The organism is Rathayibacter sp. VKM Ac-2762 (assembly GCF_009866585.1).
GTDB lineage: Bacteria > Actinomycetota > Actinomycetes > Actinomycetales > Microbacteriaceae > Rathayibacter.
In genome coordinates this window covers 789,024-843,402 of record NZ_CP047419.1, presented here as the reverse complement: position 1 = coordinate 843,402, position 54,379 = coordinate 789,024, and the positions used below count along the sequence as shown (strand labels likewise).

The following is a 54,379-nucleotide window of genomic DNA, read 5'->3' as shown; positions in this document are numbered from 1 at the left end:
CCGTCATGGACGTTTCCTCCCGTAGACCCGTACAAACCTATCCCGCGCGGAGCGGACCCCGCGACCACGCCCGGGGCCGCCCCGGGCAGAGCGAAGGGAGCCCGGGTCGACTGAACGACCCGGACTCCCTCCTGCAGTGCTGTTAGGCGCCGACCTTGAAGCGGGCGAAGCCCGACACGGTCAGGCCCGCGTCGCTCAGGACCTTGCTGACGGACAGCTTGTTGTCCTTCGCGTAGTCCTGGTCGAGCAGGGCGACCTGCTTGAAGTACGCGTTCACGCGTCCCTCGATGATCTTCGGCAGGGCGGCCTCGGGCTTGCCCTCGCCGCGCGAGATCTCCTCGACGATGCGGCGCTCGTTGTCGACCTCGGACTGCGGCACGTCCTCGCGCGAGAGGTAGGACGGGTTCGCGAACGAGATGTGCTGGGCGACGGAGCGCGCGGTCTCGGCGTCCTCGCCCGCGTAGCCGACGACCACGCCGACCTGCGGGGGCAGGTCCTTGTTCGTCTTGTGGAGGTAGATCGCGAAGTGCTCGCCCGAGACGGAGGCCACGCGGCGCAGCTCCACCTTCTCGCCGAGGATCGCGGCCTCGTCGTTGATCAGGTCGGCGACGGTCTTGCCGTCGGCGGGGGCCGCGAGGGCCTCCTCGACCGTGGTGGAGCCGGCGGCGACGACCGCGGCGAGCACGGCGTCGGCGAGGGCGATGAACTTCGTGCCCTTGGCGACGAAGTCGGTCTCGCAGGCGAGCTCGATCATCGTGGCGACCCCGTCCTTCTCGGCGGCGGCGACGAGGCCCTCGCTCGTGGAGCGGTCGGCGCGCTTCGCGTTGCCCTTGGCACCCTTGAGGCGGAGGATCTCGACCGCCTTGTCCAGGTCGCCGTCGGCCTCGACGAGCGCGTTCTTCGTGTCGACCATGCCGGTACCGAGCTGCTCGCGCAGCGTCTTGACGTCAGCGAGGCTGAAATTTGCCATGTTCTCGGAACTCCTCTTGGTTCGGAAACCCTGTGGCGCCGTCACTCGCGGCGGGCTCACGGGAGGAGCCCAGCACGCCGAGGTGACGGCGGTTCTTACTCGTGGTGAACGTGCACCGACCGAGCGGGGGCCGGACGACCGCGGGTGCGGCGTCCGACCCCCGTCACGGAACGGGGTGTCAGGCGGTGGCGGTCTCGTCGGTCGAGGTCGCGGCGGCGTCGGCCTCGGGGGCCTCCTCCGCGGCGGGGGTCTCGGCCTCGACGACGGCCTCGTCGGCGGTCTCGGCCTCGGCGTCGGCGACCTTCTCGGTCTCCGCGCCGGCCTGCTCGTTCGGCTCCTGCACGTCGGCGGCGGGCGCACCGGTGGAGAGCAGCTCCTGCTCCCACTCGGCCAGCGGCTCGACGGCGGAGACGTTGCCCTCGGCCTCGGGCTTCTGGTGGCGCTGGATGAGGCCCTCGGCCGCGGCGTCGGCGACGATGCGGGTGAGCAGGCTCACCGAGCGGATCGCGTCGTCGTTGCCCGGGATCGGGTACTGGACCTCGTCCGGGTCGCAGTTCGTGTCGAGGATGCCGATGACCGGGATGCCCAGCTTCTTGGCCTCGTCGATCGCGAGGTGCTCCTTCTTGGTGTCGACGACCCAGAGGGCCGACGGCGTCTTCGAGAGGTTGCGGATGCCGCCGAGCGACTTGTGCAGCTTGTCGAGCTCGCGCTTCTTGATGAGGAGCTCCTTCTTGGTGAAGCCGCTCTTCGACGTGTCGTCGAAGTCGAGCTCCTCCAGCTCCTTCATGCGGGCGAGGCGCTTCGAGACCGTCTGGAAGTTGGTCAGGAGGCCGCCGAGCCAGCGCTGGTTCACGTAGGGCTGGCCGACGCGGGTCGCCTGCTCCGAGATCGCGTTCTGCGCCTGCTTCTTGGTGCCGACGAAGAGGATGGTGCCGCCGTGGGCGACCGTCTCCTTGACGAAGTCGTAGGTCTTGTCGATGTAGGCCAGCGACTGCTGGAGGTCGATGATGTAGCTGCCCGAGCGCTCGGTCAGGATGAAGCGCTTCATCTTCGGGTTCCAGCGACGGGTCTGGTGCCCGAAGTGGACGCCGCTGTCGAGCAGCTGGCGCATGGTGACGACTGCCATGAGTCGTTCTCCTTGTCTCGGGGCCCGGGCGCACGACGGCGCCGAACTCCCGTTCGGTTGTCTGCGACGGCCGGTCGGCACGTCGCCCTGGCGCCCGGCGCACTCCCGCCCCGGCCGCGTGAGCGGAGAGGGACCGTGGGGAGCGGAGGCCGAATGGGCGCGCGTAGTCACCCCGACGAGCGAGGTGCTCCGTGGAGTCTAGCACCAGGACGGCCGCCTCCCCCGCTGCTGCGGGAGGGCGGCCGTCGGGGCTCGGAAGACCGGTGCTACTTGCGCGCCGACTTCATCACGGTGCGGATGTGCAGGGTGTCCATCTCCTCCAGAGAGCGGCCCTTGGTCTCGGGCACGAACATGAAGACGAAGACGAACGAGATCGCCGCGAAGGCGGCGTAGAGGCCGTAGGCCAGGGTGAGCGACACGTCCTGCGAGAGGATCGGGAAGGTCACCGTGATGGCGAAGTTCGCGATCCACTGGGCCGAGGCCGCCAGGCCGAGCGCGGCCGCCCGGATCCGGTTCGGGAAGATCTCGCCGAGGAGGACCCACACCAGCGGGCCCCAGGTCGCGCCGAAGAAGACGACGAACGCGTTCGCCGAGACGAGGGCGATCGGCCCCCACGCGCCGGGCAGCGAGACGTCCTCTCCGCTGATCGTCGACTGGCTGAAGGCGATGGCCATCAGCGCGAGCGAGACGGCCATGCCGGCCGAGCCGACCAGCAGCAGCGGCTTCCGGCCGACCTTGTCGACCAGGAAGATCGCCACGAAGGTGACGACGACGTTCACGACCGAGGTGAAGACCGAGATCGCGAAGGAGTTGGACTCGTCGAATCCGACCGCGCTCCAGAGCGAGGTGGAGTAGTAGAAGATCACGTTGATGCCCACGAACTGCTGGAAGACCGACAGCAGGATGCCGACCCAGACCACGGGGAGCAGGCCGAGGGCGGGACCGCGGAGGCTGGAGCGCTTCGCGTTCTCGGAGTCCTCGTCGATCTTCTTCTGGATGTCCGCGAGCGCCTCGTCGACCTCGTCGCGCGGCGTGACCGTCGCGAGCACCGCGCGGGCGTCCTCGGAGCGGCCGCGGGTCGCGAGGTAGCGGGGCGACTCCGGCAGGGTCAGGGCCAGGAGGCCGTAGATCACGGCCGGCACGGCGCAGGCGATGAACATCCAGCGCCAGGCGGCGACGCCGAACCAGAAGGGCTCGGAGGCGCCGTCCGCGCCGTTCGCGATGAGGGTGTCCGAGAGTAGGGCGGCGAAGATGCCGAGCGTGATCGCCAGCTGCTGCAGCGACGCGAGAGCTCCGCGGATGGCCTTGGGCGCGATCTCCGAGATGTAGGTCGGAGCGATCACGGAGGCGATGCCGATGCCGAGGCCTCCGACCACGCGCCAGAGCACGAGGTCCCAGACCGCGAACGCCGCGCCGGCGCCGATCGAGGAGATGAAGAAGAGCCCGGCGCCGAGCAGCATGACCTTGATGCGGCCCCAGCGGTCGGCCAGGCGGCCCGCGAGGTACGCGCCGAGTGCGCAGCCGAGCAGCGCGGAGGCGACGGCGAAGCCGATCAGGGCGGCCGAGAGCTGGAACTCGCCCTGCACCGCCTCCACGGCACCGTTCACCACCGACGAGTCGAAGCCGAAGAGGAAGCCGCCGACCGCCGCCGCGATCGCGAGGCCGATCACCTTCCTCTTCAGCTTCGCCGCCGAGGGGTTCGGGATGTCCGCTCTCCCGCTGGTCGTGTCAGATCGTCCGCTGGTCATGGTCGTCTCCGATTCTCGCCGCCGGTGGGGGCGGGGTGCCGCTCCCGAGCCGGATCACCGGCACGTTACTCCTCGCCGCGGCACCGCCGGGACGGGTTGCGCTCTCCCCCGGCCGATGTCCTCCCTCCACAGCCGGGCCCGCCGCGCTCTCCTCCCCTGATCCGCTCGGCCGACCACCGGTCCCGGACCGGCTCCAGGAGGGTGGCCGCATGCTCCGATCCCGACTCCTGCGCCCGGGCGTGTTCGCCCTCGCCGCTCTGCTCGTCGGGGCGCCTCTCGGCACCTCGCCCTCCGGCACCTCGTCCCCCGGCCGGTCCGACCCGCGATGGACCTCACCCGTCGCGGGCTTCTCCGTCGTGGAGCCGTGGGGCGCGCCGGCCCACCGCTACGCCCCCGGGCACCGCGGGATCGACCTCGCGGCAGCGGCCGGGCAGCCCGTGGTCGCCGTCGCGGCGGGCACCGTGTCGTTCTCGGGCAGGGTGGTCGACCGGTCCGTGGTGAGCATCATGCACGCGGACGGTCTGGTCTCGACGGTCGAGCCGGTCGACGGATCGGTGACGGCCGGGCAGGTCCTCACCGCGGGCCAGCCCGTCGGAGCAGTGGGTGCGGGCGGCCACTGCGACGGGAGGTGCGTGCACCTCGGCGTCCGCGAGGGTGGCGACTACGTCTCGCCGATGCGGTTCTTCGGCGGGATCCCCCGGGCGGTGCTTCTGCCGATGGACGACGTGGCGCAGGGTGTTCAGCGAGTGGCGCGGAAGGGTGCGTCCAGCGACTCGCGCGTCCGGTCAGGCGCGGGGGTGGGCGAGGCGGTAGGCGTCGCGGATCCGCTCGGTCGAGACGTGGGTGTAGATCTGCGTGGTGCCCAGGCTCGCGTGGCCGAGCAGCTCCTGGACGGCGCGGAGGTCGGCTCCGCCGTCGAGCAGATGGGTCGCCGCGGTGTGGCGGAGGGTGTGCGGGCCGGACGGTCCGGAGCCCTGCCCGCCGTCGAGGAGCCTCGCCACCACGCCGTAGACCGTGCGCGGGGTGAGGCGCGCGCCCCGCCGTCCCAGCAGCAGGGCCCCGCTCCCGTCGCCGGTGGCGAGAGAGGGTCGGGCGCGCTCCAGGTAGTCGACGAGCGCCTCCTTCGCGGGGACGCCGAACGGGACGACCCGCTGCTTGGCGCCCTTGCCGGTGACGAGCACGGTGAGCCTGCCGAGATCGACGTCGCCCAGGTCGACGGCGACCAGCTCGGAGACGCGGATGCCGGAGGCGTAGAGCAGCTCGACGATCGCGAGGTCCCGCAGCGCCACCGGGTCCTCGGTCGCGCCGCGCGCCGCGACCGTGTCGAGCACCTGTTCCGCCTGCGGGAGCGTGAGGACCCGCGGCAGTGTCCGTCCCGACTTGGGCGTCTTGAGGCGTGCGGCGACGTCGACGGGGAGCCGCTCGGTCCGATGCGCCCAGGAGGAGAAGGAGCGGACGGCCGCGGTGCGCCGGGCGAGGGTCGCGCGGGCGATCCCCGACTCCGACTCTCGCCAGAGCCAGTCGCGCAGCAGCTCGAGGTCGAGCTCGGCGGTGAGGAGCCGCCCCTTCTCCTCCGTGTGGGCGATCAGGTGCGCCAGGTCGGAGCGGTAGCCCTTCGCGGTGGCGGGCGAGAGGGACCGCTCATCGAGGACGTACCGGAGGAAGTGCTCGACCGAGTCGGCGAGCGTCTCGCCGGTCATGATCCGTCCGGCATCCGCGACCAGAGGTCGATGCGCCCCTGCTCGTCGAGCCCCTCGAGCCGCTCGATCAGGTCGGTGCCGAACCGCGTCGCGATCGGGGCCGGTGCCGTCGGCACGAACGAGGCGGCCACCGTCTCCGGGTGGACGTGGACGAGCGAGAGGCTCTGCGCTCCGTCGACGCCGGCGAGCTCCCGCTCGGGCGCTCCGAGGTCCATCGTGTAGCTGGTGGCGCCGGCGACGAGCACGGGCACGCCCGCGAAGGTCGCAGCCGTGGGGTAGTGCAGGTGGCCGCCGAGGATCGCGCGGACGTCGGTTCCGCGCACCACCTCCTCGAGGCGGTCGATCCCCCGCAGCTCGAGCACGGTCATCGCGCCGAGCGGCGTGGGCAGCGGAGGGTGGTGCAGGGCGAGGATCGTCCCCAGCGGGGCCGGTGCGGCGAGCTCGTCCTTCAGCCAGGCCAGCTGGGCGTCGGTGAGGTCGCCGTGGTGGAAGCCGGGCACCGCGCTGTCGAGCGCGATGAGCCGGAGCCCGCCGAGGTCGACGACCTGGTCCACGGGTCCCGCGCCCGCCGGGTCCTGCTCGAGGAGCACCCGCCGGAAGGCTCCGCGCTCGTCGTGGTTGCCCATCACCCAGACGATCGGGCAGCCGAACCGCTCGCCCACGGGGTCGAGCTGCTCGCGCACGCGCCGGTAGGCGTCCTCCTCGCCGCGGTCCGCGACGTCCCCGGTCACCACGATCGCGTCCAGGCGTCCGCCGCGCTCGGCCAGCCGGCCGACCGCCTGCGCGAGGCGGGCGACCGTGTCGACCTTCCCGTAGAGCGGAGCGCCGTCGGCCAGCAGGTGCGTGTCGCTCAGATGGGCGATGACCCTGTCGGCCGCGCGGAAGTGCCCGAGCTGCGGGCGCTCTCCGCCGTGTCCTGCTGCCGTGGCGTCCATGCCGCTCCCCTCGCCGATGCCTCCTCAGCGTAGGGCGGACCGCCGACAGCGCCGCGGCGGCGGGGCCGCACGGATACCCGAGCAGCAGTTCGTGGACCGGCGGATGCGCCCCGTGCCGACGAAGCCGCGTCGGCGTCCGCATCCCGTCGGCGTCGGCGTCGATGCCGATGTCGGGCGGACCTTCCCGGACGGTGTCGGATCCTCGGCCGCGGCTAGGCCGTGGAGCACGTACTTCCGAAGTCCCCTTGTGACTGCTCGGAGGCGGCAGTACGGTTCGCTCACTTTCATTCGATGAGGAAGGAAAGACGATGACGACGTTCAGTTCCGCAGGCCTCGCCGCGAAGAGCCAGGTCGACAGCCTGCCCGAGGAGGACGCCCGCGAACTCGCCGGGGTTCTGGCTGCGAAGTACGGCTACACGCTCACGAACGAGTCGAACAAGATGAAGATCCTGACCAGGATCGTCCCCGTCCTCGCTGCCGTCGTCCTGGTCGCCCTGGTCGGTGCCCTGGTCCTCAGCGGCCTCGGCCAGGACGCGTCGGCGGCCTACACGATCGCCTCGCTCGTCGCCGGGGGTCTTGTCGGCATCTTCGCCCCGACTCCCCGGACGTAGTCGTCGGAGGGGGCGCAGCCCCGCTGACTGCCGGCCGGGATCACACTGATCCGTCCCTCTCCGGAGTCGGAGATCGCGCCTCTCGCGCTGCTCTCGCCCCCCGCCTCCACTGCCCGGTCTCCGTCTGCATGGCGAGGCCCTCCGAGAGGAGGGAGCCCAGGGCGGCGATCGTGTCTGCACTGGTCAGACCCGTCTCCGCAGCGATCGCAGCGGCGCCGCAGCCCTCCACCCGCTCAGTCAGAAGCTGGAGTACTCGTGCTTCCGCCTCCGTCCGGCCGTCGGTCGGACCGTCTTCGTCACCGACTCCGAGCAGTTCGAGCACATCCGCCGGCGAGGTGACGCAGGTCGCCGCGTACTCGCGGAGGAGGCGGTGGCAGCCGGCGGAGGAGGCACTGGTGACCGGGCCCGGGACCGCGCCGAGGGGGCGGCCCAGGGCAGCCGCGTGGCCGGCGGTGTTGAGGGAGCCGGAGCGGGCGCCGGCCTCGACGACGACGGTGCCCACGGTGGAGGCGGCGATGAGGCGGTTGCGCTGCAGGAATCGCCAGCGGGTGGGCGTGGTGCCCGGCGGGACCTCCGTCGCGACGGCGCAGCCGGGGGTGGCGATGATGCGGTGGAGGAGGTCGGCGTGAGCCGTCGGGTAGAGGCGGTCCGCTCCCCCGGCGAGGAAGGCGACCGTCCGGCCTCCGGAGCCGAGGGCGGCGCGGTGGGCGACCGCGTCGATCCCGAAGGCACCGCCCGAGACGACGGAGACGCCTCGCGCCGCGACGCCCGCGGCGAGCTCGGCGGCGACGTGCTCGCCGTAGCCGGTGGCAGCGCGGGCGCCGACGAGGGCGAGGCGGTGCGTCGGATCGAAGGCGGCGGAATCACCGCGCAGCCAGAGCAGGAGTGGCGCGTGCGGCCCGAGGTCGTCGAGCGATTCGGGCCACACGGGAGCCCCGGGCAGGAGCAGCCGGGCGCCGAGTCGCTCGGCGATCTCGAGACGTCGGAACAGGAGCCTGCGGTCCAGGCGCGGTCGCCAGCGCGCCAGCCCCGACTGGAGCGCGGCGACCTCGGAGTCGAGGGGTGCGAGCGCCGCGCCTCCTTCGTCGGAGGGAGCGCGATGCGGGGGCGCGAGGATCTCCTCCGCGGACGACGAGGACACGACGTGGGCGAAGGCCTCGGCCGCGCCGACCCTCTCGATGAGGAGGGCGGCGACGGAGTCGCCGGGCTCGGTCAGCGAATTCCAGCCGCATCGGGCTGCAGCGTCGACGAGCGCGCTCCGAGCACAGCCGGACTCGCCCGAAGGCTCGCCGTCGGCAGCCGAGTCCGGATCGGCTGAACCGCTCGGCAGCAGTCGACGAACGGCGTCGAGCTCTGCGGCGTCGAAGAGCGCGTCGGGCCGGATCACGCGGCACCCCCGCGGAGGACGAGTGCGCGCGCGAGGTGGGCGGCACTCGGCCGGTCGGCTGCGTCGAGGTCCGCGAGCGTCCAGGCCAGGCGCAGGACCCGGTCGTAGCCGCGCATGGTCACCAGACCTCGCTCCAGAGCCCGGTCGAGCGTGCGGGACTCGGCACTGGTCGGGCGCACCGGGTCCGAGCGCAGCCAGGCGCCGGAGACCTCCGAGTTGAGCGTCCACGGAGTGGAGGCGAGGCGAGCCGCTGCCAGGGACCGCGCCGCAACGACACGGGCGCGGGCCTGCGCCGTCGACATGCCGGACGTGTCTCGACGTGCGGCCAGCTGAGCCGCGCTGATGCGGCGGACCGTCAGGCGGATGTCGACGCGGTCGAGCAGCGGTCCGCTGAGCCGCGCGAGGTAGCGGCGGCGGACCGAGGGAGCACAGGTGCAGGTCTCTCCGGGGATGCCGAAGCGGCCGCACGGGCACGGGTTCGCCGCGAGGACGAGCTGCACCCGCGCGGGGAACTCGGCGACGGCGTTCGCGCGGTGGATGCGGATCACGCCGGATTCGAGCGGCTGGCGCAGCGCATCGAGGGCGACGGACGAGAACTCGGGGGCCTCGTCGAGGAACAGCACTCCCCGGGTGGCGCGGGCGACCGCGCCGGGCCGGATGCGGCCGCTGCCCCCGCCGACGATCGCTGCGGACGAGGCGGAGTGGTGCGGACTCTCGAACGGCGGTCTGCGCACCAGCGCGCCACCGGTCGGCGCTCCGACCAGCGAGCGCATGCAGGTGGCCTCCAGCGCTGCGTCGTCATCGAGGTCGGGGAGGATGCCTGGAAGGCGCGAGGCGAGCATCGTCTTCCCGGCGCCGGGAGGCCCGAGCAGGAACACGTGGTGCCCGCCCGCCGCCGCGACGACCATCGCCTCGGCCGCCTCCTCGTTCCCCACCACGTCGGAGAGGTCGAGGCGGGCCTCCGGCTCGGACACCGTCGCAGACGGCGGCGCGGCCTCGGGGAGCACCGGCACTTCCCACTCGGCTCCGTGCCAGACGGCGGCCGCCGCCAGCGAGGAGACCGCGATCACCTCGACGCCGTCGACCAGCTCCGCCTCGAGGCGGTCCTCGACGGGGACCATCACGCGGCGCCTGCCCTCGCGGGCGGCCGCGAGCACCGCGGGCAGCACGCCGGGGACGGAGCGCAGCCGGCCGTCCAGCCCGAGCTCCCCGATGTGGACGACCGCGGCGACCGACTCCGCATCGACCTCACGGAGCGACGCGAGCGCGGCCAGCCCGATGGCGAGATCGAAGGCGGAGCCGTGCTTGGGCATCGCGGCCGGCGAGAGGTTCACGGTGATCTTGTATTCGGCGATGGTGCTGCCGGAGTTGATCGCCGCCGAGCGCACCCGCTCCTTCGCCTGGGCGAGCGCGGCGTCGGGCAGGCCGATGATCACCATGCCCGGGGTGCCGTCGGCCGAGTGGGCCTCCACCCCGACCACGGCTCCCGCGAAGCCGACGAGACCGACCGCGGAGGTCCTCCCCAGGCCCATCAGGCCACCGCCCGCAGGTGCCGGATCTGCGACGGGACTCCCCCGGGAGCGACGATGCCGACCGCGTCGATCCGCAGATGCCGGGAGCGCTCGTGGTGCTCGTCGGCCCAGGCGTAGGCGAGTCGGCGCAGGCGCTGCGCCTTGGCCCGCGTGATGGCCTCGACCGGCAGTCCGAAGCGCGTCGACGAGCGCGTCTTCACCTCCACCACGACCAGTGCCGACCCGTCGCGGGCCACGATGTCGAGCTCGCCCTCGCGGACCCGCCAGTTGCGGTCGAGGATCTCGAATCCGTTGTCTCTCAGGTGCGCCGCCGCGATCTCCTCGCCGCGCCGCCCCAGTTCGTCCTTGTCCATGCGTCCTCCTGCCGGAAGCGTGCAGGAGCAGAGAGGAGCGTCGGACGGCCGGGAGGGGATCCGGGGAGAAGAGGGCCGAGGAGGCGGGTGGGGAGGGACGTCGGGCCGGGGTCTTCGGACGCCGCCGGGGGCGGCTATGCGACCAGCAGGAGGAATCCGCGTTGCCTGAAGACGAGACCCGCGGAGCCGCGCATCCGAGAGAGCTCCGGAGCGGGGTGGGGCTCCGGGCACCGGGTCTCGATGCGCCGTCGGAGGCGGCTACGCGACCAGCAAGGGGTCCGGAGCCTGCCGCGACAGAGGGCTACTCGTCGAGCGCGAGCTCCTTGGGGAGCTCGAACTCCTTGCGGGAGAGCTCCTCGACGTTGACGTCCTTGAAGGTCAGCACGCGCACCGACTTCACGAAGCGGTCGGAGCGGTAGACGTCCCAGACCCACACGTCGCGCATGGTGAGCTCGAAGTAGAAGTCGTGCTCGGTGTCGCGGCGGACCAGGTCGACCTCGTTCGCCAGGTAGAACCGGCGCTCGGTCTCGACGACGTACGAGAACTGCGAGACGACGTCGCGGTACTCCCGGTACAGTGCCAGCTCGACCTCGCGGTCGTAGTCCTCGAATTCGTCCTCATCCATCGTTGGACAATCCTACGCCGAGCCGACGGGCCCGAGCGCCGGGAGCGGCTCCTCGACGCTCTCCCGCGACTTCGACAGCCAGGTCACCCGGTGGAGCGGGGACGGGCCGACCCGCTCGATCCCCGCCCAGTGCGCGGCGCTGCCGTAGCCCTTGTTGCTGTCCCAGGCGTAGTCGGCGAAGTCGTCGTGGTGGCGCACCATCTGACCGTCCCGGCCCACCTTCGCGAGCACGGAGGCGGCGGAGACGGCGGCGCAGTCGCGGTCGGCCTTCACGCGGGTGACGATCGTCAGCTCGGCCGCCCACTCGCCCAGCGCGGGCGTCAGCCAGTCGTGGGCGCCGTCGAGGAGGACGACGGCGGTGGCGAGGTCGACGCCCTGGTCGGCGAGGCGCTCGATGCCCCTCGACGCAGCGCGGCCGAGGCCCGCGATGATCCCGGTCTCGTCGATCTCGTCCGCCGAGGACTCGCCGATCGCCCAGGCCGAGACCCACTTCGCGACTCCCGGCAGGAGCGCCTCGCGGCGGGCGGGAGCGAGCATCTTGGAGTCGCGAAGCCCCTCGGGGAAGCGCCCGCAACGGCTGCCGATCGACACGACACCGACCGACACCGGGCCGGCGATCGCGCCGCGGCCGACCTCGTCGCAGCCGATGACCGTCTCGTAGCCCTGCCGGAAGAGGCGCCGCTCCTGCGTCAGCGTCGGCTCGGCGACGACCACCTAGCCCTGCCCGCTCTGCACGTCGTCCGAGCCCTCCTCGGAGGCCTCGGTGTCGACTCCGCGGAACACCGACGGGTAGTCGTCGAGCCACGCCCACTGCTGCACGGGCCAGGTGACGAGGATCGCGCGGCCCACGACGTTGTCGATCGGCACGAAACCGCCGCCCGGCTTGTCGGTGTTGTAGCGGGAGTCGGCGGAGTTGTAGCGGTTGTCGCCCATCACCCAGAGCGAGCCCTCGGGCACGACGACGTCGAAGGGGGTGGCCGAGACGGCCTGCACCCCGTCCGGCAGCTTCACGTAGGGCTCGTCGATCGGGTTGCCGTTGATCTCGACCTGGCCGAGCGGTGTGCAGCAGGTCACGTGGTCGCCCGGCAGGCCGATGACGCGCTTGATGAGGTGGTCATTGCTGTCGGGAGCGGTGAGGCCGACGAGCGCGAGGGCGGAGTCGACCGCGGCCTGGAACGGCGGCACGGAGGGCTCGGAGCTCGGCGAGAGCCATCCGCCGGGATCGCGGAAGACGACGACGTCGCCGCGCGAGATCTTCACCACTCCGGGTACGAGCTCGTTCACGAGGATCCGGTCGTTCTCGACGAGCGTCTGCTCCATGGAGGAGGAGGGGATGTAGAAGGAGCGGATCAGGAAGGTCTTCACGAGGAAGGAGACGAGCACCGCGACCACGAAGATGATCAGCACGTCGCGGAGGAAGAGCAGGACTCCCCGGCGCTTGCGCGGGCGCTTCTCGGACGGATCCGCCGAGTGGCGGGCGTGGTCCTCGCCTCCGGGGAGGCGGACCGGGGCCGTGCTGTCTGTCATCGCTCGCCGTCGCCCCTACTGTGCATCACCGGGTGGACTCCCCGGACGGATCGCCCCCGAGAAAGGGAGGAACCCCGGTCCATCATAGGTGGACCGGGGTTCCCGAGAAGTCGTGCGGAAGCCGCTCAGGCGTCGCGCTTCTCCTTGATCTTGGCCTTCTTGCCGCGCAGGTTGCGCAGGTAGTAGAGCTTCGCGCGACGGACGTCACCGCGGGTGACGACCTCGATGTGGTCGATGACCGGCGAGTGCACGGGGAACGTGCGCTCGACGCCGACCTGGAAGCTCACCTTGCGGACGGTGAAGGTCTCGCGGACGCCCTCGTTGGAGCGGCCGATGACGACGCCCTGGAAGACCTGGATGCGCGAGCGGGAGCCCTCGACGATGTTGACGTGGACCTTGACGGTGTCGCCGGCGCGGAAGTCCGGGACATCGCTGCGGAGGGACGCCGCATCGACGGAATCGAGGATGTGCATGCTGTATCGCTCTCCGTGCCCGCCACAGGTCGAACACCGTTTCGTTGATGGAAGTCGGTCGTGCCCACGTCGTCGCGGCTCCCCTGTGGCAGAGCCTGCGCGAGGCACAAGCGCTCATTCTGCCATGCCGCGTCGATCCGAGTCAAAGCAGGCTCGTCTGGAGGGCAGGGTCACCCGGAGGGCAGAGCCGCGCAGAGGGCGGGTCCGTCGAGAGGGCCGAGCTGTGGAGCAGGGCGGGGCCCCGCAGGGGACAGCGCCTCTCGGGACGCCCGAGCCCTCAGAGGACGATGGTCTGCCCGTCCTGCGGGCGCTCCGGATCGAAGCCCTCGCCGGCGACCGGGCGGTGAGCGCCCTCGGCCTGCACGGACGCCGCCTCCGAGAAGGCGAGGAGAGTGGCCCTCGCGTCGGCGAGGAACCGCCACCCCGAGTGCCAGAAGGCCGCCACTCCGAGGACCACCGAGAGCAGGCCCAGCGCCCAGGCGCCGGGCGGGAAGAAGCCGAAGGCGATCAGGGAGAGGTGCCAGGCGCCGACCACGACCACGTCGCCCCACGCGGGAGTGCGCGTGGGCCGGACGGTCACCCGGAATGCGACGATCGCGGCCACAGCCGCCAGCGCGACCGCCAGAATGGGGAGGGCGATCACCAGGCCGAGCACGGTCCAGCCGCTCGATCCTCCGAAGACCCCGTAGCCGAGGAGGATCCACAAGGGCAGCACGATCGCCGCCGGGAACTGCCAGGAACCGAATGCCCGTCGCGTGCGCATGCACCGACCGTACCCACCACCGCTGAGCGACGGCTCAGCGGACCCCGAGAGGATCAGGATGATCGAGCTTCGCACCCCCGCCGAGATCGAGGAGATGCGTCCCGCCGGCCGCTTCGTCGGCGAAGTACTGAAGGCCACCTCCGCCGCCGCCGCGGTCGGCGTGAACCTGCTGGAGCTCGACCGGCTCGCCCACGACATGATCCGCACGGCTGGCGCCGAGTCCTGCTACATCGACTACCACCCCTCCTTCGGCGCGAGCCCCTTCGGCAAGGTCATCTGCACCTCCGTCAACGACGCGGTGCTGCACGGCCTGCCCTTCGACTACCGGCTGAAGGACGGCGACCTGCTCACCCTCGACTTCGCCGCCTCCGTGAACGGCTGGGTCGCCGACTCGGCCATCAGCGTCGTGGTCGGGACGCCGCGCGAGGAGGACCTCGCCCTCATCGACACCACCACCCGCGCGCTCGAGGCCGGCATCGCCGCCGCCCAGCCCGGGAAGAAGATCGGCGACATCTCCGCGGCCATCGCGGCCGTCGCGCACGCCGAGGGCCTGTCCATCAACACCGACTTCGGCGGCCACGGCGTCGGCCGCACGATGCACGGCGATCCGCACATCCCCAACGACGGACGCGCCGGCCGCGGCTACCCGCTCCGCCCGGGCCTCGTCGTCGCGATCGAGCCGTGGTTCCTGCAGACGACCGACAAGATCTACACGGACAAGGACGGCTGGACCCTGCGCAGCCGTGACGGCTCTCGCGGCGCCCACATGGAGCACACGATCGCCATCACCGAGACGGGGAACATCGTCCTGTCCGCGCGGGACTGACCAGGCGGTGGACAGTACTGCTATCCGATAGCGGTACTGTCCACGTGCGAATCTCGGAGCTCAGCCGCAGCAGCGGCGTCAGCCTGCCCACGATCAAGTACTACATCCGGGAGGGGCTGCTGCCGCCGGGCGACGCCGCCGGCCCCCAGCGGGCGGAGTACGGGGACGCCCATGTCGCCCGCCTGACGCTGCTCCGGGCGCTCATCGAGAGCGGCGGCGTCGGCATCGCCGGCGCGAAGCGGATCACGGCCGCGCTCGACGCGGGCGTCGGTCCGACAGCAGCGTTCGAGGTGGCGCAGGACGTGGTCTCCGTGAGCGCCGACTCGACCGCGTCCGCCACCGAGGCGTCGACGCGGCGGATCGCCGAGGCCGCGAAATCCGACCACTGCGGCCACCCTGCCGTCGCGACGGCGGCACGGGCGCTCGACGCGCTCGAGCTCTCCACCGGTCCGATGAGCGCCGGCTGGCTCGAGGCCTACGCCCGCGCCGCCGCCCTCGTCGCCTCCGCCGACCTCGACGAACTGCAGGCCCGTGAGAGCGTGAGCGAGCAGGCTGCCGTCGCCGCCGTCGGCACCGCGCTCGGAGACGTGGTGCTGCAGTCGCTCCGGCGCGTCGCCCAGGCGCGCGAGACGCAGAGCCGCTTCGGCTCGACGGAGGTGCCCCGATGAGCGCCGCGACCGAGACGCCCGCGCGCACGGCCTCCGCTGCTCCGCACCGGCCGCTCCTGGTGCTCGCTGCCGCGATGGCGGTCGGCGCCCTCCTCTGCGCGATCGCGCTGGTCGTCGATCCCCGCGAGCTCGGCGGGCAGCCGCTCTGGGGCAAGCCGCTGAAGTTCTGCCTCTCGATCGCGCTGTACGCCGTGACGCTCGCCTGGCTGATCGGGCTCGTGCCCCGCCGGCGCCGCCTCGCCCGAGCGCTGGGCACGGTCGCGGCGGTCGGTCTGGCGGTCGAGATGGTCGTGATCGGAGGCGCCGCCCTGGTCGGCGAGCGCAGCCACTTCGACGTCTCCACTCCCCTGCACGCCGCGCTCTGGGCCTCGATGGCCGTCTCGATCGTGGTGGTCTGGCTGGCGTCGCTGGTCCTCGCCGCCCTCCTGGCGCGGGTGCCGCTCGGCGACCCTGCGCTGACGCTCGCCGTCCGCGTCGGACTCGTGATCGGGCTCGTCGGGATGGCCCTCGCGTTCCTGATGACGGGGCCCTCGCCCGGCCCGATCAGCGACTACCAGGGCGTCGTCGGTGCGCACGCCGTCGGAGTCGCGGACGGCGGACCCGGCCTCCCCCTCCTGGGCTGGAGCACCACGGGGGGCGATCTGCGCATCCCGCACTTCGTCGGGATGCACGCTCTGCAGGGGCTCCCGCTGCTCGCGCTGCTGCTCGGACGGCTGGCACCCCGGATCCCCGTGCTGCGCCTCGGATGCACCCGGCTGCGGCTCGTCGCACTGGCCTCGGCGGGCTGGGCGGCCGCGGTCGCCCTCACCTGCTGGCAGGCGCTGCGCGGACAGGCGCTGACCGCACCGGACGCGCTGACCCTCGCCGTCGCTACTGTGGCCGTGATCGCCCTCGCCGGAGGGACGATCCTCACCCTCGCACGAACGGAGGCCCGCGCATGAGCCGGCTGCACCGCGGCTGGACGCCGCTCGGGATCGTCTACCTCGTCCTCGCCCTCGCCGGGCTGATCGGGACCTGGACCTGGAACGTGAGGGCGATGCAGGAGGGCGCGGACGTCCTCGCCGGCCTCGCCGCGGGCGGGCCGTGGGTGTCGTCGTTCTCGACCGACCTGCTGGTCGTCGCGATCGCGGCCGTCGCCTTCATGGTGGTGGAGGGCCGCCGGATCGGGATGCGCCGCGTGTGGATCCTGGTGCTGCTCGCGCCGCTGGTCGCCCTCGCGTTCGCGTTCCCCCTCTTCCTCGCCCTCCGCGACCGGCACCTGGCCCTCGCGGCCCGGTGACCGTGCGGCGCGGGGCTAGGGAAGCAGTTCGGGGCGGACGCGGCGCGTGCGCTCGACGCTCTGCTCGTGGCGCCAGGCGGCGATCGCCCCGTGGTTGCCGCTGAGGAGCACCGGAGGGACGTCGAGGCCCCGCCAGGAAGCCGGCTTGGTGTAGCTCGGGTACTCGAGCAGCCCGTCGGAGTGGCTCTCCTCGACCAGGCTCGCCGGGTTGCCGACGACGCCCGGGACCAGGCGTCCGACGGCCTCGATCATCGCCATCACGGCGACCTCTCCTCCGTTGAGGACGTAGTCGCCGAGGCTGATCAGCCGGACCCGCGCGCGCTCGGCGGTGTGGTCCACGACGCGCTGGTCGATGCCCTCGTAGCGGCCGCAGCCGAAGACGAGGGTGGACTCCTCCGCGAGCTCGCGGGCGGTCGCCTGGGTGAACAGCTCGCCCGCGGGCGATGGGAAGATCACGACGGGGTCGTCCGAGCCGTCGAGGATCGTGTCGAGCGCCTCGCCCCACGGCTCCGGTCGCATCACCATGCCGGCGCCGCCGCCGTAGGGCGTGTCGTCGACGGTGCGGTGGCGGTCGTGGGTGAAGTCGCGCAGATCGTGCACGCCGAGCTCGATCAGCCCGCTCTGCCGCGCACGGCCGAGCAGGCTGATGTCGAGCACGCCGAAGAACTCCGGGAAGATCGTGACGATGTCGATCCTCACGACCGGGGCTCCTCCTCGGAGGCGGCGTCGGAGGCGGCCGGGGGCTCGTCGTCGGCGGGCTCCTCGAGAGCGGCGTCCGCGTCAGCGGAGGCGTCCGGCTCGTCGGCGTCCGCCGGCGCGCTCAGCGCCGGGTCCGCGAGGTCGACACCGCTGAGGTCGACCGCGGCGGGCTCCTCCTCGGGAGCCTCCTCGAACAGGCCGATCGGAGGCGTGACCGTGACGATCCCGGCGGCGGCGTCGACGGAGGGGACGATCGCGTTCACGAACGGCACCATCACCTCGCCGGAGGGGGTACCGACGATGAGCAGGTCCTGCGCGGGGAAGTGGTCGACGCGGCGGACGGTGCCGACCTCGACGCCGTCGCGGACGACCTTCATGCCGACCAGCTGGTAGTCGTACCAGGAGTCGTCCTCGCCCGGCTGGGTCTGCACCTCCTCGTCGATCCAGAGGATCGCCTTCAGGAGGGTCTCAGCGGCGTTGCGGTCGTCGACGCCTCGGAAGAACGCGACGGGGTGGCTGTTGTACCAGCGCAGCTCGACGAGCTCGAGCTTCCTGCCGTGCCACTCGGAGGTGCGCGGGACCTGCAGCGTGAACGTGGATCCGGGGGTGAAGCGCTTGTCGGGCTCGTCCGTGTAGAGCTCGAGCTTGATGGCGCCCTTGAGCCCGTGTGCCTTGGTGAGTCGGGCGACGCGGAGCTGCGTCGTGCCCGGTCCGGTGACCGACACCTCTACTTGTCGGTGTCGACGACGTCGACGCGCACGCGGCGCCCGTCGGCGAGCGCGGCGACGAGAGTGCGGACGGCCTTGGCGGTGCGACCGGAGCGTCCGATCACGCGGCCGAGGTCCTCGGGGTGCACGCGCACCTCGAGGACCTCTCCGCGCGGGGAGCTCGTGGCCACGACACTGACCTCATCGGGGTTCTCGACGATCCCCTTGACGAGGTGTTCGACGGCGGGAGCGAGCACTGACTACGCCTCGGTGGAGGTCTCGTCGGCGGTGTCCTCGACCGGGGCGGCCTTGGCCGGAGCCTCGGACTTCGGCTTGAGGACGGGCTTCTTCTTCGCGTCGACGACGAACGGAGCCTTGGGCTCCTTCACCTGGACGGTGCTGACGGCGTCGGCGTCGCCCTTGAAGCGGCCCCAGTCGCCGGTCAGCTTGAGGATCGCGGCGACCTGCTCGGTCGGCTGCGCGCCGACTCCGAGCCAGTACTGCGCGCGCTCCGAGTCGACCTGGATGAACGAGGGCTGCTCGGTCGGGTGGTACTTGCCGATCTCCTCGATCACGCGGCCGTCGCGCTTGGTGCGCGAGTCGGCGACGACGATGCGGTAGTAGGGCGCCCGGATCTTGCCGAGGCGCTTCAGACGAATCTTGACAGCCACAATTCTCCTGTGTGGTCGTTGACCGGTGTCCGGTCGATGATGGATGAACTGAGCCGTGAGCGTGGGGGCACACCCGGCGGAAGCTCGAGGGGGTTTCGTCGGCGGTGAGTAGAGGGTCGACCGCCTCGGACCCGACGGATCATTCTGCCAGAAAAACCGCCCCGGTGCGGGCCCGGCACGCCGCCGCCCAGCGGCACCCTCGCGGGAGCGGGCCTCGCGGGACCGGGAAGGCCTCCGCCGGGGCTCGGCGTCCGCCCCGGCCGCAGGTGGCAGGATGGCGAGGCGCGTCCCGATCGGCGGACGCCCGGATCCGATGAGGACCACGCCATGGAGATCAGCTTCGCCGCATCAGACCGCTCCACGCTCGGGATCGAGTGGGAGGTCGCGATCGTCGACCGGCAGACGGGCGATCTCGCCAACGTCGCCGATGTGGTGCTGGAGGCGCTCCGCAGCGACGACGGCGCCCCGCACCCGCACATCACCGGCGAGCTCCTGCGCAACACGGTCGAGCTGGTCTCCGGCGTGCACACCTCCGTCCGCGACGCGGTCGCCGATCTGCAGGACCAGCTGCGGCAGGTGCGCGAGATCACCGACCCCATGGGACTCGACCTCGTGTGCTCGGGCACGCACCCGTTCGCGCAGTGGTTCGACCAGGCCATCACGGACAAGGAGCGGTACCACCGCCTCATCGACCGGACCCAGTGGTGGGGCCGGAACATGATGATCTGGGGCATCCACGTGCACGTCGGCATCGAGCACCGCGACAAGGTGCTACCGATCCTCAACTCCCTGCTCGACTACTACCCGCACCTGCAGGCGCTCTCGGCGTCGAGCCCGTTCTGGGGCGGAGTCGACACGGGCTACGCCTCGAACCGCGCGCTGATGTTCCAGCAGCTGCCGACGGCGGGCCTGCCTCCGCAGTTCGGCGCCTGGGCGAACTACGAGGAGTACGTCGACGACATGATGCGCACCGGCGTCATCGACGACCACACGGAGGTCCGCTGGGACATCCGCCCCTCGCCGCAGTGGGGCACTCTCGAGATGCGCGCGTGCGACGGCCTCTCCTCCGCGGAGGAGATCGGAGCGGTCGCCGCGCTGATCCAGTGCCTCGTCGAGCACCTCTCGTCGCGGCTGGACGCGGGCGAGGACCTTCCGACGATGCAGCCCTGGTACGTGCGCGAGAACAAGTGGCGCGCGGCCCGCTACGGGCTCGACGCCGAGATCATCCTCGACGCCGCCGGAGCGGAGCGGCTGGTCACCGACGACATCCGCGACCTGCTCGTCACCCTCGCACCGGTCGCCGAGCGCCTCGACTGCGTGAAGGAGCTCGGCGACGTCGAGCTGATCCTGGTCGCGGGAGCGAGCTATCAGCGCCAATTGCGGACGGCCGCGGCGAACGACGGCGACCTCAAGGCGGTGGTCCGGGCGCTCGCGGGCGAGTTGCGCGACGGGCTCCAGGATCCCCGCTCATGACGCGTCCCGTCCTCCTCGCCGCAGCCGCGATCGGCGCGCTGGCCCTCGGCCTCGCCGGCTGCTCGTCCTCGACGACGACCGGCCCGGCGACCGCGTCCCCCGCCGGCACCGCCACTCCCCTCCCGACCGTCACCGCCGATCCGCTGCCGCTCTCGATCGGCGGCTCTCTTCCCGTCGGCTCCCGGGTGACGATCGTCGGCGACAGCATCGTGCGCGGTCTGACGGTCGACCCGGAGCAGGCCTGGCCCGCTCTCGTCGGCGACGACTTCGGCTGGGAGGTCACGAACCTGGGCTGCGACGGCGGCGGCTTCATCGAGCCGGGCGACTGCGGCGTCGCGATCGGCGACCGCGCGGAGGAGATCGCCGACACCCGGCCCGACGCGATCGTGCTGATCGCCAGCAGCAACGACCTGGGCTGGGATCCGGAGGACGTGGACGCCGCGATCGGGCCGGCGGTGGATGCGATCGTGTCCGCCTCGCCCTCGGCCCGGCTCATCGCGCTCGACTCGGTCTGGGGCCCCGACCCGCGCCCCTCCGATCTCGACGAGTACGACGCGGCGCTGGTCGAGGCCGTGACTGCCGCCGGCGGCGGTGCGCTCGAGTACCCGGACCCCCTCCGCGAGGACGGGCTGCTCGGCGAGGACGGCGTGCATCCCACCGTCGAGGGCCAGCGCGCCCTGGCAGACGCGTTCGAGGTGGCGGCCGAGAAGTCCGGCCTCGCCCGGGCGGTGCCGACCGGCCAGAAGGCGACGGACGCGCCGCCGGCCTGACTCCGACGCGGGGCGCCGCCCTGACGGCGCCCCGCCGGGTCAGCGCGCGGTGCTGTTCCGGCCGTCGCGCCAGCCGAGCAGGTCGCGCACGGGCGCGAGGTCGATGTCCGGACCGGTGATGCCGAGCGTGAACAGGCGGGCGCCCAGGTCGTACTGCTGGTCGAGCACGTCGAAGGAGGCGTCGCCGACACCGCCGCGCACGCTCGCGCCGGTCGAGATCTCGATCGCCGCCGGGTCGCGGTCGACGCGGCTGCACCACTCCGAGAGCACGCCGAGCTTGCGCTCGAGCGTCGGGACGTCCGAGAAGCTGTGCCAGATGTCGGCGTGCTCGGCGACGATCCGCAGCGTCTTCTTCTCGCCGCCGCCGCCGATCATCACCGGGATGTCGCGGGTGGGCGCCGGGTTGAGCATCGACCACCGGCTGCGGATGCGCGGCATCGCCTCGGAGAGCTCGTCGAGGCGGGAGCCGGGAGTGCCGAACTCGTAGCCGTACTCCTCGTAGTCGCGCTCGAACCAGCCCGAGCCGATGCCGAAGATCAGACGGCCCTCGGCGCCCTTGGCGCTGATGTGGTCGACCGTGCGCGCCATGTCGGCGAGGAGGTCGGGGTTGCGGTAGCTGTTGCAGGTGACCAGCGGGCCGAACTCGATGCGGCTGGTCTGCTCGGCCCAGGCCGCGAGCATGCTCCAGCCCTCGAAGTGCAGGCCGTTCGGCTCTCCCGAGAGCGGGAAGAAGTGGTCCCAGTTGAAGGCGATGTCGACGCCGAGGTCCTCGAGCTCGGCGAGCGTGTCGCGGATGACCTCGTAGGGGACGTGCTGCGGTGCGATCTGGACGCCGATGCGGACGGGGCGCGCGTGTGCGGTTGTCATGCCCTCACGCTAGCGAGCGGTGCGCCTCCCGGGGATCCCCGCTGCGGCCCCCGGAGGGACGGCGCGCTACTCCCCCGCCGGGTCCGGCGACGCCGAGGGCGCCTCGTCGCTCGTGGAGCGGGCGAGCTTGACGACGGTGGCCCCCTCCTCGTCGAACAGGCGGAGCCGTCCGCCGTCGATCGAGGCCATCGCCGCCTCAGAGAAGATCATCGGCAGCGCGACGCCGTCGCAGGCGATCAGCGTGCTCGGCCCGGCCGAGACGGTGAGCGCGCCCGTCTGGTCGATCGACCACTCGCCCTGCGCGCCGTTGCAGCCGTCCGAGCCCGTCCAGGACCCGTCCTCCGCGATCAGGAGGAACGGCACGTCGGGCGCGTCGTAGGAGACGCCCGTCACCCAGCGGCCGACCAGGTCCTCCGGGGAGGGCGCCGTCATCGCGTCGACCCCGGAGCCCTCGGCGCAGCCGGTGAGCCCGAGCACGGCCGCGAGGACGAGGATCCCGCCCGCGCGTCCGGCCGCGACCCGCCTCATCGCCCGAGGAGCTTCTGCAGCTGCTCGAGCTCCTCCGGCGTGGGCTGGGCGCCCTTGCCGGCGCCGCCGCCCAGGCCGAAGCCGGAGCCGCCCGCATCGCCCGGGCGGGGCCCGGAGGTGATCGCCGCGTTCTCGGCCGCGCGCTTGGCGGGGTTGCCGGACTTGCTGCCCTTCTTCTTCTGCGGCTTCGGGCGGCCCTGGTAGCCGGCGCCGGGCACGGGGCCCATGCCGGGGACCGAGGGCATGCCGCCCTTGGCGACCGTCTTCATCATCTTGGCGGCCTGCTCGAAGCGCTGGACGAGCTGGTTGACGTCCGTGACCGTCATGCCGGAGCCGCGGGCGATGCGCAGGCGCCGCGAGCCGTTGAGCAGCTTCGGGTTGACCCGCTCCGCCTTCGTCATCGACTGGATGATCGCCTCGGTGCGCACGATCTCGCGCTCGTCGAACTGGTCGAGCTGCTCTCGCATGCCCTTCGCGCCGGGCAGCATGCCGATCATCTTCTTGATCGAGCCCATGTTGCGCAGCTGCTGCATCTGGCCGAGGAAGTCGTCGAGGGTGAACGTGTCCCCCATGATCTTCTCGGCGATCTTGCGCGCCTCGTCCTCGTCGAACGCGGACTGGGCCTGCTCGATGAGCGTCAGCACGTCGCCGAGGTCGAGGATGCGGCTCGCCATGCGGTCGGGGTGGAACTGCTCGAAGTCGTCGAGCGACTCGCCCGTGGAGGCGAAGAGGATCGGGCGGCCGGTGAGCGAGGCGACCGAGAGCGCCGCGCCTCCGCGGGCGTCGCCGTCGAGCTTGGAGAGGACGACGCCGGTGAAGTCGACGCCCTCCTGGAAGGCCTTGGCGGTCGCGACCGCGTCCTGGCCGATCATCGCGTCGATGACGAACAGGACCTCGTCGGGGTTCGTGACGCGGCGGATGTCGGCGGCCTGCTTCATCATGTCGGCGTCGACGCCGAGGCGTCCGGCCGTGTCGATGATGACCGTGTCGTACTGCTTGTCGGTCGCGAAGCGGATCGCGTTCTGGGCGACCTTGACCGGGTTGCCGACGCCGTTGCCCGGCTCCGGCGCGTAGACCGCGACTCCGGCCTGCTCGCCGACGACCTGCAGCTGCTGAACGGCGTTGGGGCGCTGGAGGTCGGCCGCGACGAGCAGCGGGGTGTGGCCGTCCTTGCCGAGGTACTTGCCGAGCTTGCCCGCGAGGGTCGTCTTGCCCGCGCCCTGGAGGCCGGCGAGCATGATGACGGTCGGCGGGCGCTTGGCGAACTCGAGCCGGCGCGACTGTCCGCCGAGGATCGCGACGAGCTCCTCGTTGACGATCTGGACGACCTGCTGGGCCGGATTGAGCGCCTTGTTGACCTCGTCGCCGAGGGCGCGCTCGCGCACCTTGCCGGTGAACTCCTTCACGACCTCCAGCGCCACGTCGGCGTCGAGGAGGGCCCGCCGGATCTCGCGGACGGTGCCGTCGACGTCCGACGCGGAGAGCTTGCCCTTCGTGCGGAGGTTCTTGAAGGTCTCGACGAGTCGATCGGAGAGGGTGCCGAAAGTAGCCATGATGCCCGGAATTCTACCGGAGGCCCGGAGGGTCGGCGGGCGCGGCCGCCGTTCGGCTCGCGATCGGCGCGATCACCGCGGAGCGGATTAACTGGTCCGGGTCCAAGAACAGGGTTAGGGTGGCCCGGTGATCGAGACACTGGTGGCGGGCGACTCCGCGGATCCCCTGGACTACACCGACGGCTGGGAGCTGCAGCGCCGCCTGCACGCCGAGGTGGTGGCGGGCTCGAGGCCGGACACCCTCGTGCTCTGCGAGCACTCCTCCGTCTACACCGCCGGCAAGCGCACCGAGGCGCACGAGCGCCCGGACGACGGCTCGCCCGTGGTCGACGTCGACCGCGGAGGGCGGATCACCTGGCACGGCCCGGGCCAGCTCGTCGGCTACCCGATCGTGCGGCTCGGCGAGCCCGTCGACGTGGTCGCCTACGTCCGCTCGCTGGAGGGCGTGCTGATCGCCGCTCTCGACGACCTGGGCGTGCAGGGGCGGCGCGTCGACGGGCGCTCGGGAGTGTGGATCCCGAGGGACGGCGGCGCCGACAAGATCGCCGCGATCGGCATCCGCGTCGCCTCGGGCGTGACGATGCACGGCTTCGCCCTCAACGTCTCGAACAGCCTCGAGCCCTATGCCCGCATCGTCGCCTGCGGCATCGCCGACGCCGGGGTGACCACGCTCGAGCGCGAGCGCGGCGGGGCTGCGCCCATGGAGGCGGTGCGGGCGCGGGTGGCGGCGCGCTTCTCGGAGGCGGCGCCCGCCTTCTCCGCCCGCATCGAGGAGGTCGCCGCATGAGCGCCGAGGCCGGCGGCCGCAAGCTCCTGCGGCTGGAGATCCGCAACGCCGAGACGCCGATCGAGCGCAAGCCCGAGTGGATCCGCACGAAGGCCTCGATGGGCCCGGAGTACCGGCAGCTGCAGTCGCTGGTGAAGAGCGAGGATCTGCACACCGTCTGCCAGGAGGCGGGCTGCCCCAACATCTTCGAGTGCTGGGAGGACCGCGAGGCGACCTTCCTCATCGGGGGCGCCCAGTGCACCCGCCGCTGCGACTTCTGCCAGATCGACACCGGGAAGCCCGCGGACTACGACGCGGACGAGCCCCGGCGCGTCGGCGAGTCCGTGGCGCGGATGAAGCTCCGCTACGCGACCGTCACCGGAGTCGCCCGCGACGACCTGCCGGACGAGGGCTCCTGGCTCTACGCCGAGACCATCCGCCAGATCCACGCCCAGGCTCCGGGCACCGGGGTCGAGATCCTGGTCCCGGACTTCACGGGCCGCGCCGAGCACCTGCAGCGGGTGTTCGACGCGGAGCCGGAGGTGTTCGCCCACAACGTCGAGACGGTGCCGCGGATCTTCAAGCGCATCCGGCCGGCCTTCCGCTACGAGCGCTCGCTCGACGTGCTCACCCAGGGCCGGGAGGCGGGGCTGATCACGAAGTCGAACCTCATCCTCGGCATGGGCGAGGAGCGGGAGGAGATCTCGCAGGCGCTGCAGGACCTCCACGACGCCGGCACCGACATCGTGACCATCACGCAGTACCTCCGCCCGACGCCGCGGCATCTGCCGGTGGACCGCTGGGTGCACCCGGAGGAGTTCGTGGCGATCAAGGAGGAGGCCGAGGACATCGGCTTCCTCGGCGTCCTCGCGGGGCCCCTGGTCCGCTCCTCCTACCGGGCCGGCCGGCTCTGGGCGCGCTCGATGGAGTCGAAGGGGCTGCCGGTCCCGGAGCACCTGCGCCACCTCGCCGACGCGGCACTGGGCTTCTCGCAGGCCGTGTAGCCCGCCACCGGGACGGCGCCGGCGCGTCGTCCCGGGCGGGGCCGCTCAGCTGACGAGCTGCTGGGCGAAGACGTGGGGGGTGAAGCCGGTGAGGTCGCCGATGCCCTCGCCCTGGCCGACGAGCTTGATCGGGATGCCGGTGCGCTCCTGGACCGCGAGGACGAAGCCGCCCTTCGCGGAGCCGTCGAGCTTGGTGATGACCAGGCCGGTGACGCCCGCGTGCTCGATGAACGCCTCGGCCTGGCTCAGCCCGTTCTGACCGGTCGTCGCGTCGAGCACGAGCAGGATCTCGGAGATCGGGGCCTGCTTCTCGATGACGCGCTTGATCTTCGTGAGCTCGTCCATCAGCCCGCCCTTGGTGTGCAGGCGGCCGGCCGTGTCGATGATGACCATCTCGACGCCGGTGTCCTTCGCGAACTGCACGGTCTGGAAGGCGACGGACGCCGGATCCTGGCGCTCCTGCTGAGGGCGGACGATCTGGGCGTCGGCGCGCTGCGCCCAGGTGGCGAGCTGGTCGACCGCCGCCGCGCGGAAGGTGTCGGCCGCGCCGACCACGACGCTCCGGCCGTAGTTGCGGAGGAACTTGGCGAACTTGCCGATGGTCGTGGTCTTGCCGACGCCGTTCACGCCGACCACGAGGATCACGGCGGGGCGCTCGCTGAGCTTGAGGGTCGTGTCGTACTTCGACAGACGCTCCTCGAGGGACTCGCGGAGCATCCGCTGCAGGTCGCGCGGGTCGGTGGTGGAGTAGCGGGCGACCTTGGCGCGGAGGTCGTCGACGATCTCCTCGGTGATGTCGGGGCCGAAGTCGGCGGTGATCAGCGCCGTCTCGAGGTCGTCCCAGGTCTGGTCGTCGATCGTGCGCTTCTCGAACAGGCCGCGCAGTGCGCGGCCGAGCGACCAGGAGGTGCGTTCTGCCATGGCTCCAGGCTACCTGCGGGCGCGCCTCCGAGCGGTCGGCGAGGCGGGTTCAGGCCGGGGGCGCGGCGACGCGCTGGCCGACGACGGCCGAGACGCCGTCCTGCCGCATCGAGACGCCGTAGAGGGCGTCCGCGATCTCCATGGTCCGCTTCTGGTGGGTGATGACGATCAGCTGGCTCGAGGTGCGCAGGTCCTCGAAGATGCTGAGCAGTCGGCCGAGATTCGCGTCGTCGAGAGCGGCCTCCACCTCGTCCATGATGTAGAAGGGGCTCGGCCGCGACTTGAAGATGGCGACCATGAACGCCACGGCCGCGAGCGAGCGCTCCCCTCCGGAGAGGAGCGACAGCCGCTCGATCTTCTTGCCGGCCGGCCGCACCGCGACCTCGATGCCGGTGGTGAGCAGGTTCTCCGGGTCGGTCAGGCGGATGCTGCCGGTGCCGCCGGGGAAGAGGACGGGGAACACGTCCGCGAACGCCGCCTGCGTGTCGTCGAAGGCGGAGGCGAACACCGTCTGCATCGTCTCGTCGAGCTCCTCGATGATGGTGAGCAGGTCCCGCCGGGTCCCGGTGAGGTCGGCCAGCTGCTCGGTCAGGAACGCGTGCCGCTGCTCCAGCGCGGCGAACTCCTCCAGCGCGAGCGGATTGACGCGGCCCAGCTGCCCCAGCTGCTTCTCGGCCTTCTCGAGGCGGCGGCGCTGCTCCTCGCGGACGTAGGGCCGCGGCTCCTGCTCCTCGTCCGTCTCGTCGGGGACGCCGACTCCGGGACCGTACTCCTCCACCAGCACGTCCTCGGTGAGCCCGAGCTCGGACGCGGCGCGCTCGAGCAGACCGGTGAGCTGCAGCCTCTTCTCGTAGATCTGCAGCTCGAGGCCGTGCACGCTCTCGGTGACGGACTGGAGCCGGTCGCGCACGCTCCCCTCCTCGCGGCGGAGCCCCTGCAGCTCGGCGTTCTGCTGCGAGCGCGCCGCCTCGGCCGCGACGAGCTCGGCCCGGGCCTGCTGGACGGAGCGGTCGACGGAGGCGAGGACGGCGGGGAGCGCGGCGGTCACCTCGGCCGCGGCGTCGCGCGCGCGGCGACGGCGGATCACGGCGCGGCGCGCGGCCTCGTCGGCGGCGGCGCGGTCGGCGGCCAGCTGGCGGGCCGCGCCTCCCCGCAGGACTGCTCCGCCCGCACTCGCCTTGGCGGTCTCGACGCCGAGCCGCGCCTCGATCTCGCGCTCGCGTGCGGTGTCGACGTCGCGCTGCAGACCGTCGCGCGCGCTCGCGTCGAGCACCGGCCGGGGTCTCGCGCGCGCGGCGTCGAGCGCCGACCTCGCCTCCTGGGCCGCGCGCTGGCGTCGCCGACCCGGTCCGAGGCGACGGCCAGCGCGCCTCGAGCCCCGGCCGTGCTCCGGCGGTGGCCGCCTCGAGCTGGGCGCGCACGCCGCCGAGCCGCTCGGTGTGGGCGGCACGGGCGGCGTCGTGCTCGCGGAGGGCCGAGAGCGCGCTCGCGGCCTGCTCCTTCGCGCCGCGGAGCGCTCCGGTCTGCTCGGCGAGTTCGAAGCGGAGCCGGTCGATCCCGCCCTCGACCTCCTCCAGCCGGGCGGCGGCGGAGTCGCGCTCGGAGACGAGCTCGATCCGGCTGCGCTGCCCGCCGGAGCCGGCGCTCTGCACGGCGTCGGAGACGGTCGCGCCGTCGCGGGTGACCAGGACGGTGCCCGGATCGATGCGCTCCCTCAGCCGCCGCGCCGCGGCGAGGTCCTCGACCACGAGCACGCGCTCGAGGAGCGAGAGGACCCCGGCCGGCGCCGTGACGAGGTCGCCCGCGCGTTCCGCCCCCTCGGGAACGGCGAGAGCGACGTGCGGCCGGGTGGCGTCGGCGACCAGCAGCTCGACGTGTCCGAGGTCGCGCTCCAGCGCGGCGTCCAGAGCCGCGTCGGCCCGGGCGGTCGACTCGACCAGCACGGCGTCGGCGACCGCGCCGAGGGCGGCGGCGATCGCGGCCTCGGAGCCCGGCCGCACCTGGATCCGCTCGGCGACCCGGCCGCGCACCCCCTCGATCCGGGCGGCGATCAGCTCGGCCGAGCCGTCCGAGACGTCGAGGGCCAGCGACAGGGCACCCGTGCGGGCGGCCAGCGCCTCGCGCTCGCGCTCCAGGGCGTGCAGCTCCTCGCGCAGCCGCTCGATTCCGGCCTCGGCGGCCGAGACCGCGGACTGGGCGAGCTCGTAGCCTTCGTCGAGGCCGCCGTCGGGGCCGCGGCCCGCGTCGCCCAGCTCGGCCTCCAGAGCGTCGAGCGCCCGCCGCGCCGCCTCCTTCCGCCGGTCGGCCGCGTCGAGGGTGTTCTGCGCGCGCAGGACCTCGCCCCGGACGGACGCGAGACGGGAGGCGGCGGTGTCGGCCTGCCCCGAGAGGGTGGAGAGCTCGAGGTCGTAGCGCGAGACGAGGGCCGCCTGCGCGGCGATCTCCTCGTCGACCGCGTCGAGGGCGGAGCGGGCGGCGACGGTCGTGCCCTGCGCCTGGACCCACGCCGACTCCGCGTCGAGGACGGCCTGCCGCAGGCGCTCCAGCTCGACCCGCGCCTCCTCCACCTGCGCCGGCGTCACGCGCGGCTGGATCTGCGGCTGCTCGGACTCGAGCTCGAGCATCGCGAGCCGCTGCCCGGCGAGGGCCGAGAGGTTGCGCAGCCGCTCCTGCACCGACTCCAGCTCGAACGAGGTGCGCCGGGCGTCGTCGACCGCGTCGCCGACCGCCTCCGCCTCGATCCGCGCTCGCCGGAGCGTCGCCTGCTCGAGCCGCTGCTGCAGGACCACCCGCTCGCTGTGCCGCTCGCTCTCGGTGCGGGCGAAGCCGTCCAGGGCGGTCCGGAGCGCGACCACGTCGTCGGCGAGCAGGCGCGCCCGGGCGTCGCGCACTACGGCGGCGATCGTCTGCGCCTGCCGTGCGACCTCGGCCTGGCGCCCGAGGGGCTTGAGCTGGCGCCGGATCTCGCCCGCGAGGTCGGAGAGGCGGGTCAGGTTCGCCTGCATCGCCTCGAGCTTGCGGAGCGTCTTCTCCTTGCGGCGGCGGTGCTTGAGGATCCCGGCGGCCTCCTCGATGAACCCGCGCCGCTCCTCGGGGGTCGCGTGCAGCACGGCGTCGAGCTGTCCCTGCCCCACGATGACGTGCATCTCGCGCCCGAGACCGGAGTCGCTCAACAGCTCCTGCACGTCGAGCAGCCGGCAACCGCGTCCGTTGATCGCGTACTCGCTGCCGCCGTTGCGGAAGAGGGTCCGGGTGATCGTCACCTCGGTGTACTCGATCGGCAGGGCGCCGTCCGAGTTGTCGATGGTGAGCGCGACCTCGGCGCGGCCGAGGGGTCCGCGGGTGGAGGTGCCCGCGAAGATGACGTCCTCCATCTTGCCGCCGCGGAGCGTCTTCGCCCCCTGCTCCCCCATCACCCAGGCGAGCGCGTCGACGACGTTGCTCTTGCCCGAGCCGTTGGGGCCGACGACGCAGGTGACCCCCGGCTCGAAGGCGAACGTCGTCGGCTGAGCGAAGGACTTGAACCCCTTGAGGGTCAGGCTCTTCAGGTACACCCGGCCGCCTCGCTCCCGTCCACAACGCCTCCACGGTAGCCGACGGCCGCGGCCGGGCCGGGAGGCGGAGCCCCGACCGGCCGACGGACCGCCGCGATCCCGCACCGGAACAGGCGCAGGAGGCCGCCGCGGGCGCCGGGACGTGCACACTGGGGTGGTGAACCGCACCTCCGACCCGGCGCTCCGGATCCGCGAGCTCGCGATCCCCGAGGCCGTGGGCGCCGACGGCTGGAGCGACTTCCTCGCCCTGACCGCGATCGGCGATGCGGTGGGGACCGCCCCGGACTGCCGGGCCGTCTACACCTGGAACGCCGAGGAGAACCGACCGATGCTCGCCGTGAACGAGGCCGTCGGCTTCACCCCCGTCGCCCACGAGGGCCAGTGGAGGAAGGAGCTCTCATGACCCCGCTCGTCGAGCCCGGACCGCCGCTGACCGCCGCCGAGCGCGAGCGGTTCGCCCGGCAGATCCGCCTGGCGCCCCTCGGGGAGCTCGGACAGCGGCGCCTCCGGAACGCGCGCGTGCTGATCCTCGGCGCGGGCGGCATCGGCTCGCCGGTGATCACGGCGCTCGCCGCGGCCGGGATCGGGCGGCTCGGCATCGTGGACGGCGACGTCGTCGAGCTCTCGAACCTGGCGCGGCAGACGGCGCACGACGACTCCTCGGTGGGCCGGTCGAAGGCGGAGTCGGCGGCGGCGACCGCGCGGCGGCTCTCCCCCGGCATCGACGCCCGGGCCTTCCCGGTGTCGCTGACCTCGGCCAACGTCGACGCCCTGGTGGCGGGCTGGGACGTCGTGGTCGACGGCTTCGACACCTTCGGCGCGCGCTACCTCGCCTCCGATGCGACGACCCGCGCCGGGATCCCGCACGTGTGGGGATCGGCGCTCGGCTTCGACGGGCAGCTCTCGACCTTCTGGGCCGGCGCCCCGGGCGGAGGGGTGACCCTGCGCGCGCTGCACCCCGAGGCCGAGGACGCGGGTGACAGCTGCTCGACGGTGGGCGTGCTGGGCGCGCTCTGCGCGCTGATCGGCTCGGCCATGGCGGCCGAGGTCGTGAAGCTCGTGACCGGGGCGGGCGAGCCGCTGTTCGGTCGCGTCCTCGTGCACGACGCTCTCGACTCCTCCTGGGCCGAGCTCCCTCTCGAGCGGCGGGTGCCGCCGGTCCCGGAGCGGCGGGCCGCGGCGGGCTCGATCACGGCGGCCGAGCTGCGGGAGCGGCTGGCCGGGCCGACGCCCCCGAGCGTCGTCGACCTCCGCGAGGACGACGAGGACCGGTCCGTCGCGGTGCCCGGTGCCGTGCGGATGCCGATGTCGCGCTTCGACCCCGCCGCTCTGCCGGCCGGTCCGCTCGTGCTGCACTGCGCCTCCGGGGTCCGGTCGCGTCTCGCGGCGGAGCGCGCGGCGGCGGCGGGCGTGGCGTCCGACTCGCTCGACGGCGGGATGGCGTCGTGGCGGGAGCGGTGACCCTCCCCGCGGCCGCGTGCGCCGCGGAACGGGAGGGGTGAGGCGCACCCAGCGCCCTGCCGATCGGCGACCCGGGATGTTCGGTGCTCGCAGCGGAGAGGATCCGTCCTTCTCCGCGGATCAGGGCGGAGCAGTGTCCGAAGCTGATCGGCGGTGGCGTGCTCGCGGCCACCGTTCCGAGGAGAGCACCCATGCCGACGCCTTCACCGCACTCCGCGCGGCAGGCGGCGCTGCTCGATCCTCCCGACCCGCTCGACCCCGGCGCGGAGGCGTGATGCCCGAGGTCTGGAGTCCCGCCGAGAGGCGGCTGCGTCGGCTCGGCTGGATTCCGCGGCGCCCCCTGCCGCGAGGTGCCGTCTGCGACGCGATCGTCCCGCCGCGCCTCAGCCTCAGCCGCGCCTGGCTGCAGGCCGGGGAGTTCGAGGTCCTCCCCCATCCCGGGAGGCTCCGCGTGCTCTTCAGCCTCGACGGCACCGGCCGCCTCTCCGCCCGGGGCCGCGACCACCGGCTCCCGGCCGGCAGCGCTCTCCTGACCCGCGCCTCGACGGTGCAGTACGCGGCGGCGGTCAGCCCGTGGGCGCGCTTCGAGTGGCAGCTGCGCCCCTCGGTGCTCCGCGCGAGCGAGTTCGCCTCGCTCACGGACCGGGTCCTCGCCCTCCCCGAGGCCTACTGGCGCGCACTCACCGGTGCGGCGAACACCGTCCTCAGTTTCGGCGTCGAGCCCTCGGACGCGGCCTTCGAGCACTTCGAGATCGCGAGCGAGCACCTCCTGGCCTCGGCCTTCTCGGCGCTGCTGCCCTCCTCTGACCGGGAGGACCGGTCCCCCGCCGCCGTGTATGCGAACGGCACGCGCCTGATCGAGCGGCACTACCGCGACCGCTCCTTCACGGTGGAGACGCTAGCGGAGAGTCTCGGCGTGTCGGTCAGCCACCTGCACCGGGCGTTCTCGGCCGCCGGCACCACCCCTCGTCAGCGGATCGAGCGCGCGCGGGCCTTCGAGGCGCAGCGCCTCCTCGACGAGCTCGGCCCGCGGGCGGCGACGGACCTGGACCGCGTGGCGCGGTCGGCCGGCTTCAGCTCGCGGATCCACATGCAGCGGACCCTCCGCCGGATCGACGACGCGGGCTGACGTGCGCCGCCGCGTCCCCCGCGCCGGACGGGCTCCCGGCGAGGAGGCGCCCTGAGCGGCTCCCCCGGCCCGGCGGCGCGACGGAACGTCCACGGTCGGGCATGGAATCTCGTCGCGGCCCGTTCCGCGTCGTCCGGAGGCCGGACGTTCGGCAGGATCGGCGCGTCCACCACCCCTCGCAGGAAAGAAAGAAAAGGAACACCATGACGGACACCAACTCCCTGGACCCGACGGCAGCGCACTCGCGCTCCCTCCCCCCGCGGATCGACTCGACCCGCGGGGGGCCCGCCCGGCGGACGATCATGTCGGGTGCGGCCTGGTCCGTCCCCGTCGTCGCCGCGGCGGTCGCGACCCCCGCGGCCGCCGCGTCCACCGGCCTCACCCTCGCCTTCGACGCCCCGGCGTACTCCTTCCCCGCCTGCACCACGAGAACGGTCTCCGTCCTCGCCACGACCAACGGCGCTCCCGCTGCCGGCGACACGGTCACCATCACTCTCCCCGCCGGCCTGACCAGCGGCGGCGCGCAGACGGTCAGGGCGACGACCGGCGCGGACGGACGCGTGAGCATCCCGGTCACGGCCGGGAACGTGGCGCAGAACGGCATCACCCTCTCCGCCGTCTCCGGCGCCGCGGGCGCGACGGCGACCGCGAGCACCACCGCGACCACGGGGACCGCCGTCCGGTACGTCACCGACGGCGGACGGACGACGCCGGAGTCGAACGGCAACGTGCCCTCGGGAGCCAAGACCGTCGGACCCCGGTACTACCTGACGGAGTCGGGCGAGCTCTACCACGGCGGGGGGCGGATCGCGCGCGGCGTCACCAGCGTCCAGGGCTTCCGCGACGAGCAGAACCGCGACGTCGCCGACTTCGTGGTCGACGGCGTCTTCTACCGCTTCGTCACCGGAGACGCCGCGCCGAAGGCCATCGGGAGCGGCGTGCCGGCCGGATCGACGGTCCATGCGCCCGCCTTCTACGTCACACCGAACGGCGAGCTGCGGCGCGCCGGCGGAGCCCTCGTGACCACCGGAGTGACGAGCGCGGACTCCTTCCGCGACCAGAGCAACAACGACGTCATCGACGTCATCGTCGGCTCGGAGCTCGTCCGCTACATCTCCTCCACGAAGAACCAGGTCTACGCCAGGAACGTTCCGGCAGAATCGACGGCCTTGGCGCCCTCGTACCACCTGACGCCGGACGGGCGCCTCTTCAACAGCAGCATCCTGGTCGCCACCGGGGTGACCAGTGCCGACGCCTACCGCGATCGACAGAACCGTGACGTCGTGGACGTGATCCAGAACGGCGCTCTCGTCCGGTACGGCGCGTTCGCGGACAGGACGCAGCCGCAGATCCGCGTCGCCTCCGGTGTGCCCTCCGACGCCACCATCTTCGCGCCGGACGCCTACGTGACCCGGGACGGCCGGGCCTTCGTCAGCGGCGTGCTGGTCGCCACCGGAGTCTCCTCGGCGTTCGGATTCCTCGACGTGCAGAACCGCAACGTGCTCGACACGATGACCAACGTCCTGTGCCCGTGACGCACGGGATCGGCCGCTGATCCGGTCCTGCCCCGCCGCACGCGGGTCTGAGGGAGGCGTCCCGCGGGTCCCTGTGCGGCGGGACAGGACCAGTCCGTCCTCGGGATGCAGCGTCCTCCAGAAGCGCGGACGCACCTGCTGCGGACCGCGCGGAGCGGACGCACCGGTCCGGTCGAGGACGGCTCGTCACGGAGGGCTCTTCGGGGTCAGCCGCCGGCGAACGGCGGCAGGACGTCGACCGCGGCATCGGGACGCAGCGGCGTGGCCCTGTCCGCGGTCGACACGCCGTCGACCAGGTAGGTGCACCGTGCGAGCACGTCGGCGGCCGAGGGCGCGGAGGCGACGAGTCTCTCTTCGAGAGCGCCCAGGTCGGGCACCTCGTCGAGCTCGTCGGAACCACGGCCGAGGGCGGCCTTGGCCGCCGCGAAGTAGCGGACCCGCATGCTCATCCGCCGATCGCGCTCATCGTGCGCTCGGGCTGCACGAAGCCCGCCCGGTTCATCTCGTGTCCCGCGGGCTTGGCCCACATCGCCCCGCGCCAGAGCTGGGCGACCTCGTGGTCGTCCGCGCCCGCGCGCATCGGGCCGAGCAGGTCCGTCTCCTCGTTCGAGAAGAGGCAGCTGCGGACACCGCCCTCGGCGGTGAGCCGGGTGCGGCGGCAGTCGTCGCAGAAGTTCTCGGTGACGGACGCGATGATCCCCACCTGGCCGAGCACCTCGGACCCCCCGGCCTCGCGGACGTCGAAGAGCTCGGCGGGGGCGCCGTCACGGGGGGCCGCGTGCGGGCTGAGCGAGAAGCGCTCCGAGAGCAGCGCCCGGATGTCCGCGGCGGTGATCATGGTCGCGCGGTCCCAGCCGTGGTCGGCGTCGAGCGCCATCTGCTCGATGAAGCGGAGCTGGTGGCCTCCCGCGAGGGCCCAGGCGAGCAGCTCCGGGGCCTCGTGGTCGTTGATCCCGGGCAGGAGCACCGCGTTGATCTTGGTCTGGTCCAGGCCGGCGGGACCGAGCGCGTCGATGCCCGCGAGCACGCGGTCGAGGAACGGGCGACGGGTGACCTTCGCGAAGGTCTCGGCGCAGATCGAGTCGAGCGAGACGTTGACGCGGTTCAGGCCGGCGCCGGCGAGCGCCGCCGCCCGACCCGACAGGCCGATCGCGTTCGTGGTGAGCGAGATCTCGGGGCGCGGGTCGAGGGAGGCGACGTCGCGGATGATGTCGACGAGGTCCTTGCGCAGGAGCGGCTCGCCGCCGGTGAAGCGGATCTGGCGGACGCCGAACTGCTCCACGGCGATGCGCGCGAGGCGGAGGATCTCCTCACGGCTGAGCAGGGACGCGGGCGGCTGGAACGGCAGGCCCTCCGCCGGCATGCAGTAGGTGCAGCGCAGATTGCACTTGTCCGTCAGCGAGATCCGCAGATCGTCCGCGACGCGCCCGTAGGTGTCCAGGAGGAGCGGGGTGGCGGGGCGGTCGGCCGGGAGGACCGCGCTGCGCTGTCGGGGCCGGAAGCCCGGGATCCCCAGTGCTGTGCTCATCCGCTCACACTACGCCGCGGAACCGGGCGCGACCCGGCAAGATGGACTCGGTCCCGCCGCCGGTCGGGCTCCGCCGCTCGCGAGAGGACACGATGACCTCGATCGACCTGCACGCCGCCCGGGTGCGGGCGCTGCTCGCGCCGCTGGCCACGCGGGGTGCCCGCGAGACGCTGAGCCTGGAGCCGGCCGCCGTCGCCGCCGATCCGGGCGCGTACGACCGGCGGGTCCTCGCCCGCTCCGTCGACTCCCCGCTCGACCTGCCGCGCTTCGACAACTCGCAGATGGACGGCTTCGCGGTGCGGGCGGCCGACCTCGACGCGGCGGCGCCGGAGCATCCCGTCGCCCTGCCCGTCTCGGCGCCGATCCCCGCGGGCGACCGGGCGCCGCGGCACGAGCCCGGCACGGCGACACCGATCATGACCGGCTCGCCGCTGCCGGTGGGGGCCGACGCCGTCGTCCCGGTCGAGCGCGTCGATCCTCCGCGCTTCCCCGCAGAGGGCAGCGTCGCCTTCGCGCACCCGGTGGCGCCGGCGACCTTCGTCCGAGCCCGGGGCAGCGACGCCCGCCGCGGCGAGCTCGCCCTCCCGGCCGGCACTGTCCTCCGCGCGGCCCACTACGGACTCCTCGCCTCGCTCGGGCTGACCGAGGCGGAGGTGCTGCCGCGACTCCGGGTGCTCGTCGTCCCCACCGGCAACGAGATCCGTCCCGCAGGCGCCGTCCTCGAGGAGGCGCAGATCCACGACGCGAACGGCGCCCTGCTGGCCGAGGCCGTCCGCGAGGCGGGCGCGCTGCCCGTCGTCGCCGCCTGCACGAGCGATCGGGCCGAGGACCTCCTGGCGCTGCTCGAGGAGCACGCGGGCGCGGCCGACCTGGTGATCACGGTCGGCGGTGTCAGCGCGGGCGCCTACGAGGTCGTCCGCGACGCGCTCGGCCCGGCGGGCTCGGAGTTCGGCCACGTCGAGATGCAGCCGGGCGGCCCGCAGGGCCTCGGTCTCGTGCGCGTGGCCGAGGGGCTGCACCTGCCGGTGGTCTCGCTTCCCGGGAACCCGGTGAGCGCCCTGGTCTCGTTCGAGGTGTTCCTCCGGCCCGTGCTGCGCTCGCTCGCGGGACGGACGCCCGCCGAGCGGCCGCGGCTCCGTGCGCGCCTCGGCACGGCGCTCGACTCGCCCGCGCACCTGCACCAGATCCGCCGCGGAGTCCTCGACGACGAGGGCTTCGTGCACCCGGTGGGCGGGCCCGGCTCGCACCTGCTGGCGTCCTACGCCCGCTCCACCGTGCTCATCCACGTCCCCGTCGGGACGGACCACGCAGCGACCGGCGACACGGTCGAGATCTGGAGGATCGATGACTGAGAGCGATCGGCTCACCCATGTGCGCGGCGACGGAGCCGTGCACATGGTCGATGTGAGCGCGAAGGAGGTCACGGCGCGCACCGCCGTCGCCGAGGGCTACGTCGAGACCTCACCCGAGGTGGTGCGGCTCCTCGAGCAGGGCGAGCTGCCCAAGGGCGAAGCGCTCGGCGTGGCGCGGATCGCCGGGATCCTCGGCGCGAAGGCGACCTCTACCCTCATCCCGCTCTGCCACCCGCTGGCGCTGGACGGCGTCGACGTGGACCTCGAGCCGCAGGACGGCCGCGTCCGGATCGAGGCGCGCGTGCGCACGACCGGGCGCACCGGCGTCGAGATGGAGGCGCTGACCGCGGTCAGCGTGGCCGCCCTCACGGTCTACGACATGATCAAGGCGGTCGATCGCGGTGCCGCGATCACCGGTATCCGTGTGCTCGCGAAGGCGGGCGGGAGGAGCGGCTCGTGGACGAGCGGAGGAACCCCGTGACGCGGCGGGCGGTGGCGGTCGTCGCCTCCACCCGTGCCGCCTCCGGCGTGTACGAGGACCGGACGGGACCGGCGCTCGAGGCCTGGTTCACCACCCGCGGCTGGGAGTCCCGGGTGGTCGTCGTGGCCGACGGCGACGCGGTGGGCGAGGCGATCGCCGACGCGATCGGCAGCGGAGTCGACGTGGTCGTGACCACCGGCGGGACGGGCGTCGCCCCGAGCGACGTCACCCCGGAGCAGACCGCCCCCCTCCTGGAGCGGCCCCTGCCCGGCCTCGCCGAGGCGGTGCGCGCCAAGGGCGCCGCCCACGTCCCGACCGCCGTGCTCAGCCGCGGGCTCGCCGGCGTCAGCGGCCGCAGCGTCGTGGTGAACCTCCCCGGCTCCCCCGGCGGCGTCCGCGACGGGATCGACGTGCTCGACCCGGTGATCGGGCACCTGCTCGACCAGCTCGGAGGTGGCGACCATGCCCGCTGAGCCGGTCGCCCTCGCCCGGCTCGCGGCCGAGGCCATCACCGTCGACGAGTGCGAGCAGGCGGTCGACTCCCCGACGCACGGCGCCGTCGTGACCTTCGCGGGCGTCGTCCGCGACCACGACGAGGGCCGCGGCGTGCTCCGGCTGTCCTACGAGGCGCACCCGGACGCCCCCGCCGCACTCCTCGCCTCCGCCCGCCGCATCGTCGAGCGCTGGCCCGACGTCCGGATCGCCGCCGTGCACCGGGTCGGCGACCTCGTGGTCGGCGACCTCGCCCTCGCCTGCGCCGTGGCCTCGGCCCACCGCGCGGCGGCCTTCGAAGCCTGCGCGGCACTGGTCGACGACATCAAGGCGTCGGTGCCGATCTGGAAGGAGCAGTCCTTCGTCGACGGCAGCTCGGAGTGGGTGGCGAGCCTCGGCTGAATCCCGAGCCCGTCCCTGCCGGGCTCGGCGCAGTCGGCTTTCCAGGGCGGCTGCGATTCGCAGAGCGGGGAGCGATCGCCTAGATCGATCCGCTGGCACGCGGATCGATCGTTCGGCTCGGGGGTGTTTCACACCGAGCCCGTCCCCGCCGGGCTCGGCGCGGTCGCGGTGCTCGTCCCCGAGCCCGTCCCTGCCGGGCTCGGCGCAGTCGGCCGGAGAGGGTGGTCACGATTCGCAGAGCGGGGAGCGACCGCCTAGATCGATCCGCTGGCACGCGGATCGATCGTTCGGCTCGGGGGTGTTTCACACCGAGCCCGTCCCCGCCGGGCTCGGCGCAGTCGGCCGGAGAGGGTGGTCACCTTTCGCAGAGCGGGGGACGACCGCCTAGATCGATCCGCTCACACGCGGATCGATCGTTCGGCTCGGGGGGAGAGCGAGGGGGTGGCGGGTCGACATCGGGAGGTCGCCCACTGATCCGCAAGGTCGGGGCCCGGGGTGGGACGCAGCGGATGGCGGATCCGCCGGAGGGACGGGGAGCGGAGCCGCGGGAGGACGGGGTGGGGAAACACGGGCGTCACACGGGTGGGGTTCACTGGGGGGAGACGCCCGACGGGCGCGGGACGGAGGCGCGGCATGGACCTGAACACGATCCATCGCGTCCGGGTGGTGCGCGAGCGCTCCGAGCTGGCGGGCCGCGGGCCGCGCTCAGCGGTCATCGGAGGCGGCTCCTGGGTGTTCTCCCTCCCCCACGACCACCTCGACGAGCTCCTCGACCTGCAGGGATTCGCGTGGGAGCCGATCGTGCGCACGGACGCCGGGCTCTCGATCGCGGCGACCTGCACGCTCAGCGAGCTCGCCGCGATGCCCGACGCGGGCGACACCGCCCATCCGCTCTTCTTCCAGTGCTGCACGGCACTGCTGGGCTCCTTCAAGATCTGGAACGTCGCCACTGTCGGCGGCAACATCGCCAACGCCCTGCCCGCAGGACCGATGATCAGCCTCGCCGCCGCGCTCGACGCCACCGTCCTCGTCTGGCGGGCCGACGGCTCGGACGTCGCCGTGCCGGTCGCCGAGCTCGTGACCGGCAACATGACCACTTCCCTGGCCCAGGACGACGTCATCCGCTCGATCGAGATCCCGCTCTCCTCCCTCCGGGCGCGCACCGCGTTCCGCAAGACGGCGCTCTCCCCTCTCGGACGCTCCGGCGCCGTCGTCATCGGCCGCCTCGACACCGACGGCGCGTTCGTGCTCACGATCACCGCGGCGACCGTCCGGCCGGAGCTGCTCCGCTTCGCCGCCGTTCCCTCCTCGGCCGAGCTCGCCGCGGCCGTCGACGGCGTCGCGACCTGGTTCACCGACCCGCACGGAGCCGCCGACTGGCGCCATGCCGTCGTCCGCGTGCTCGCCGAGGAGATCCGCACCGAGCTGGCCGGAGGCGGCCGATGAGGTTCACCGTCAACGGCGAGCCGGTCGACGCCTCCCCCCGCCCCGGCCAGGTGCTGCGCACCCTCCTCCGCGACCACGAGCACTTCGAGGTGAAGAAGGGGTGCGACGCCGGCGACTGCGGCGCCTGCTCCGTCCTCGTCGACGGGACGCCGTTCCACTCCTGCCTCTACCCCGCCCACCGCGTCGAGGGGCGCGAGGTGACGACCGCGGCCGGCCTCGGCACGCCCGAGGAGCCGAGCGCGGTGCAGGAGGCGTTCGTCGAGGCCGGCGCGTTCCAGTGCGGCTTCTGCACGGCCGGCATGGTGGTCACGGCCACGGCGCTCGACGGAGTCCGCGCCGAGGATGTGCCGCGGCTGATGAAGGGCAACCTCTGCCGGTGCACGGGCTACCGCCCCATCCGCGAGGCCGTGACGGGCGCCTGCGCGTCCGGGCACGGCGCGCACGCGGCCGAGCCGTCCGGCGCGGATCGCACGGAGGCCCCGGCCCGCGGACGGCACGCGGCCCCGCCCTCGGGTCTCACGCCCGTCCGCCGCACCGGTCGCCCGTCGGCCGAGGAGTCCCGGGTCGGCCGCTCGCTCGGCGCGCCCGCCGGCCGGCGGATCGTCCAGGGCCGCGAGCCGTTCACCCTCGACGTCGCCGTGGCCGGCCTGCTGCACCTGAAGGTCGTCCAGAGCCCGCACGCCCACGCGCGCATCCGCTCGATAGACACGACCGCCGCCCGCGCGATGCGGGGCGTCGTCGCGGTCCTCACCGCCGAGGACGTCCCGGACGTCCTCTACTCCACCGCCCGCCACGAGTCCCGGCTCGACGACCCGGACGACACCCGCATGCTCGACACCGTCGTCCGGTTCCGCGGGCAGCGCGTGGCCGTGGTGGTCGCGGAGTCGGTGGCCGAGGCGGAGGCGGCCTGCCGCGCCGTCGAGGTCGACTACGAGGTGCTGCCCGCCGTCTTCGACCCGGAGGAGGCGCGCTCGGCCGGCGCGCCGCTCCTGCACGCCGACAAGGATCCGATCGCCTCGCGCATCGCCCGGCCGGAGGCGAACGTCGTCGCGGAGCTCCACGGAGAGCACGGGGACGTGGCCGCCGGACTCGCGGAGGCCGACGTGGTCGTCGAGGGCCGGTACTCGACCTCCCGGGTCGCGCACACGGCGCTCGAGACCCACGGCACCATCGGCTGGCTCGAGGGCGGAGAGCTGGTGCTGCGGACCTCGACGCAGGTGCCCTTCCTCGTGCGCGACGAGATCGCGCGCCTGTTCGACCGCGATCCGTCGACCGTCCGCGTCTTCACGGCCCGGGTGGGCGGCGGCTTCGGCGGCAAGCAGGAGATCCTGACGGAGGACGTCGTCGCCCTCGCCGTGCTCGCCACCGGCCGGCCCGTGCAGTTCGAGTTCACCCGGAGCGACGAGTTCACGATGGCCCCCTGCCGACACCCGATGCGGGTCGGCGTCACGCTCGGCGCCCGGCGCGACGGACGGCTGACCGCCCTCGCCGTGGACGTGCTCTCGGACACCGGCGCCTACGGCAATCACGGACCCGGCGTGATGTTCCACGGCACCTCGGAGTCGGTCGCCGTCTACAGCGCGCCCAGCAAGCGCGTCGACGCGCAGGCCGTCTACACGAACAACCTCCCCTCGGGGGCGTTCCGCGGCTACGGCCTCGGGCAGGTGATCTTCGGCATCGAGTCGGCGATGGACGATCTCGCCCGCGAGCTCGGGATCGACCCGTTCGAGCTGCGGCGGATCAACGCGGTGCGCCCGGGCGAGCCGCTGGTGGTCACGCACGTCGAGGGCGACGACATCGGCTTCGCCTCCTACGGGCTCGACCAGTGCCTCGACCTCACCGAGGCGGCCCTGGCCGGCGGCGGCGGCTCCCCCGCCCCCGACGGACCGGGGTGGCGGACCGGGCAGGGCGCGGCACTGGCGATGATCGCCACCATCCCACCGCGGGGCCACTTCTCGGAGGCGACCGTCACCGTCGACGCCGAGGGAGTGCTGACCATCGGCGTGGGCACGGCCGAGTTCGGCAACGGGACGACCACCGTGCACACGCAGCTGGTCGCGAGCGCCTTCCGCGCCTCGGCCGATCGGGTGCGGATCCGCCAGTCCGACACGGACGCGGCCCGCTACGACACCGGAGCGTTCGGCAGCGCCGGCACGGTGGTCGCGGGCAAGGCCGTCCACTCGGCCGCGACGCGCCTCCTCGCCGAGCTGCAGGCGCTCGCCAAGCGGCTGACCGGGCACGACGAGACCTTCGAGCCCGACGACGAGGGCCTGCTCGCTCCGGACGGCACCCGGGTCGCGTTCGCCGATCTGGTCCGTGCGGCCGGCGGACCGGTCACCGCGACCGGGAGCGAGGACGGCGCTCAGCGCTCGCTCGCGTTCAACGTCCAGGGCTTCCGCGTCGCGGTGCACGAGCCGACGGGCGAGGTGCGGATCCTGCAGTCGGTCCAGGCGGCCGACGCCGGCTTCGTGATCAACCCGGCGCAGTGCCGCGGGCAGGTCGAGGGCGGAGTGGCGCAGGCGATCGGCTCGGCGCTGTACGAGGAGGTGATCCTCGACGGCGAGGGCACCGTGACCACGGCGATCCTCCGGAACTACCACATCCCGCAGATGGCGGACGTGCCCGAGACCGAGGTGCTCTTCGCGGACACCGCCGACGAGCTCGGGCCGTTCGGCGCGAAGTCGATGAGCGAGGCGCCCTACAACCCGGTCGCCCCCGCACTCGCCAACGCCGTCCGCGACGCGATCGGCGTGAGGCCGACCGAGCTGCCGCTCTCCCGCGACCGGATCTGGAGGCTCCTGCACCCGGACGCCGCCCCGGTCGCTACCGTCGACGCGGAGGCGCCGCCCGGTTGAACGACGACGGGCTGAGCGCCGATCGGCCGCCGCAGCTCAGTCGCGCGAGGCCAGCTCCGTGCTCGCCCGGGCGACCTCGCGGGCGATCGCGTCCTCGTCCGCGTTCACCAGCCGTCCCTCCCGCACCGTCGGGCGACCCTGCACCAGGAGCAGGCTCAGCGGGGGCTGCGCTCCGAGTGCGAGCGCCGCGACCGGGTCCGCGATGCCCGCGTGCTCGATCCCGTCGATCCGCCAGAGCGCGAGGTCGGCGAGCTTGCCGGCCTCGATCGAGCCGATCTCGTCCTGCCGGCCGAGCACCCGGGCCCCGCCGATGGTGGCGACCGAGAGCGCCTGCCGGGCGCTCATCCGGTCGGCGCCGGCGCGCAGGCGGTTCATCAGCACCGCGGCGCGGATCTCGGAGCCGAGCTGACCGGACTCGTTCGACGCCGCGCCGTCCACCCCGAGGCCGACCGGTGCTCCTGCCGCCAGCAGCTGCGGGATCGGCGCGATGCCCGCGGCGAGCCGGCCGTTCGAGGACGGGCAGTGCGCGACTCCGGTGCCCGTGGCCGCGAACTTCGCGATCGCGTCGGCGTCGAGGTGGACGCAGTGCGCCATCCAGACGTCGTCCCCGAGCCAGCCGAGCGACTCCAGGTGGTCGGTGGGCGAGAGGCCGAACGCCTCCTGCGTGTAGGCGTCCTCCTCCACGGTCTCGGAGCCGTGGGTGTGCAGCCGGACCCCGAGCTGACGGGCGAGGACGGCCGACTCTCGCAGCAGGTCGGTGGTCACCGAGAACGGCGAGCACGGGGCGATCGCGACCCGCACCATCGCGTCGGCGGAGGCGTCGTGGTACCGCTGGACCGCCTCTCCGCTGGCCTGGAGCGCGGCCGCCGTGGTCTCGACGGCGAAGTCCGGCGGGAGGCCGCCCCGGGACTCGCCGAGGTCCATCGACCCGCGGGTCGCGTGCAGCCGGAGGCCGAGGGTGCCGGCCGCGTCGACGATGCCGCCGACGATGTCGCCGGAGCCCCGCGGGAAGACGTAGTGGTGGTCGGCGACGGTGCTGCAGCCGGACCGGGCGAGGACGCCCATCGCGCCGAGGGCGGCGGAGCGGGTCAGGTCGGCGTCGATGCGGGACCAGGCGGGGTAGAGCGCGACGAGCCAGTCGAAGAGGATCGAGTCCTGCGCCCAGCCGCGGGTGAGCCACTGGTAGAGATGGTGGTGCGTGTTGACGAGCCCGGGAGTGAGCAGGTGGCCGCGGCCGTCGACCCGCGTGAGCGCGATCGCCTCCTGCGCCGGCAGGCCCGTCGGGGACCGTCCGTCGAGGGCCCACGCCGGAGGGTCGCCGGCTCCGACGGCGACGATGCGGGAGTCGTCGACGACGACGTGGCCGACGGGGTGCTCGGTCCCGTGCGCGTCGACGGTGGCGACGTGGGCTCCGGTGAGGACGTGGCGCTGCATGCCCCGAGCATGGCAGCGCGGTGTTTCGCGGCCGTTTCCCGCCGGAGTGCGAGCAGGCCGGCGCGATCACGACGGCGCGCCGTCAGGGGAGGACGTGCGGCTCAGCGCGCCGCGTGGATCGGGCCCGAGCGCCCCGCGAGCGGCTCCCCGGACGTCCCCGTGCGCGCGGCGAGGACCTCCGCGAGGATCGACACGGCCGTCTCCTCCGGCGTCGACGCGCCGATGTCCAGGCCGATCGGCGAGTGCAGGCGGGCGAGCGCCTCCTCCGTCACTCCCGCCTCGCGCAGCAGCCGCAGCCGCCGCTCGTGGGTGCGCCGCGATCCCATCGCGCCGACGTAGACGACCGGGAGCGCGAGCGCGGTCTCGAGCAGCGGGATGTCGAACTTCTCGTCGTGCGTGAGCACCGCGATCACGGTGCGCGAGTCGACCTCGGCGCGGGCGAGGTGGTCGGACGGCCACTCGACCACGACCTCGTCGGCGCCGGGGAAGCGCTCGGCGGTCGCGAACACCGGACGCGCGTCGCAGACGGTCACGCGGTAGCCGAGCAGGGATCCGGCGGAGCAGAGCGCGGCGGAGAAGTCGACGGCGCCGTAGATCAGCAGGCGCGGCCGCTCGGCGTGCACGATGTAGGCGATCTCGAGCTCGGCGCTCCGGCAGGTGGTCTCGACCGTGGCCGAGCGGCCGGAGGCCAGGCGCGCCTCGCGCTCGGCGAGGATGCGGCGGGCGGTGTCCTCGTCCAGGTGCGGGCCGACGACGTCCTGGAGGCGCGTCGCTCCGGTGAGGACGAGGCCGATCAGCTCCTCCGGGCCGCCGACGACGATCGCCAGCGCGGCCGAGCGGCCGGCGCGGGCGGCGCGCAGCTCGGCGAGGACCGCGGTGGAGCCGGAGTCGACGACCTGGCCGAACACGCGCAGCTGCCCCCCGCAGGACAGGCCCGCGGCGAAGGCCGCCTCGTCGTCGAAGCCGAAGTGCTCGGACGCGCTGCCCGAGGTGCCGAGCACCTCCTGGGCCAGCGCGTACGCCTGCGCCTCGACGCAGCCGCCGGAGATCGAGCCGATCGCGCGCCCCTCCGCGTCCACCGCCATCGAGGACCCGAGAGCGCGGGGAGCCGAGCCGAGGACGTGCGTGACCGTGACGACCGCGACGCTCCCGCCCGCCTCGACGCGCTCGAGCAGGGGGTCGGCGATGTCGAGCACGACGGCCTCCTCTTCTCGGACGGGAGGCGACGGCGCCGGGGCTGCGGGGAGGCCGGGCGGAGCCGCCGACGGACGCTCACACGCAGGAAACATGCCGAGTATAGGGTCGATCCATGCCTGACGACGCTCCCTTCCTCGACCTCGTGATCCGCGCCTCCGACGTGCTGACCGAGAACGGCCGGCGTCCGGCCAGCATCGCGATCGCCGAGGGCCTGATCGTCGCGGTCGGCGAGCGGGACGCCCCCTGGCGGACCACGGAGGAGATCGTCCTCCCCGAGGGCCAGGTCCTGGTCCCGGGGATCGTCGACACCCACGTGCACGTCAACGAGCCGGGCCGCACGGAGTGGGAGGGCTTCGCCTCCGCCACCCGCGCGGCCGCAGCCGGGGGCGTCACCACGATCATCGACATGCCGCTGAACTCGATCCCGCCGACCACCACGGTGGCGGGACTCGAGGCCAAGCGCGCGGCCGCCGGGCCGCAGGCGCAGGTGGACGTCGGATTCTGGGGCGGGGCGATCCCCTCGAACCTCGGCACGCTGCGCGAGCTCCACGACGCGGGCGTCTTCGGCTTCAAGTGCTTCCTCTCGCCGAGCGGCGTGGACGAGTTCCCGCACCTGAGCCGGGAGCAGCTCGTCGAGGCGATGCGCGAGATCGCCGCCTTCGACGGACTGCTGATCGTGCACGCCGAGGACCCGGCCGAGCTGGAGGCGAGCGCGCTGGAGCCCGGCGCCTCCTACGGCGCGTTCGTCGACTCCCGCCCGCCCGCCTCCGAGCGCAGCGCGATCCTGCACGTGATCGAGGCCGTCCGCGAGACCGGCTGCCGCGCGCACATCCTGCACCTCTCCTCCGCCGACGCGCTGCCGCTCCTGCGCGAGGCGAAGGCCGAGGGGCTGCCGATCTCCGCCGAGACCTGCCCGCACTACCTCACCTTCGACGCCGGCTCGATCCCCGACGGCGGCACGCAGTTCAAGTGCTGCCCGCCGATCCGCGACGAGCGCAACCGCGAGCTGCTCTGGAAGGGGCTGCTCGACGGGACGATCGACATCATCGCCTCGGACCACTCCCCCGCCACCGCCGAGCTGAAGCTCCCCGCGGGCGGCGACTTCGGCGTCGCCTGGGGCGGGATCTCGGGACTCGAGCTGAGCTTCCGCGCGGTCTGGACCGGGGCCCGCGAGCGGGGCATCCCGCTCGAGCAGGTCGTCGCCTGGATGTCCACGGCGACCGCCGCGTTCGCCGGGCTCGGCCAGAAGGGCCTGCTGCACGCGGGGTCCGACGCCGACCTGGTCGCGTTCGACCCGGAGGCGCAGTGGCGCGTGGACGTCGACGCCCTCTCGCACCGGAACCCCGTCTCGGCCTACGAGGGCCGCGTCCTCCGCGGCGCCGTCGCCGCCACCTGGGTGGGCGGCCGCCGCGTCACCGCCGCGACGGTCCCGCCCGCCGGGCGCCTCCTCACCCGCCCCTGACCTCGACCCGCCGATCCCCCGCCTCCCTGACGACACCTCCGGGAGCTCGACCGCTCACGCCGAGCGCCGCCGTGTCATCGGCAGGTTTCGAGCGTGTGAACGGAGGCGGGTCGGAGCCGCGGAGCGGGCGGATCGCACAAGACTCGGAGTCCCGGCGGCGGCTCCTCGGGATGCTCCGCCGGTGCGCGGAGCCCCCGGCAGGCGCGAGGCTGGCAGACGGGCTCGCAGGAGCCGCGAGCAGGACGGGCACCACCGCGTGACCGGGCCCGGCCGCACGGAACGGACAGGAGCGGACATGTCGATCATCCTCGGGGACCACCAGTACGGGAAGGCCGAGAACCGCGTCGTGCGGATCTACCGCGAGACCCCGCGGCACGAGATCCACGACGTCAACGTCTCCACGGCCCTCCGCGGCGACTTCGAGGCCGCGCACCGAGAGGGCGACCAGTCGGCCGTCCTGCCCACGGACACGCAGAAGCAGACGGCGTACGCCTTCGCCAAGGAGAAGGGCCTGCGCTCGATCGAGCCCTACGGCCTCGAGCTGGCCCGCCACTTCGTCGACGGCTACGAGCCTGTCCACGGCGCCCGCATCGAGATCGAGGAGTTCGCCTGGGAGCGCGTGCTGGTGGACGGGCGCGAGCACGACCACACCTGGGTACGGAAGGGCCAGGAGACGCGGATCGCGTCGGTCACGGTCGAGGGCTCGGGCGACGAGCGGCGGATCTGGATCACCGGCGGCTTCAAGGACCTCACGATCCTGAAGTCCACGGGGAGCGAGTTCCACGGCTTCCTCACCGACCCGTACACGGTCCTCCAGCCGACGAACGACCGGGTGATGGCGACCTCGCTGGTCGCGAAGTGGCGCTTCGCCCTGAGCGAGGACGAGATCGCGGCGATGGACTGGGAGGCGGTCTACGCGGGCGTCAAGGCGCTCATGACGAGCCGCTTCGCGACCGTGCACTCCCTCGCCCTCCAGCAGACGCTCTTCGAGATGGGGAAGGCGGTCCTGGAGGAGTACCCGCAGATCGTCGAGATCCGTCTCTCCGCGCCGAACAAGCACCACTTCGTCTACGACCTATCGCCCTTCGGCGTCGAGAACGACAACGAGGTCTTCCACGCCGCCGACCGCCCCTACGGGCTGATCCAGGCGAGCGTCACCCGCGACGACGCGCCGCCCGCGGGATCCGCCTGGACCGCCTACACGGGCCTGGTGTGACCGGCGCCGGGGGCGTCCACCGGGGGCACGTGCTGCACGTCGCCGGGGGTGCGACGCTCACGACCGCGCGGGAGTCGCTGGTGTCGATCCCGGACGGCGCTCTCGCCGTGGACGAGGACGGCACGATCGCCTGGGTCGGTCCGTACCGCGAGCTGCCGGACCGCTTCGCGCTCCTGCCTGTCTCCGGCGACGCCGCGTCGATCCTGCTGCCCGGCTTCGTCGACGCGCACGTGCACTTCCCCCAGACGTTCTCGACCGACGGCTTCGGCGGCGGCCAGCTGCTCGAGTGGCTCGACCGGACGGTGTTCCCCGCGGAGGCGCGGCTCGCCGACCCGGAGTTCGCCGACGTCGTCGCGCGAGCCTTCACCCGGCGGCGGGTGGCCGCGGGCACGACCGCCGCGATGGTCTTCGGCTCCGCGTTCCCGGCCGCGCAGGACGCCCTCTTCGAGCGCACCCGCGAGGCGGGGCTGCGGATCGTGTCGGGTCGCGGGATCCAGACCACGGGCCCGGCCTCGGCGGCTCCCCTGATCACCTCCGAGGAGGAGGCGCTGACGCTCGCGTCGGAGGAGATCGACCGCTGGCACGGGAGGAACCAGCTCCTGCAGGTCGCGCTCGTCCCGCGGTTCTCGCTGTCCGTCACTCCCCGGACCCTCGGAGCCCTCGGCGACCTCTACGACGACGTCCGCGGACGCGGCGTCTACGTGCACAGCCACCTCAACGAGAACGACCGGCCCGGCGACGGCGAGATCGCCGCCGTGCTCGGCTCGTACGGCACCCGCAGCTACCTCGACACCTACGACGGGCTCTTCCTCCCCGGCTCCGCGCGCGGAGGATCCTCCCTCCTCGGGCCGCGCACGATCCTCGCCCACGCCGTGCACTGCCAGGACGCGGAGCTGCACCGGATGGAGGAGACCGGCACCTCGATCGCCCACTGCCCGACCTCGCAGCAGTTCCTCGGCTCCGGCACCATGCCCTGGCGCCGGACCGTCGCCTCGGGGGTCACCGTCGCCCTCGGTTCGGACGTGGGCGCGGGCGACGAGTGGCTGCTGGCGCGAGTGGCGAACGACGCCTTCAAGGTGCACCTCTCGGAGCCCGGCGACGCGGCCGTCGCCCTGCATCCGGCCGAGCTCCTGTTCACGGCGACGCTCGCCGGCGCGCGGGCGCTCGACCAGGAGGAGCGGTTCGGCAGCCTCGACCCCGGGAAGGACGCGGACTTCCTCCGCATCGAGCCCGACCGGTGGGAGCCGCTCGCCGACGTCCTCGCCCACGGGATCCGCGCGGACGACGAGGAGGAGGCGACGGCCCAGCTGCTCTTCGCCCTGCTGATGACCCTGCGCGAGCCGGCGATCGCCGCGGTGCACGTCCGGGGCAGGCGGATCGTGGCTCCGGAGTGACGGGGCCGGCCCGGGAAGCGCGGTGCGGACCGCGCGCACCCGGCCGTCAGCGCAGGCGCAGCGCCAGGAACAGGTCGGCGCGGTCCGCGGTGTCCGACAGGTCGCGCTGCGTCAGCTCCTCCACCCTCGCGATGCGGTACCGCACCGTGTTCAGGTGCAGGTGCGTCTGCTCCGCCGTGCGCACCCACGAGCCGCCGCAGTCGAGGAACGCCGCGAGCGTGGCGACCAGCTGCGAGCCGTAGCGCGCGTCGTGCTCGACGAGCCGCCCGAGCACCAGCTCGACGAACACCGAGCGCAGGTGGTCGGGGACCGCGCTCAGCAGCTGCACGGCGGAGGTGACCTCCCCGGAGTCGCTGACCCGCACCGGAGCGTCGTCGCCCGGAGAGCCCGGCAGCAGCATCCCGTAGCGTGCCGAGCGGAGGGCGCCGCCGAGCGCGGGCAGCGGAGTCGCGGCGCTCGTCCCGACGCGCAGCACGGCGCCCGGCCACGCGGCTCCCGCTCGTCGCAGCGCCGAGGTGACGACGGCGAGCGGATCCGCGCCGGTGGGGATCGCATCGGTCGCCTCGGTGGGCAGCACCGCCACCGCGCAGCCCTGGGCGTCGCGTCCGACCACGGCGCGGCCCAGGTGCGCGGCGGCGTCGACCAGGACACGGCGCGCCAGGTCCGGGGGCGCGTCGCCCTCGAACTCGGCGGCGACCACGGCGCACCGCCCGGCGCCGCCGAGTCCGAGCTGCCGCAGGTACACCGCGGCCTCGGGCTGCTCGCTGTCCTCCTCCACGAGCTCGAGCAGGCGGTCGGCGAGAGCGGAGTCGGCCGAGAGCGCCGCCTCCCGCTGCAGCCGGTAGACCCCCACGACTCCGGCGAGCTCCGTCACGGCGTCGAGTACTGCGGCGGGCCAGTCGTTCCAGTCGCCCCCGACGACGACCAGCCAGGAGGTGGCGCGGTGCTCGCCCGCGCCTGCGACGGTGAGGACCGACAGGGCGCCGCCGCGGGCGTCCGCGACCACGACCGGGCTGCGCCGGGCCGTGAGCGCCGCGTGCACGACCCGCTCGATCTCCCCCAGCCCCAGGGGCGAGGCGGAGGCCGCGGTCCGGCCGGTCGCGGTCAGCACCGACACGGGGAGTCCGAGCTCGCGCGAGGTGCGCGTGACGAGCTCGTCGAGCTGCTGCCCCCGGTAGACCTCGGTCAGCAGCTCCCGCTGGCGGGCGAGGGCGGCCGTCAGCCGGGCCACGCGGTCGCCGGCGAGGGCGTTCGACAGGTGCGCCGTGATCGCACCGAACGACACGTCGGCCGGCACGGCGATCAGCGGGACGTCGTGCTCGCGGCAGGCGACGACGAGGTCGTCCGGCACGAAGCCCAGCAGCCCCTCGCCGGCGAGCAGAGCGCTGGCACCCGAGTCCGCGACCGCGGCGACGAAGGCCGCGCTGTCCTGGGCGTCCCGACGCCAGACCAGACCGGTCAGCACCAGCTGGTCGCGCGAGATGTAGCGGCGCGGATCGAGGAGATCGGTCGTGAAGATGCCGTCGACCGGCCGCGCGAGCGCCCCGTCGCCGGCGACCAGCACGCGCAGCCGCAGCTGCGGCGCGTCGAGGACGTCCTGCAGCTGCATCAGCTGCCCCGGTAGGTCGAGTAGGCGAAGGGACTGAGCAGGAGCGGGATGTGGAAGTGCGCCTCCTCGTCGTCGAGGCGGAAGGCGACGACGACCTCGGGGTAGAACGACTCGGTGCCCGAGGCGGCGAACCAGGCGCCGGTGTCGAAGACGACCCGGTGCACCCCGGCGGCCAGGCGCTCCGGCCCGAAGGCCGCCACGCGGCCGTCGTCGTCGGTGCGGGCCTCGGCGAGGCGCTCCCAGCCGGAGCCGACACGGGCGTCGAGAGCCACCGGGACCCCGCGCGCGGGGCGGCCGCGGACGGCGTCGAGCACGTGGGTGGTGACGCGGCTGGCGTGCCCGCTCATCGTGCGGCCTCCGCCCGGACGAGGCGCCCGTCGTCGAGGCCGCGGACGCGCAGCACCGTGATCTCCCGCAGCTGCTCCGCGACGATGCGGGCCTCCGTCTCGTCGTCGAGCCCGAGCCTCCGCTCCAGCTCCGCGACGACCTCGGCCCGGTCGCGGCCGGCCGCGCGGAGGAGGAACACGCGCCCGAACCGCTCCTCGTAGGCGCGGTTGCCGGCCAGCAGCCGCCGGGTCAGCTCCTCGTCGCCCGTGCGGCTCGCCGCCTGCTCCGCGGCCGAGAACGCGGAGGAGCGCCCCGCGCCCGCGTGCCGCTCGCCGATCCGGGGGTGGTCGGCCAGCGCCGCCTCCACCTCCTCCTCGGTGAGCGTGCGCGCGGCCCGCTCGGCCGCGTCGGCGAGCGCGTCGGCCGACGGGTAGGGCGCGCCGGAGGCGACCTCGTCGGCCCAGCGGGGGACGGCGAGGCACGCGAGCAGCACGTCGCGGGCGGTCTCGGATCGGGTGTCGGTCATGCGGTCTCCTTCGTCCGGCGGAGCAGGGGCTCGGCCTGCGGCACGATGGTCGGATGGATCTGGTCGGGAGTCGGGACCTCGTCGGGCTGGTGCTCGCGGCGGGTGCGGGGCGCCGGGCGGGCGGCCCGAAGGCGCTGCGGTGCGACGCGGCGGGAGTTCCCTGGGTGGAGCGAGCCGTCGAGAGGCTCCGCGCGGTGGGCTGCGAGCGGGTGCTCGTGGTCCTGGGCGCGGAGGCCGGACGGGCGCGCCTCCTGGTGCCGCCGTCCGCGGACGTGGTCGTCGCGGCGGAGTGGGAGAGCGGCCTCTCGGCGTCGCTCCGCGCGGGTCTCGCCGCGGCCGAGGGCGTCGCCGCGCTGGTCGCCCTGGTCGACCTGCCCGAGGAGCCGCCGAGCGTGGGGGCCCGGCTGCTCGCGGAGGCGCCGGTCGCACCGGACGTGCTCGCCCGCGCGGTCTTCCGCGGTCGGCCCGGTCATCCGGTGCTGCTGGGACGGGACCACTGGCCGGAGCTCCTCGAGGGCGTGCACGGCGACTCCGGCGCGCGCGACCTGCTCCGCGCGAGGGGCGCGCGCGAGGTGGAGTGCGGCGATCTGTGGTCGGGAGCCGACCGCGACGGGCCGGACTGAGCGGTTCACGCCAGGCCCGCGTCGTCGAGGGCGGCGGCCAGCGCCCGCCAGGCCAGCGTCGCGCAGACGGAGCGGACGGGGTTGCCCGCCACCGCGAGCAGCGCCTGCTCCTCGCCGGCGAGTGCACCCTCCCGGTGCGCCATCGCCGCGAGGAACGCGTCGATCCGCTCCCGCATGTCCGACGCCGGCAGCCCGTCGAGACCGTCCACGAGCAGCGACGCGGATCCCCGCGAGACCTCGCACCCCCGCCCGCTCCAGGCGAGGCGCACCTGCTCCGCGCCGCCGTCGACGCGCAGCTCGATCCGGTCGCCGCAGGTGGGGGTGATCAGCTCGGCCCGGCCGAGGGCCGGAGTCGGGTCGGCCTGCCCGACGGGGTCCTTGGCGTGCGCGCGGATCAGCTCCGCCGCCTCGCTCACGGCCGGTCCTCCAGCTCGGCGAGCTCCGCGTAGGCCGTGCTGATCCCGGCGATCCGCTCGCGCGACTCCCTCGGCGACGCCCCGAGCACTCCGGAGGCCACGAGCGCGACCGCGCTCATCGCCGCCGCGTAGCTGTCCAGCGCCGTGCCGCTGTCGACCGGGCACTCCAGCCAGACCGCCGCGTGCTCCGCGTAGCGCCGGGCGGGCGGATCCGCGAGGAGCACCACGGGCACCTCGCGCGCGGCGAGCGTCCCGATCAGGGCCGCGAAAGAGGCGGGGCGGCGGCGGAAGCCGACCAGCACCACGACGTCCTCGGCTCCGAGCCCCTCGAGCTCCTCACCGAGCGACTGGCCGGGCTGCGGGGCGATCCGGACGCGTCCGCGCGCCTGCGCGAGCTGCTGGCGCAGGTGCAGCGCCACCGGGTAGCTGTTGCGCAGTCCGATCACGACGACCTCGCGCGCTCCCGCGATCAGCCGCACCGCCTCCTCCAGCCGCCCGTCGCCGAACGCGGCGGCCAGCCGGGCCAGGTTCGCCCGCTCGCTCTCGAGGTGCGCGGCGAGCGGATCCCCCTGTCCCTGCGCGGGACCGACCGGCACACCGGAGGACCGCAGCGCCCGGGCGTGCTCGCGCACCTCCTGCGAGTTCGAGAACCCCAGGCGGCGGAACAGCCGCGAGACCGTGGCCTTGGACACTCCGCTGTGCTGGGCGAGCTCGGTCGCCGTGTAGACGGCCAGGTCGCCGAGGTGGTCGAGGATGAAGTCGGCCGCCCGCTGCTCCTGCCGCGACAGCGCGGCGTAGCCGGCATCGATGCGGTGGCCGATGCTCGGCGAGGGGGCCGGGGCGGGAGTCACGCGGTCGGCGTCCCGTCGGCGAGCGCCAGCACGGCCGCTTCGAACGCGTCGAGCGCGGTCGCGACGTCGGCCTCGGTCACGTTCTCGTCCGGGTGGTGGCTGACGCCGCCCTCGCAGCGGAGGAAGAGCATCGCGTACTCGGCGAGGTCGGCGACCGCCATCGCGTCGTGGCCGGCCTTGGAGAACAGCACCATCGGCTCCGCGTCCCCGGTCGCGCGGATGCCCGCCCGCACGACGTCCTGCAGCCGAGAGGAGGCGACGACCGCGGGGGCCGAATGGGTCTCCTCCACCGTCAGCGCGAGACGGCGGCGCGACGCCGACTCCGACATCGCGTGCTCGATGGCGTCCCACGCCGTGTCGCGCTGGGCGTCGGTCTCGGCGCGGAGGTCGAGGCTGAACTCGACCCGGCCGGGGATGACGTTGACCGCGCCCGGGAAGGTCTCGAGCCGGCCGACCGTGGCGATCACGCCCTGCTCCCGCGCGATGCGCTCCACCGCGAGCACGGCCTCGGCCGCCCCGGTGAGCGCGTCGCGGCGGCGGTCGAGCGGAACTCCGCCCGCGTGCCCGGCCTTGCCGGTGAGGGTGAGTGCGAAGCGGCGGGCGCCCG

56 protein-coding genes and 1 pseudogene (2 of these 57 only partly in view) are annotated in these 54,379 nt (G+C 73.5%); 23 read left to right on the top strand and 34 right to left on the bottom strand.

All coding sequences use genetic code 11. The features are described 5' to 3' along the window. From pyrH to GTU71_RS04025, 7 genes are all read right to left on the bottom strand, one after another. On the bottom strand, positions 1–7 hold the start of the coding sequence (gene pyrH, locus GTU71_RS04055) for a UMP kinase (RefSeq protein WP_104223894.1). Its footprint begins 725 nt before the window's first position; only the first 7 of its 732 coding nucleotides appear in the window; it begins with the start codon at positions 5–7; the stop codon falls past the left edge of the window. A gap of 135 nt (positions 8–142) precedes the next feature. After that, positions 143–970, bottom strand: a complete 828-nt coding sequence (gene tsf / locus GTU71_RS04050) for a translation elongation factor Ts (protein WP_104223895.1) — start codon at positions 968–970, stop codon at positions 143–145. Positions 971–1,148: 178 nt separating this feature from the next. Next, positions 1,149–2,096 carry a 30S ribosomal protein S2 gene (rpsB, locus tag GTU71_RS04045; RefSeq protein WP_104223896.1) on the bottom strand — a complete coding sequence of 316 codons (948 nt, stop codon included), beginning with the start codon at positions 2,094–2,096 and terminating at the stop codon, positions 1,149–1,151. A gap of 266 nt (positions 2,097–2,362) precedes the next feature. Next, positions 2,363–3,844, bottom strand: coding sequence for a sugar porter family MFS transporter (locus GTU71_RS04040; RefSeq protein ID WP_104223897.1), 1,482 nt, complete (start codon positions 3,842–3,844; stop codon positions 2,363–2,365). Positions 3,845–4,229: 385 nt separating this feature from the next. Beyond that, entirely contained in the window at positions 4,230–4,352 is a 123-nt protein-coding gene (locus GTU71_RS16555) for a hypothetical protein (protein WP_279631242.1), read from the bottom strand. Positions 4,353–4,629: 277 nt separating this feature from the next. After that, positions 4,630–5,544, bottom strand: coding sequence for a tyrosine recombinase XerC (locus GTU71_RS04030; RefSeq protein WP_159939352.1), 915 nt, complete (start codon positions 5,542–5,544; stop codon positions 4,630–4,632). Next, entirely contained in the window at positions 5,541–6,479 is a 939-nt protein-coding gene (locus tag GTU71_RS04025; RefSeq protein WP_104223899.1) for a phosphodiesterase, read from the bottom strand. Before GTU71_RS04025 ends, GTU71_RS04030 begins: the two co-directional genes overlap by 4 nt. 308 nt (positions 6,480–6,787) lie before the next feature. Between GTU71_RS04025 and GTU71_RS04020 the strand changes: the two genes are divergently transcribed. Continuing rightward, positions 6,788–7,090 carry a hypothetical protein gene (locus GTU71_RS04020; protein ID WP_159939351.1) on the top strand — a complete coding sequence of 101 codons (303 nt, stop codon included), beginning with the start codon at positions 6,788–6,790 and terminating at the stop codon, positions 7,088–7,090. A gap of 40 nt (positions 7,091–7,130) precedes the next feature. On the opposite strand, the gene dprA is transcribed toward GTU71_RS04020, so the two are convergent. The 8 genes from dprA to GTU71_RS03980 form a co-directional block, all read right to left on the bottom strand. Next, positions 7,131–8,477, bottom strand: a complete 1,347-nt coding sequence (gene dprA / locus GTU71_RS04015) for a DNA-processing protein DprA (RefSeq protein ID WP_244230634.1) — start codon at positions 8,475–8,477, stop codon at positions 7,131–7,133. Continuing rightward, positions 8,474–10,009, bottom strand: a complete 1,536-nt coding sequence (locus GTU71_RS04010) for a YifB family Mg chelatase-like AAA ATPase (RefSeq protein WP_104283564.1) — start codon at positions 10,007–10,009, stop codon at positions 8,474–8,476. The genes dprA and GTU71_RS04010 overlap by 4 nt, the downstream gene beginning before the upstream one ends. Further along, complete coding sequence (locus tag GTU71_RS04005; protein WP_104223901.1) at positions 10,009–10,362, bottom strand: YraN family protein; 354 nt, start codon at positions 10,360–10,362, stop codon at positions 10,009–10,011. Before GTU71_RS04005 ends, GTU71_RS04010 begins: the two co-directional genes overlap by 1 nt. A gap of 301 nt (positions 10,363–10,663) precedes the next feature. Further along, positions 10,664–10,987, bottom strand: coding sequence for a DUF2469 domain-containing protein (locus GTU71_RS04000; protein ID WP_055792576.1), 324 nt, complete (start codon positions 10,985–10,987; stop codon positions 10,664–10,666). Between the two features lie 12 nt (positions 10,988–10,999). Beyond that, a complete protein-coding gene (locus tag GTU71_RS03995) occupies positions 11,000–11,701 on the bottom strand; it encodes a ribonuclease HII (RefSeq protein WP_104226870.1) in 702 nt (233 codons plus the stop codon). Beyond that, positions 11,702–12,514 carry a signal peptidase I gene (gene lepB, locus GTU71_RS03990; protein ID WP_159939350.1) on the bottom strand — a complete coding sequence of 271 codons (813 nt, stop codon included), beginning with the start codon at positions 12,512–12,514 and terminating at the stop codon, positions 11,702–11,704. A gap of 125 nt (positions 12,515–12,639) precedes the next feature. Beyond that, positions 12,640–12,987, bottom strand: a complete 348-nt coding sequence (gene rplS, locus GTU71_RS03985) for a 50S ribosomal protein L19 (protein ID WP_104223904.1) — start codon at positions 12,985–12,987, stop codon at positions 12,640–12,642. Positions 12,988–13,264: 277 nt separating this feature from the next. Further along, positions 13,265–13,750: a hypothetical protein gene (locus tag GTU71_RS03980; protein ID WP_159939349.1), complete on the bottom strand. Its 486-nt coding sequence runs from the start codon at positions 13,748–13,750 to the stop codon at positions 13,265–13,267. Positions 13,751–13,808: 58 nt separating this feature from the next. Here GTU71_RS03980 and map point away from each other — a divergent pair, with 58 nt between their 5' ends. The 4 genes from map to GTU71_RS03960 are packed head-to-tail and all read left to right on the top strand — an operon-like array spanning position 13,809 to position 16,523. After that, positions 13,809–14,576, top strand: a complete 768-nt coding sequence (gene map / locus GTU71_RS03975) for a type I methionyl aminopeptidase (RefSeq protein WP_159939348.1) — start codon at positions 13,809–13,811, stop codon at positions 14,574–14,576. A gap of 44 nt (positions 14,577–14,620) precedes the next feature. Next, positions 14,621–15,244 (top strand): MerR family transcriptional regulator, encoded by a 624-nt coding sequence (locus tag GTU71_RS03970; protein WP_159939347.1) that lies wholly within the window; start codon positions 14,621–14,623, stop codon positions 15,242–15,244. Continuing rightward, the gene (locus GTU71_RS03965) at positions 15,241–16,185 is read left to right on the top strand and encodes a hypothetical protein (RefSeq protein ID WP_159939346.1); all 945 of its coding nucleotides are present in this window, start codon (positions 15,241–15,243) and stop codon (positions 16,183–16,185) included. Before GTU71_RS03970 ends, GTU71_RS03965 begins: the two co-directional genes overlap by 4 nt. Then, the gene (locus tag GTU71_RS03960) at positions 16,182–16,523 is read left to right on the top strand and encodes a DUF2834 domain-containing protein (RefSeq protein WP_104250523.1); all 342 of its coding nucleotides are present in this window, start codon (positions 16,182–16,184) and stop codon (positions 16,521–16,523) included. The genes GTU71_RS03965 and GTU71_RS03960 overlap by 4 nt, the downstream gene beginning before the upstream one ends. Positions 16,524–16,538: 15 nt before the next feature. Here GTU71_RS03960 and trmD read toward each other — a convergent pair whose 3' ends face one another. From trmD to rpsP, 4 genes are read right to left on the bottom strand one after another with little or no spacing between them, the layout of a single operon-like run. Next, complete coding sequence (trmD, locus tag GTU71_RS03955; RefSeq protein ID WP_104238534.1) at positions 16,539–17,222, bottom strand: tRNA (guanosine(37)-N1)-methyltransferase TrmD; 684 nt, start codon at positions 17,220–17,222, stop codon at positions 16,539–16,541. After that, entirely contained in the window at positions 17,219–17,947 is a 729-nt protein-coding gene (gene rimM / locus GTU71_RS03950) for a ribosome maturation factor RimM (protein WP_159939345.1), read from the bottom strand. The genes trmD and rimM overlap by 4 nt, the downstream gene beginning before the upstream one ends. Positions 17,948–17,949: 2 nt before the next feature. Next, entirely contained in the window at positions 17,950–18,186 is a 237-nt protein-coding gene (locus GTU71_RS03945; protein WP_068210678.1) for an RNA-binding protein, read from the bottom strand. A 3-nt stretch (positions 18,187–18,189) separates the two neighbouring features. Continuing rightward, the gene (gene rpsP / locus GTU71_RS03940; protein WP_104223912.1) at positions 18,190–18,600 is read right to left on the bottom strand and encodes a 30S ribosomal protein S16; all 411 of its coding nucleotides are present in this window, start codon (positions 18,598–18,600) and stop codon (positions 18,190–18,192) included. A gap of 327 nt (positions 18,601–18,927) precedes the next feature. Between rpsP and GTU71_RS03935 the strand changes: the two genes are divergently transcribed. Next, positions 18,928–20,073, top strand: coding sequence for a glutamate--cysteine ligase (locus tag GTU71_RS03935; protein WP_104223913.1), 1,146 nt, complete (start codon positions 18,928–18,930; stop codon positions 20,071–20,073). Next, positions 20,070–20,843, top strand: coding sequence for an SGNH/GDSL hydrolase family protein (locus GTU71_RS03930; RefSeq protein ID WP_159939344.1), 774 nt, complete (start codon positions 20,070–20,072; stop codon positions 20,841–20,843). Before GTU71_RS03935 ends, GTU71_RS03930 begins: the two co-directional genes overlap by 4 nt. Before the next feature lie 39 nt (positions 20,844–20,882). Here GTU71_RS03930 and GTU71_RS03925 read toward each other — a convergent pair whose 3' ends face one another. The 3 genes from GTU71_RS03925 to ffh all read right to left on the bottom strand — a co-directional run bounded on the left by GTU71_RS03925 (position 20,883) and on the right by ffh (position 23,791). Continuing rightward, positions 20,883–21,710: an LLM class F420-dependent oxidoreductase gene (locus GTU71_RS03925; RefSeq protein WP_104232489.1), complete on the bottom strand. Its 828-nt coding sequence runs from the start codon at positions 21,708–21,710 to the stop codon at positions 20,883–20,885. Between the two features lie 66 nt (positions 21,711–21,776). Beyond that, positions 21,777–22,238 (bottom strand): META domain-containing protein, encoded by a 462-nt coding sequence (locus GTU71_RS03920; RefSeq protein ID WP_104309823.1) that lies wholly within the window; start codon positions 22,236–22,238, stop codon positions 21,777–21,779. Then, on the bottom strand, positions 22,235–23,791 hold the full coding sequence (ffh, locus tag GTU71_RS03915; RefSeq protein WP_159939343.1) for a signal recognition particle protein: 1,557 nt from the start codon (positions 23,789–23,791) through the stop codon (positions 22,235–22,237). The genes GTU71_RS03920 and ffh overlap by 4 nt, the downstream gene beginning before the upstream one ends. A gap of 127 nt (positions 23,792–23,918) precedes the next feature. Between ffh and lipB the strand changes: the two genes are divergently transcribed. Continuing rightward, positions 23,919–24,578, top strand: a complete 660-nt coding sequence (gene lipB / locus GTU71_RS03910; RefSeq protein ID WP_159939342.1) for a lipoyl(octanoyl) transferase LipB — start codon at positions 23,919–23,921, stop codon at positions 24,576–24,578. After that, positions 24,575–25,561 (top strand): lipoyl synthase, encoded by a 987-nt coding sequence (gene lipA, locus GTU71_RS03905; RefSeq protein WP_159939341.1) that lies wholly within the window; start codon positions 24,575–24,577, stop codon positions 25,559–25,561. The genes lipB and lipA overlap by 4 nt, the downstream gene beginning before the upstream one ends. Before the next feature lie 45 nt (positions 25,562–25,606). Here the strand turns inward: lipA and ftsY are convergent, their stop codons facing one another. Both ftsY and smc read right to left on the bottom strand, forming a co-directional pair. Continuing rightward, positions 25,607–26,482, bottom strand: coding sequence for a signal recognition particle-docking protein FtsY (gene ftsY, locus GTU71_RS03900; protein WP_104223920.1), 876 nt, complete (start codon positions 26,480–26,482; stop codon positions 25,607–25,609). A gap of 49 nt (positions 26,483–26,531) precedes the next feature. Then, a pseudogene (gene smc / locus GTU71_RS03895) lies at positions 26,532–30,036 on the bottom strand (chromosome segregation protein SMC). 157 nt (positions 30,037–30,193) lie between these two features. On the opposite strand from smc, the gene GTU71_RS16575 reads away from it, so the two are divergent. From GTU71_RS16575 to GTU71_RS03875, 4 genes are all read left to right on the top strand, one after another. Next, positions 30,194–30,439, top strand: a complete 246-nt coding sequence (locus GTU71_RS16575; RefSeq protein ID WP_181028756.1) for a hypothetical protein — start codon at positions 30,194–30,196, stop codon at positions 30,437–30,439. Beyond that, positions 30,436–31,497 carry a ThiF family adenylyltransferase gene (locus GTU71_RS03885; protein WP_104283551.1) on the top strand — a complete coding sequence of 354 codons (1,062 nt, stop codon included), beginning with the start codon at positions 30,436–30,438 and terminating at the stop codon, positions 31,495–31,497. The genes GTU71_RS16575 and GTU71_RS03885 overlap by 4 nt, the downstream gene beginning before the upstream one ends. A gap of 274 nt (positions 31,498–31,771) precedes the next feature. After that, positions 31,772–32,626 carry an AraC family transcriptional regulator gene (locus tag GTU71_RS03880; protein ID WP_159939340.1) on the top strand — a complete coding sequence of 285 codons (855 nt, stop codon included), beginning with the start codon at positions 31,772–31,774 and terminating at the stop codon, positions 32,624–32,626. A 203-nt stretch (positions 32,627–32,829) separates the two neighbouring features. Next, the gene (locus tag GTU71_RS03875) at positions 32,830–34,161 is read left to right on the top strand and encodes a hypothetical protein (RefSeq protein WP_159939339.1); all 1,332 of its coding nucleotides are present in this window, start codon (positions 32,830–32,832) and stop codon (positions 34,159–34,161) included. A gap of 206 nt (positions 34,162–34,367) precedes the next feature. Here the strand turns inward: GTU71_RS03875 and GTU71_RS03870 are convergent, their stop codons facing one another. Continuing rightward, complete coding sequence (locus GTU71_RS03870; RefSeq protein ID WP_104223924.1) at positions 34,368–34,610, bottom strand: MoaD/ThiS family protein; 243 nt, start codon at positions 34,608–34,610, stop codon at positions 34,368–34,370. After that, positions 34,607–35,689 carry a GTP 3',8-cyclase MoaA gene (gene moaA, locus GTU71_RS03865; protein ID WP_159939338.1) on the bottom strand — a complete coding sequence of 361 codons (1,083 nt, stop codon included), beginning with the start codon at positions 35,687–35,689 and terminating at the stop codon, positions 34,607–34,609. Before moaA ends, GTU71_RS03870 begins: the two co-directional genes overlap by 4 nt. A 92-nt stretch (positions 35,690–35,781) precedes the next feature. On the opposite strand from moaA, the gene glp reads away from it, so the two are divergent. The 6 genes from glp (at position 35,782) to GTU71_RS03835 (ending at position 42,717) form a co-directional block, all read left to right on the top strand. Next, a complete protein-coding gene (gene glp, locus GTU71_RS03860; RefSeq protein ID WP_159939337.1) occupies positions 35,782–37,041 on the top strand; it encodes a gephyrin-like molybdotransferase Glp in 1,260 nt (419 codons plus the stop codon). Continuing rightward, the gene (gene moaC, locus GTU71_RS03855; protein WP_104232482.1) at positions 37,034–37,522 is read left to right on the top strand and encodes a cyclic pyranopterin monophosphate synthase MoaC; all 489 of its coding nucleotides are present in this window, start codon (positions 37,034–37,036) and stop codon (positions 37,520–37,522) included. The genes glp and moaC overlap by 8 nt, the downstream gene beginning before the upstream one ends. Beyond that, entirely contained in the window at positions 37,498–37,995 is a 498-nt protein-coding gene (locus GTU71_RS03850) for a molybdenum cofactor synthesis domain-containing protein (RefSeq protein ID WP_244230633.1), read from the top strand. The genes moaC and GTU71_RS03850 overlap by 25 nt, the downstream gene beginning before the upstream one ends. Further along, entirely contained in the window at positions 37,985–38,416 is a 432-nt protein-coding gene (locus GTU71_RS03845) for a molybdenum cofactor biosynthesis protein MoaE (RefSeq protein ID WP_104223928.1), read from the top strand. Before GTU71_RS03850 ends, GTU71_RS03845 begins: the two co-directional genes overlap by 11 nt. A 633-nt stretch (positions 38,417–39,049) precedes the next feature. Then, positions 39,050–39,862 carry an FAD binding domain-containing protein gene (locus tag GTU71_RS03840; RefSeq protein ID WP_159939336.1) on the top strand — a complete coding sequence of 271 codons (813 nt, stop codon included), beginning with the start codon at positions 39,050–39,052 and terminating at the stop codon, positions 39,860–39,862. Then, the gene (locus GTU71_RS03835; protein ID WP_159939335.1) at positions 39,859–42,717 is read left to right on the top strand and encodes a molybdopterin cofactor-binding domain-containing protein; all 2,859 of its coding nucleotides are present in this window, start codon (positions 39,859–39,861) and stop codon (positions 42,715–42,717) included. The genes GTU71_RS03840 and GTU71_RS03835 overlap by 4 nt, the downstream gene beginning before the upstream one ends. A gap of 36 nt (positions 42,718–42,753) precedes the next feature. On the opposite strand, the gene GTU71_RS03830 is transcribed toward GTU71_RS03835, so the two are convergent. After that, positions 42,754–44,151 carry an 8-oxoguanine deaminase gene (locus tag GTU71_RS03830; RefSeq protein ID WP_104283544.1) on the bottom strand — a complete coding sequence of 466 codons (1,398 nt, stop codon included), beginning with the start codon at positions 44,149–44,151 and terminating at the stop codon, positions 42,754–42,756. 101 nt (positions 44,152–44,252) lie between these two features. Next, the gene (locus GTU71_RS03825; protein ID WP_159939334.1) at positions 44,253–45,347 is read right to left on the bottom strand and encodes an XdhC/CoxI family protein; all 1,095 of its coding nucleotides are present in this window, start codon (positions 45,345–45,347) and stop codon (positions 44,253–44,255) included. Positions 45,348–45,460: 113 nt separating this feature from the next. Between GTU71_RS03825 and allB the strand changes: the two genes are divergently transcribed. From allB to GTU71_RS03810, 3 genes are all read left to right on the top strand, one after another. Continuing rightward, the gene (gene allB, locus GTU71_RS03820; RefSeq protein WP_159939333.1) at positions 45,461–46,810 is read left to right on the top strand and encodes an allantoinase AllB; all 1,350 of its coding nucleotides are present in this window, start codon (positions 45,461–45,463) and stop codon (positions 46,808–46,810) included. 295 nt (positions 46,811–47,105) lie between these two features. After that, positions 47,106–48,026, top strand: coding sequence for a factor-independent urate hydroxylase (gene pucL, locus GTU71_RS03815; RefSeq protein ID WP_104234587.1), 921 nt, complete (start codon positions 47,106–47,108; stop codon positions 48,024–48,026). Continuing rightward, entirely contained in the window at positions 48,023–49,420 is a 1,398-nt protein-coding gene (locus GTU71_RS03810) for an amidohydrolase family protein (RefSeq protein ID WP_159939332.1), read from the top strand. The genes pucL and GTU71_RS03810 overlap by 4 nt, the downstream gene beginning before the upstream one ends. A 46-nt stretch (positions 49,421–49,466) precedes the next feature. On the opposite strand, the gene GTU71_RS03805 is transcribed toward GTU71_RS03810, so the two are convergent. Genes GTU71_RS03805 through uraD form a run of 3 tightly spaced genes read right to left on the bottom strand, consistent with a single transcriptional unit; the run spans position 49,467 to position 51,882 of the window. Next, a complete protein-coding gene (locus GTU71_RS03805) occupies positions 49,467–51,029 on the bottom strand; it encodes a PucR family transcriptional regulator (protein WP_104226647.1) in 1,563 nt (520 codons plus the stop codon). Beyond that, a complete protein-coding gene (gene uraH, locus GTU71_RS03800) occupies positions 51,029–51,376 on the bottom strand; it encodes a hydroxyisourate hydrolase (protein WP_104223494.1) in 348 nt (115 codons plus the stop codon). Before uraH ends, GTU71_RS03805 begins: the two co-directional genes overlap by 1 nt. Further along, positions 51,373–51,882, bottom strand: coding sequence for a 2-oxo-4-hydroxy-4-carboxy-5-ureidoimidazoline decarboxylase (gene uraD, locus GTU71_RS03795; protein ID WP_104234584.1), 510 nt, complete (start codon positions 51,880–51,882; stop codon positions 51,373–51,375). The genes uraH and uraD overlap by 4 nt, the downstream gene beginning before the upstream one ends. Before the next feature lie 53 nt (positions 51,883–51,935). On the opposite strand from uraD, the gene GTU71_RS03790 reads away from it, so the two are divergent. Continuing rightward, positions 51,936–52,505, top strand: a complete 570-nt coding sequence (locus tag GTU71_RS03790) for an NTP transferase domain-containing protein (protein ID WP_159939331.1) — start codon at positions 51,936–51,938, stop codon at positions 52,503–52,505. Between the two features lie 5 nt (positions 52,506–52,510). Here GTU71_RS03790 and GTU71_RS03785 read toward each other — a convergent pair whose 3' ends face one another. The 3 genes in view from GTU71_RS03785 to GTU71_RS03775 are tightly spaced (each overlapping or abutting the next) and all read right to left on the bottom strand, a layout consistent with a single transcriptional unit that may run on beyond the window. Continuing rightward, positions 52,511–52,921: an iron-sulfur cluster assembly scaffold protein gene (locus tag GTU71_RS03785; protein ID WP_104260556.1), complete on the bottom strand. Its 411-nt coding sequence runs from the start codon at positions 52,919–52,921 to the stop codon at positions 52,511–52,513. Then, on the bottom strand, positions 52,918–53,772 hold the full coding sequence (locus GTU71_RS03780) for a MurR/RpiR family transcriptional regulator (RefSeq protein WP_159939330.1): 855 nt from the start codon (positions 53,770–53,772) through the stop codon (positions 52,918–52,920). The genes GTU71_RS03785 and GTU71_RS03780 overlap by 4 nt, the downstream gene beginning before the upstream one ends. Beyond that, positions 53,769–54,379, bottom strand: the end of a protein-coding gene (locus GTU71_RS03775; protein ID WP_104345267.1) for an allantoate amidohydrolase. The gene runs 682 nt beyond the window's last position; 611 of the gene's 1,293 nt are visible here — the last part of the coding sequence; its start codon lies off the right edge, out of view; it ends in the stop codon at positions 53,769–53,771. The genes GTU71_RS03780 and GTU71_RS03775 overlap by 4 nt, the downstream gene beginning before the upstream one ends.

What these genes read in the sequence shown, in the direction of transcription:
- GTU71_RS16555 (WP_279631242.1), bottom strand. Translation starts at nt 4,352, where the DNA reads ATGATGCTCACCACGGACCGGTCGACCACCCTGCCCGAGAACGACACG.
- glp (WP_159939337.1), top strand. Translation starts at nt 35,782, where the DNA reads ATGACCTCGATCGACCTGCACGCCGCCCGGGTGCGGGCGCTGCTCGCG.
- GTU71_RS04000 (WP_055792576.1), bottom strand. Translation starts at nt 10,987, where the DNA reads ATGGATGAGGACGAATTCGAGGACTACGACCGCGAGGTCGAGCTGGCA.
- GTU71_RS03805 (WP_104226647.1), bottom strand. Translation starts at nt 51,029, where the DNA reads ATGCAGCTGCAGGACGTCCTCGACGCGCCGCAGCTGCGGCTGCGCGTG.
- tsf (WP_104223895.1), bottom strand. Translation starts at nt 970, where the DNA reads ATGGCAAATTTCAGCCTCGCTGACGTCAAGACGCTGCGCGAGCAGCTC.
- uraD (WP_104234584.1), bottom strand. Translation starts at nt 51,882, where the DNA reads ATGACCGACACCCGATCCGAGACCGCCCGCGACGTGCTGCTCGCGTGC.
- moaA (WP_159939338.1), bottom strand. Translation starts at nt 35,689, where the DNA reads ATGAGCACAGCACTGGGGATCCCGGGCTTCCGGCCCCGACAGCGCAGC.
- rpsB (WP_104223896.1), bottom strand. Translation starts at nt 2,096, where the DNA reads ATGGCAGTCGTCACCATGCGCCAGCTGCTCGACAGCGGCGTCCACTTC.
- map (WP_159939348.1), top strand. Translation starts at nt 13,809, where the DNA reads ATGATCGAGCTTCGCACCCCCGCCGAGATCGAGGAGATGCGTCCCGCC.
- GTU71_RS03790 (WP_159939331.1), top strand. Translation starts at nt 51,936, where the DNA reads ATGGATCTGGTCGGGAGTCGGGACCTCGTCGGGCTGGTGCTCGCGGCG.
- GTU71_RS03935 (WP_104223913.1), top strand. Translation starts at nt 18,928, where the DNA reads ATGGAGATCAGCTTCGCCGCATCAGACCGCTCCACGCTCGGGATCGAG.
- GTU71_RS03830 (WP_104283544.1), bottom strand. Translation starts at nt 44,151, where the DNA reads ATGCAGCGCCACGTCCTCACCGGAGCCCACGTCGCCACCGTCGACGCG.
- GTU71_RS03925 (WP_104232489.1), bottom strand. Translation starts at nt 21,710, where the DNA reads ATGACAACCGCACACGCGCGCCCCGTCCGCATCGGCGTCCAGATCGCA.
- GTU71_RS03845 (WP_104223928.1), top strand. Translation starts at nt 37,985, where the DNA reads ATGCCCGCTGAGCCGGTCGCCCTCGCCCGGCTCGCGGCCGAGGCCATC.
- allB (WP_159939333.1), top strand. Translation starts at nt 45,461, where the DNA reads ATGCCTGACGACGCTCCCTTCCTCGACCTCGTGATCCGCGCCTCCGAC.
- lipA (WP_159939341.1), top strand. Translation starts at nt 24,575, where the DNA reads ATGAGCGCCGAGGCCGGCGGCCGCAAGCTCCTGCGGCTGGAGATCCGC.
- GTU71_RS03980 (WP_159939349.1), bottom strand. Translation starts at nt 13,750, where the DNA reads ATGCGCACGCGACGGGCATTCGGTTCCTGGCAGTTCCCGGCGGCGATC.
- GTU71_RS04005 (WP_104223901.1), bottom strand. Translation starts at nt 10,362, where the DNA reads ATGGACAAGGACGAACTGGGGCGGCGCGGCGAGGAGATCGCGGCGGCG.
- GTU71_RS03840 (WP_159939336.1), top strand. Translation starts at nt 39,050, where the DNA reads ATGGACCTGAACACGATCCATCGCGTCCGGGTGGTGCGCGAGCGCTCC.
- GTU71_RS04040 (WP_104223897.1), bottom strand. Translation starts at nt 3,844, where the DNA reads ATGACCAGCGGACGATCTGACACGACCAGCGGGAGAGCGGACATCCCG.
- uraH (WP_104223494.1), bottom strand. Translation starts at nt 51,376, where the DNA reads ATGAGCGGGCACGCCAGCCGCGTCACCACCCACGTGCTCGACGCCGTC.
- GTU71_RS03930 (WP_159939344.1), top strand. Translation starts at nt 20,070, where the DNA reads ATGACGCGTCCCGTCCTCCTCGCCGCAGCCGCGATCGGCGCGCTGGCC.
- ffh (WP_159939343.1), bottom strand. Translation starts at nt 23,791, where the DNA reads ATGGCTACTTTCGGCACCCTCTCCGATCGACTCGTCGAGACCTTCAAG.
- GTU71_RS04030 (WP_159939352.1), bottom strand. Translation starts at nt 5,544, where the DNA reads ATGACCGGCGAGACGCTCGCCGACTCGGTCGAGCACTTCCTCCGGTAC.
- lepB (WP_159939350.1), bottom strand. Translation starts at nt 12,514, where the DNA reads ATGACAGACAGCACGGCCCCGGTCCGCCTCCCCGGAGGCGAGGACCAC.
- GTU71_RS03875 (WP_159939339.1), top strand. Translation starts at nt 32,830, where the DNA reads ATGACGGACACCAACTCCCTGGACCCGACGGCAGCGCACTCGCGCTCC.
- GTU71_RS03920 (WP_104309823.1), bottom strand. Translation starts at nt 22,238, where the DNA reads ATGAGGCGGGTCGCGGCCGGACGCGCGGGCGGGATCCTCGTCCTCGCG.
- GTU71_RS03885 (WP_104283551.1), top strand. Translation starts at nt 30,436, where the DNA reads ATGACCCCGCTCGTCGAGCCCGGACCGCCGCTGACCGCCGCCGAGCGC.
- rplS (WP_104223904.1), bottom strand. Translation starts at nt 12,987, where the DNA reads ATGCACATCCTCGATTCCGTCGATGCGGCGTCCCTCCGCAGCGATGTC.
- pucL (WP_104234587.1), top strand. Translation starts at nt 47,106, where the DNA reads ATGTCGATCATCCTCGGGGACCACCAGTACGGGAAGGCCGAGAACCGC.
- GTU71_RS03870 (WP_104223924.1), bottom strand. Translation starts at nt 34,610, where the DNA reads ATGAGCATGCGGGTCCGCTACTTCGCGGCGGCCAAGGCCGCCCTCGGC.
- GTU71_RS03965 (WP_159939346.1), top strand. Translation starts at nt 15,241, where the DNA reads ATGAGCGCCGCGACCGAGACGCCCGCGCGCACGGCCTCCGCTGCTCCG.
- ftsY (WP_104223920.1), bottom strand. Translation starts at nt 26,482, where the DNA reads ATGGCAGAACGCACCTCCTGGTCGCTCGGCCGCGCACTGCGCGGCCTG.
- moaC (WP_104232482.1), top strand. Translation starts at nt 37,034, where the DNA reads ATGACTGAGAGCGATCGGCTCACCCATGTGCGCGGCGACGGAGCCGTG.
- GTU71_RS03880 (WP_159939340.1), top strand. Translation starts at nt 31,772, where the DNA reads ATGCCCGAGGTCTGGAGTCCCGCCGAGAGGCGGCTGCGTCGGCTCGGC.
- GTU71_RS04020 (WP_159939351.1), top strand. Translation starts at nt 6,788, where the DNA reads ATGACGACGTTCAGTTCCGCAGGCCTCGCCGCGAAGAGCCAGGTCGAC.
- GTU71_RS03960 (WP_104250523.1), top strand. Translation starts at nt 16,182, where the DNA reads ATGAGCCGGCTGCACCGCGGCTGGACGCCGCTCGGGATCGTCTACCTC.
- GTU71_RS04025 (WP_104223899.1), bottom strand. Translation starts at nt 6,479, where the DNA reads ATGGACGCCACGGCAGCAGGACACGGCGGAGAGCGCCCGCAGCTCGGG.
- GTU71_RS04010 (WP_104283564.1), bottom strand. Translation starts at nt 10,009, where the DNA reads ATGGGCCTGGGGAGGACCTCCGCGGTCGGTCTCGTCGGCTTCGCGGGA.
- GTU71_RS03835 (WP_159939335.1), top strand. Translation starts at nt 39,859, where the DNA reads ATGAGGTTCACCGTCAACGGCGAGCCGGTCGACGCCTCCCCCCGCCCC.